Genomic DNA, 47,096 nt, shown 5'->3' on the forward strand with positions numbered 1-47,096 from the left:
CGCGGCGACATCATCCTGTTCATTGACGAGATTCACACCCTCGTCGGTGCGGGTGCCGCAGAGGGCGCGATTGACGCTGCCTCCATCCTCAAGCCCATGCTGGCTCGAGGCGAACTGCAGACCATCGGTGCCACCACCCTGGACGAGTACCGCAAGCACATTGAGAAGGATGCCGCCCTGGAGCGCCGCTTCCAGCCGATTCAGGTTGAGGAGCCCTCCCAGGAGCTCGCCGTGCAGATCCTCAAGGGTGTGCGCGATAAGTACGAGGCACACCACCGCGTCACCATTACCGACGAGGCAATTGAGACCGCCGTGAACCTCGCGGCACGCTACATCTCCGACCGCTTCCTGCCGGATAAGGCTGTCGACCTGATTGACGAGGCGGGCGCACGCCTGCGCATCAAGCGCATGACCGCACCCCCGGAAATCAAGCTGCTCGACGAGAAGGCCGCCAAGCTGCGCCAGCAGAAGGAAGACGCCATCAACTCCCAGGATTACGAGAAGGCCGCAGGCCTGCGTGATCAGGAGCAGAAGGTCCTGGCTGAGAAGGAAGAAGCCGAGAAGGCATGGCGCGAAGGCGGCGACGCATTCGGCACCGTGACCCCCGAGGTTATTTCTGAGGTTCTGGCCGCTTCCACCGGTGTTCCGGTCTACAAGATCACCGAGGAAGAGTCGACCCGCCTGCTGACCATGGAGCAGGAGCTCCACAAGCGCGTCATCGGTCAGGAGCACGCTATTGCGGCACTGTCCCGCGCTATCCGCCGTACCCGCGCAGGTCTGAAGGACCCGCGCCGTCCCGGTGGTTCGTTCATCTTCGCCGGCCCGACCGGTGTGGGTAAGACCGAGCTTGCCAAGGCTCTGGCGGAGTTCCTGTTCGGCGATGAGGATTCGCTCATCACCCTGGATATGTCCGAGTACCAGGAGAAGCACACCGTCTCCCGTCTGTTCGGTGCGCCTCCCGGCTACGTTGGCTACGATGAGGGCGGCCAGCTGACCGAGAAGGTCCGCCGCAAGCCCTTCTCCGTGGTCCTGTTCGACGAGGTGGAGAAGGCTCACGCCGACCTGTTCAACTCGCTGCTGCAGATCCTGGAAGACGGTCGCCTGACCGACTCGCAGGGTCGCGTGGTGGACTTCAAGAACACCGTCATCATCATGACCACCAACCTGGGTTCGCGCGATGTGAACCGCCGCATCCCGGTTGGTTTCCAGGCGATGGACGACACCGCAGCCGACTACGAGCGCATGCAGGCACGCGTGATGGAGAACCTCAAGGAGCACTTCCGCCCCGAGTTCCTGAACCGTGTGGATGACATCATCGTCTTCCCGCAGCTCTCCGAGTCTGAGATTCTGCAGATTGTGGACCTGTTTGTGGGCCGCCTGGCTAAGCGCCTGGCGGAGCAGGATATGTCCATTGAGCTGACCAACGCTGCGAAGGTTCTCATGGCGGCTAAGGGTTACGACCCGTCCATGGGTGCCCGTCCTCTGCGCCGCGAGATGCAGCGCAACATTGAGGACGCCCTGTCCGAGAAGATTCTCTTCGGCGACATCAAGCCTGGTGAGAAGATCACCGTGGACGTTGAGGGTGAGGGCGACTCCGCGAAGTTCGTCTTCTCTTCTCAGCCGATGAAGGAGCTGGCTCTGGACTCGGTGCAGGAGCTGAACGAGGATGCCGCAGAGGCTCCCGCAGCTGAGGCACCCGCCGCTGAGGGTCAGGGCAACGACTAGGCTCTGGAATAAGCTCTAGGTAGCTAGGCTTTAGCGCACTAAACGCCTGTGGGGCGGTACCGGAATGATCCGGTACCGCCCCTCAGGCGTTTCTATGCTTTTGGGAGGCTCCAGGAGCCTCTCTGCGGCGGGTACTAGAGCGAGACGAGCACTGTATCACCCTGCGTGACTTCGCGGGCGAGAGAGTCCGCCAGCAGCCCCGCATAGCAGCGCTGCAACTGCTCCGCCGCGGGGGATAGGGCGTACAGCGCCTTGAGCGGACGGTGTACCGCCGCGGGTGCATTCGCCGGGAACGCCAGATCGGGTGAGGTCGTGCCGCTGGCTGAGTCTGCGCCCGAAGACGCACCCAGGATGAGGTCGCGCTCCACCGGCTCATGCGCCGCACGCAGCACCGCCATGACCGCGCCGCGCACCTGGCGGTCCGTGCCGTGCCAGCTCTGGCCCTTGGGCGTGTAGTCCGCCTCCGGCTTGCCTGCCGCAACCCAGGCGCATAAATCCTCCACCGGGCACAGCTGACAGCTCGGGGACTTCGCCGTGCAGACCAGCGCGCCAAGCTCCATGGTCGCTGCATTCCACAGGCAGGAGGTGGGGGTGTCCGCGGGTATGAGTGCCTCCGCCAGGCGAGTCTCAGCCGCCGTCAACGAACGCGAAGGTAGCGCCTTACCGGATACCGCGCGCGCGTGCACGCGGCGGATATTCGTATCAATCACGGTGGCGCGCAGACCGAACGCGAACACGCTAATCGCCGCCGCCGTGTAGGAGCCCACGCCCGGCAGAGCCAGCAGCGCATCATAGTCGGCGGGAACCTCACCGCCGTGCTGCTCCACAATCGCTACGGCGGCACCGTGCAGACGTTGCGCGCGGCGCGGGTAACCCAACCTACCCCAGGCGCGCACCGCCTCCGAGGCGGGCTCGGCGGCAAGGTCGGCGGGGGTGGGCCAGCGGCGCATCCACTCCTCCCACACGGGCAGAACGCGCTTGACGGGGGTCTGCTACAGCATGAACTCGCTGACCATCACACCCCAGGGGGTGCACTCGTCACGACGCCACGGCAAATCGCGTGCCTGGTCGAGGAACCACCCGTTGATTCGGTGGTGAAGCGCCTCGATATTGGTGCCTTCGGGCAGGGTGGGTTCGGGGCGTGTGCGTGCGGTGCGTTTGGGCTCTGAGGTCATCCGAAAAGCCTACGCTACAGGGCATATATTCCCAAAACCGCATGAACGGGGTTCACTGTGATTCTCAGGGTTAAACCCGGTATCCTTAAGGGTATGTCTGAAAATGGTCCCGTTCTGCCTCCCGAAGTCTACCGCCGCCGTCGTATCGTGGCGGTCATCGCTCTGCTCGCTGTCATTCTGCTGCTGGTCGCCGGCGTGACCTCCATGGTCGGCATGATTAACGGCAAGAAGGACGCTACCGTAGCCTCCACTGCGACGGCTTCCGGTGCACCCTTCCAGAGCTTCAGCGCTCGCCCCTCCGAAACTGCTTCGGCTACCCCGTCCGCTAGCGCGACTGCCTCTGCAACCGCGTCTGCGTCGGCTAGTGCTACTGCTTCGGCAACTCCTTCGGTGACCGCTTCTGCGGCACCCACCGCAAGCGTGACCCCCACTACGGCAACTACCCCCGCGGCAACCCCGACCGCTCCCGCACCGACTCCGAGCGTGACCAACGCGGCTGTTGTTGCGGCATGTACCGCGAACGACCTGAAGGTGACCGTCACCCCCGCGAAGCGTACCTTCGCTGTCGGTGAGCAGGTGTCCTTCCATGTGACCTACACGAACTCCTCGAAGACCCCCTGCGCTGTGGGCGGCGAGGGTGCGAACACCGGCGTGGACCTGAACATCACCTCCGGTGCGGCTCAGGTGTACACCCGCAGCCTGTGCGCAGCGACTGCCGTTCAGAAGGCTGAGGTAGCCGCAGGTGCCGAGGCGGCAACCGACCTGGCGTGGGACCGTAAGATCAACGTCCTGGGTTGCTCTTCCGCTTCGACCGCTCAGAAGGGTTCTTACTGGGCGACCGCTACGGTGAATGGTGTGAGCTCGGCTCCGGTGAACTTCGTTATTCAGTAGTTCGCTTACCTGATGTTCACAACGTCTGAACTTTCATAGTTTTTGCCCGTGAATGGGCGCGAAAAGCCCTCGTGCTGGATACTCTCCGGCGCGGGGGCTTTAGCTTTTATTCGACTGTTATTTGGAGGCGCGGGGCTTGGCGAAGCGGCGCTCGCCCAGGTACCCGAGCAGGCTACCGAAAGCGGTCCACTGCAGTGCCGCCAGTAGCAGGGTGGACAGGTCGGTCACCTCAAAAGAGTTTGGGATGACCTTGAACCACAGCAGCGGCAGGTAAATCAGAAAGAGAATGGGGGATGCCCACACGAAGAATGGGACGGGGCGTTTGGCCGACGGATACTTAGCTTGTGAGTACGACATTGTGACCTCCTTGGGGTGTCAAGGTGCGGGGAAAACTCTGCGGTCACTACATCATAATGCAAAAGGTTCTCGCGAGGTCAGAAAAAAGCCCCCGTGCTGGATATTCTCCGGCGCGGGGGCTTTCGTATAGGTCTTCTTAGAGGTACTTCTCCAGGCTGCTCTCCGCCATGCGGGAGAGCTGCTCACGCACCGTGCGGGCACGAGCCTCACCCACACCGTCCACGGCGCGCAGGTCCTCAAGGGACGCCGCCATCAGAGCCTGCAGGCTGCCGAAGCGCTCCACCAGACGCTCAGAAATAGCGTTCGGGATGCTCGGAATACCGGCGAGCAGACGGAAACCGCGCGGCTGCAGGGGCAGCTCCAGGTCGGGGTTCTCACCAAAGCCGACAGTGCGGGCAATCGTGCGCAGATCCACGATGTCCATATCGTCCAGGTTCTGCAGAGCCTCAACGCCGGCGGTAATCAGCTCGTCGTTCACCTCGGGCAGGTAGTCGCGCAGAATCAGGTCGCTGGCGGTCATCTCGGGGGCGCGCAGCTCCTCCAGCTGCAGGGCAATCAGGCGGCCGTGCACGCCGAGCTCCAGCACGTAGTGGCTGACCTCGCGGATAATGCGGTTCACCATCTCCATGCGCTGCAGGGTCATCGCCACGTCGCTCAGGGAAACATTCGACTCAATCTCCTGGGCAGACAGGTTGGAGAGCACCGAACGCAGACGCTTCTTATAGCTTTCAAGGGTCTGAATCGCCTGGTTTGCGCGCGCCATCAGATACTGGCTGTCCTCAACCATGTAGCGGGTGCCGTCAACGTACACCGAAATCACGGACATCGACGCGCTCACCGAAATGACCGGGAAACCGGTCTGAATTGCGGTGCGCTCGGCGGTGCGGTGGCGGGTGCCGGACTCGTTCGTTTCAATGGAGGCGTCCGGCATGAGCTGCACGCCGGCGTGCAGCAGGCGGGTGGCGTCGCGGTCGCAGATGATAGCGCCATCCATCTTCGCCAGCTCGCGCAGGCGGGTTGCTGAGAACTCAGTGTCGATGTTGAAACCGCCCGAGGACAGGGAGGATACGGTGCGGTCGGATCCGAGTACGATGAGCGCACCCGTACGGCCACGCATGATGCGTTCCAGGCCCTCGCGGAGCTCGGTGCCGGGGGCGATTCGGGCGATAGTTTTAAGCAATAGGTCACTATAATTCATCTGCACGAAAACCATTGTACCCGTAAGGGCGGTTATTGAGCCAGGTCAGGGGCGGAACGGCGGGCTAAAGTGCCTTAAAAGCGAACGTATATTCTCGATATTTATACGAGAGTGCACGAGGCTGAGCTATCTGCATTTAAGGGTAAAAATGTGCCCCGAGGCACCCCATTTCGCCGTGACCAAACACCGCGCACCGTATCGCCCCAGACCCTAAAATAGACCCATGACCGCGCGCACGAAAAACACCAAAACCGCACCCGCCTACCGCTGCACCGAATGCGGCTGGACCACCGCCAAATGGGTAGGCCGCTGCGGGGAATGCCAAACCTGGGGCACCGTCGAAGAAGCCGCCGGGGGAACCCGCGCGCGCACCCGCGCCGCATCCAGCGTGCAGAAACCCGCCCAGCCCATCGCAGAAGTCGACTCGCGCGTCGCCGCCTACATGAGCACCGGAAACCCCGAATTTGACCGCGTGCTCGGCGGCGGACTCGTGCCCGGCGCGGTCATCCTCATGGCGGGCGAACCCGGCGTGGGTAAGTCCACCCTGCTGCTGGATGTTGCCGCCACCTTTGCGCGCGGCACCGCCGGAATCGCGGGGGAGAAGGGCGCGCAGAACAACCCGGCGCAGAATAGCGCACCCCAGCCGCCGCGCCCGGTGCTGTACATTACCGGCGAGGAATCCGCCGCGCAGGTTAAACTCCGTGCCGACCGCATCGGCGCCATCGCGCAGACCCTCTACCTGACCAGCGAAACCGACCTCGGCACCGCCCTGGCGCACATTGAGCAGGTCAACCCCTCCCTGCTGGTCATTGACTCCGTGCAGACCCTCGCCTCCGCGGAAGTTGAGGGCAGCGCCGGCGGTGTGACCCAGGTGCGGGAGGTCGCCGCCTCCGTGATTGCCGCGGCGAAGGAACGCAACATGTGCACCCTGCTCGTGGGCCACGTGACCAAGGAAGGCACCATCGCGGGCCCGCGCCTGCTCGAGCACCTGGTGGACGTGGTCTGCCAGTTCGAGGGTGATAAGCACTCGAATATCCGCATGCTGCGCGCGATTAAGAACCGCTTCGGCCCCACCGACGAGGTGGGCTGCTTCGACATGCACGAGGACGGTATCGCACCCGTGCTGGACCCCTCCGGCATGTTTGTTTCGAGCACCCCGCACCCGGTGGCTGGCACCTGCGTGACCGTCACGATGGAGGGCCGCCGCCCCCTGCTCGCGGAGGTGCAGGCGCTGCTGGACCAGGCGGTGGCGCCCGCCCCTCGCCGCACCGTCTCGGGCCTGGATTCAGCGCGTATTCAGATGCTATTGGCGGTGCTGCAACGCCGCGCCGGGCTGAACGTGGGCAAGCTCGACTGCTACGTCTCCACGGTGGGCGGCGCGAAAATTGCTGAGCCCGCCGCCGACCTGGCGTGCGTCATGGCGCTCGCCTCGGCGGCGCAGAATAAGCCGCTTCCGCGCAAGCTCGCGGTCTTTGGCGAGGTCGGTCTGGCGGGTGAGGTGCGCGCCGTGCCGGGCATCCGCCAGCGCATCGCGGAGGTGGGCCGTCTGGGCTTCACACACGTGCTGGTGCCCGCCTCCCCGACCGGCGTGGGGGACGTGCCCGAGGGCGTGACCGTGCGCGAGGTGACCACCCTGGGTGAGGCGCTCGCGCTGCTCTTCCCGCAGAAGTAGCCACCCGCGCATAAACAGCCCCATGCGGGCATTACTAAAGACAGCAGAGGAGGGGGGGCCCGGCTGGCGTGAATGCCGCCGGGAGCCCCCTCCGCTTGTGTCTTTGTGGTTGCCACTGACCCCGATAGAAGCCCGCTAGAGCCTAGTTAGGAGGAGCGGCTCTCCTCCTCGTTCTCGTGCAACATAATGTTGATCGAGCGGGTGTTGAGCTTGTTCGTGCGGTGGGTGTTCACCGCGCTATCGGTCACGTCATCAACCACCGTGGAATCGTCCATGTCAGCGTCCACAATCGGGATTGCCGAGGTGCGCGGTGCGTGCTTCGTGACCGCCTCGCCGAGGGGCACGAGAACCGCCACGGCGTCCTTGTGGGATATGCCGGTCGCCTCCAAAAAGTCGACCACAATCAGACGGAGCATCAGCACCAGCGACTCGCCCTCAAAAGTTGCCACACCCATGGTGCGCGGCTCGAGGGTGCCGGCAAGCTTAATCATGCGCTCGCGTGCCGCCATCATGTAGTGCTCGCGTTCGCCTTCGGTCGGTGCAGACATGCCCAGGCCGAGGCTTTGCGCCGCCAACGACAGCTCGGTCAGCGCGTCACTGAGCGAAAGCTGTGCGGCAGTACGCAACTGCACGTGGTGAATCGTGGACGCCATGCGGCGGTTGAGCACGCGGTCGTTACGAATCGCCAAATCCACCGCGGCGAGGGTCTTCGCCATGCGCGCCAGCTCGCCCTTGCTCTTGCGGCTATTCCAGGACAGCTCGCTCATGCCCTGCGCGGTAATCAGGTCACCGCGGCATGCATCGTAGAGCGGCTGCAGGGCGCGCGCATCGAGCAGGCTCTGGTACGCCTTGTTGTAATCGTAGTAGCGGATTGCCTCGGAGGAGAGCTGGAAAACCTTCGCGAACGCATCCATGAGAGCCTGCGCGCGGGCACGCGGGTTCTTACGCGGGTCGCGCGGCATCAGATACATCGCGAGGAACGCGAACGCGCCACCGACGATACCGTCAAAACTGCGGGTGAACGCATCGTCAGGTACGGGCAGCAGCAACGTGAAACAGGCCTGGAAGCTGAGCTGAATCGTAAAAATAATGCCCTTATCAATAAATCGGGCAATAATCACGGTCAAGAAAAGCACCACTGCCGCCTGCCAGGTACCGTGACCGAGCAGGATCAGCAGAAGGTCGCCAATGAGAATGCCGAGGGTCACGCCGAAGGAGACCTCAAGGATTCGGCGGGAATGCTTAGCACCGCTTACATAGCCGAGGGATACGAGGGCAGCCACCGGCGCGAAAATGGGCTCGTGGTGGCCCAGGACGCGCTCAGCGAAAAGCCAAGCGCCCATAGACGCCGCAACAATCTGCACAGACTGAAAGAAGTCTGCTCGGACTCGGTGAATACCCTCACGGATGAACTGTCGGGTGTTCTGTTCAGTAGTGCGTAGAATGTCTGCGAATCGTGCCATGGGCACCATCATACCGGCGCACATGCGGTGCACAAGGGGGTAGGGGAGTGTTGGGTTGAAGTGTGAGAGACCCCGCGCCCCGAACCCCGCTTAGCGCCTCGGCTTGGGCGGTTTTGCGTGCCGAAACCTCAGCTTGCGTGCCGAAACCTCAGTGCAAGGGGCTTAGCCGCGAATCTAGCCGCGGAGGCGGCGCGCCACCCTCGCCAGCAGACCCGGCTGGGCGGGATGCGCCTCGGCGGGTGCTTCAGAATAAGCCTCAACGGTGACGGGGCGCGTCTGTTCTGCACCGTGCGCCCCGTGAATACCGTGCGCGCTGTACCCGCCACCGATTGTGCGGGCGCGCTCGAGCTGCCGGCGGTGCTCGGCATCCCAGGAATGCGCCCGGTCAGACATCGCCCACTCGAACCCCGCGGTGAGGGAGGTTTCGGTGAAGAGCTCGCGGGCGGCACGGACGGTCGCACCCAGCGGCTCGGGGAGCGCCGGAACCTGCTCCACGGCGGGGAAGGGCGCGGGTGCCTCTACTTCGTCCAGCTTTTCTGCGCCAGATGCAAGAATCTGCGCCAGCAGGTAGGCACGTTCGGCTCGCAGAACCTCCAGCAGTTCGGTGCGGCGCGCATCCGATGCCACCGCCGCGTGCCGCAGGGCTGCGGCAACCATCAGTTCGGGAACACCACCGGCGAGCATGCCCAACGGCAGGGTGAACTCGCCCAGCCCGTACAGGCTCAGGGCGCCGCCCACGCGCATCTGGGTGAACGCATCCGGAACGAGGGCAAGCACGGGAATACCCGCTACGGCGGAGAACACCGCCGGGTGGTAGCGGCTGGTCAGAGTAAACGCCGCCCCGCGGTGCACGGTGACGCTCTGGTCGGCGTGCAGAATCGGCAGCAGGGTCGCCGGGGTGGAGGCGCTGAGCTGCTCGGCGATGCGCTGGTGCGCCTGAATATCGCCGCTTGCCGGGTTCTGCGGGTCGCCAAAATGGCTCAGGAACACTGGTGCGTAGCCGTGCTCGCGCCACATGCTATCGAGCAGACGCGCAATCTGCTGCGCCTGCTGTTCGGTGCATTCGTTGACGGTCACGCACACGTAGCGTTCGGGCAGCTCATCCAGTGCCTGACCTGCTGAAACACCCTCCGCATAGTGCAGGGTAAGCTCCGGAGAAGCTGCCAGGTAGTCGGTGGCATCGTCCACGCTCAGGCGCGCGTCAATACCCCGCTCACGGCACCAAGCGAGGGAAGAACGTTCGCGCACCGTCACCGAACGGGCGGCGCGCAGCATGCGTTCCAGAATCTGCGCGTCCTCGGGGTTGAGGACCGGGCCCAGGGACTGGCCGGTCACGTACACGGGCACGCCCGCATGCTCGGCGGCACGCACCGCGGCGGCACGTTCGTAGAGCAGCCAGCCGTAGCGGGAGTTGAGGTTGCCGCCGCCGGAGACCACAACAGCATCCATGGCGGCGATGGAGTCCGCGAACTCTACCATGCGCTCAACGATCTGCTCCAGCGGATGCAACACCTCGGGCAGCGCCTGCACCTGCGGTAACGCCACCAGCTCGGCGGTGGAGGGGCGCTCCCGGTTGGCATGCAACTCCACAAGGACGCTCTCGAGCGCCGCGAGAGTCAGCTCGCGTTCAGCCGGTGCCCAGGGGAAGAGGAGGAACGGCAGGTACTCGTAGGGTGCGCCCGCCTCATGAGCAGCCGCGCCGATATAGCGCGCCGAATGGCCCACATCGCGGGTCATGAGGGTGACCGCCGCGCCGCCTTCGGAAAGCGCCGCCGCGCTCGCAATGGTCATGGCTTCGTCGCCCACGTGGTAGGTGTGCTGGCCGATATCGCCGATGACGAGCACGCGCGGTGCTTCATTAAAGCGCGGTGCTTCGGTAACGGGCAGTGCTGTAGAAGAATGATTGTTCTCTGCCACCGCTATGCACCCTTCTCGCCGGTAGAACCTGCCTCAGCACCGCGACGAGCCTGAGAACGCTGATTGAGGGAACGCTGCGCAAAGGAACGCAGTGCACGGCCCGGTGCGCGCAGGTGCTTTAGTACCCGCAGACGCTCCTCGATGCTCTGCTGGCGGGACTCAATAGCCTGCTGACGAGCCTCAATACGCTCCAGGCGGCTCTCGATAGAGCGCAGAATGTCCAGGGAATCGCGGGTCAGATCGTGCCCATCAATAACGCGGCGCTCCAGATCAGCCGCCAAATGCGCCTGGTACAGGTATGCGCCCGGTTGGGCGCCCGCCTGCAGATCCTCGCGGATAGCGCGGGCACGCACCATCGAATCGAAGCGGGCGTGATCCGCCTGGCGCTTCACGCTATTCGCTTCGGAGCCCTCCGCGTCGGGGCGCAGCGACCAGTACGCCAGCGGCTCATCCACCAGCAGAATATCTGCAACAGAGGCGGCACGCATGTTGAACTCCCAGTCGCCGACCACCGGCAGGGACTCGTCGTAGAAGCCGACGAGCTCGTGCAGGCTGCGGCGGTAGAGAATGCCAATCGGCACGGCACGGTTCGTGCGGAAGAGGAACTGCAAACCCATGCCGGGCAGGCCGTCGTGGAAAATACGTTCCTCGTACACCTCGAACTCGCCGTCGGCGTTCTCACGTTCGTACCGCTCCACAATGCGGGTGGTGCACATGAGCGCGCCGCTCTCTTCCAGCGCGGCGACGGTGCGTTCCAGGAACTCGGGTGCCCACAGGTCGTCGTCATCGTGAATCCCCACGTACTCGGAGGTGGTCGCCGCCAAACCGGCGTTGGATGCCGCCTCCATGTTGCCGCCGGCGGTAGTCAGTAGCTGCACGCGGCCGGAACCCTGCGCATCAGAGCCCTGCAAACCCAGCGGGGATGCCTCAATGATGGCGCGGGTTGCCTGCTCGTCGCCACCGTCGTTAATCACGCATACCGTGTAGTCGGTGAAGGTTTGCTGCGCAATATTCTCCAGGGCGCGGCTCAAGAAGCGGGGGCGGTCCTTCGTGCGGACCAGAATAGCTACGGTAGGAGAAGACATAACCACAATCAGTCGAGGGTGAGTGGGCGCGTGCCAGCCCAAGAACTCAACCCATTATGAAGGTGTGCACTGTTCAGACTCAACCCGCCGCCCGGCTATCCCGCGGCAGTGGGCACGGTGGGGTATGCAGCGTCCCCAAAATCTAGTGGATGGACTGTAGCGCCACCATTGCCAGCACACCGAGCACAAAGCACGCCGGAATGGTTACCAGCCACACCAGAAGAATCTGCAGAACAATCCTGGATTTCAGCGCGTTGAAGCGCTGGTTCACGCCCGCGCCGAGCGCCGAGGCGGTCGCCAGGTGCGAGGAGGAGAACGGCACCTGCAGCAGGAAGTAACCGAGCACCTGCACAACGGCGGTCGTACCCTGGGCAACCGCGCCACGGAAGGGGTCCAGGCGAACCATCTTGTAGGCGAAGGTGTAGCCGATGCGGCGGCCGCCGGTGAGCGTGCCGGCACCCAGGCTGAGGGCAATGATGAGGGCGCCCAGGAGCATGCCGCCTCGGGTGAGGGACTGGAGTAGCGCCGGATCCATGATGCGCTCACTCAGCAGTGCCCACAGCAGCAGGTACAGGTAGCCGGTCTGCAGGCCGTGCAGCAGAGAAATTGCGGAGGCAGACACCGCCAGCACCTCGCGGGCGTGCTGATTCACCAGGCGTGGGTTATGACCCACCACGAGCCGGTAGAACGGCACCACCATCAGCCAGGACAGCAGAAAAATGAGCGGCGGCAGGTAGAAGAGCGGTAGCAGGGTCGCCCCAAAAATATGCGGCAGGAAGGCGAGGGAACCGAAGCCTTCAGCACCGTCCTCGAGTTTCGTCTGGGTCCACCAGCTCACGCCGGCAAGGGCGCCCACCAGCGCGTGGGTCGAGGAGGACGGCAACCGTAGGAACCAGGTGAGCACACCCCAAATAGCGCAGACCAGCAGCGCCGCAACGATACCGTTCAGGCCGGTGGTACCCTCCGGGGCGCTCACCCACGAGGCGGAATACTCCCCGAGTAGCAGGAACGCACCGACCACGCCGAGCACGTTGAAGAGCGCTGCAAGGTACAGGGCGGAGCGCTCGCCAAGGGCGCGGGTACGCACCGGAACAGCGACGGAGTTGGAGGCGTCGTGCACACCGGTGACGTAGACCGCGGCAATGAAGGCGCAGCATGCGAGAAGACCCAGGAGCATTAGGATTCCTGAACGATGATGCGACCGATTTCGGCGGACACATCACGCATGGCGTTGGAGGCGGCGGTCAGCTGCGCCAGGAAGGTGGCGTAGCGGCGGTACCGTTCGGGGGTGTAGCGCTCGGCGACGTACGCGTCGTATTCTTCGGCGGTGCGCAGTGCCTGGCGGGAGATGCGCAGCATGTCCATCCAGTAGTTGTCGAGGCCGCGAATATCGGCGAGTTTGGGGATAACGGCGGCGGTCAGCACCGCCTGACGCTGAATAATGTCCAGGATTGAGGTGATGTGCGTGGCGAAGCCGTCAATGCTGTGCAGGGACAGCACGTGCGCGGCGCTGGTGAGCTTCTCAACGGCGTTGGTGAGCTTGCGCGCCAGCGTGTACAGGTCTTCACGCGGAATCGGCGGGGAGAAGGAGCTGCGCACTTCGGTGAGGGTGCGGAACAGCAGGTTGGTGGAGTCCGCCTCGTGGGTGAGCATGCGTTCGAAGAGTTCGGGGTACTCTGCGACGGGGGAGCCGACCATTTCTGAGAGCAACGCGGCGGCCTCACCGACCTGCGCTGAAATTTCAGCGAGGGAGGCGAGGGATTCGTTAGCGTGGGGAAAAAGTCGGTGCAGCATAGTTCCCAGTCTAACCAGTATTGGGTGGTGCGGGTGCACGCAGCTCGTGGGTATCTCACGGGCACCCGGTTTTCATGCGCAATCGCGCCGAGCTGACAGCGGCTTCTTGACCGGGTTTAAACATAAAACGGTGGGGGTCGATTTCTCGACCCCCACCGGAACGTTTAGGGATGTCGGGTTGGGAGCGCCTCTCGGCGGAAGGCCGCTCGAAGCGGCTAAAGATTTGGAGCCCGGGGCTACCTATTAGCAACCCGACATCTTGTAATTATTATCCACCCGCACCCGGCGCAGAGTCAATCGGAAACAGGTTTTTCACGCCTGTGCGACCCAATGTGGAACCTGTGCCAATTCGCGGCACGAACCCGAATTTTTGGGCGGCTAAACGGCGCAGAAGACTAGAATGCTTCGAGGTTGGTCTGCGATTTTTCCTGCACAGAATCAGCCCCGGAGACCCCATTAACCTGCTGACTAGCCTCAACGGCGCGCAACTGGGCGGCAACCGCCTCCAAATCGTGCGCGATCTGCTCCATCTGCTGAGCCTGACGCGGCAGGCGTGCACGACGCTCCACCGCCTCACGCTTCACCTCGTGGCTACCCGGAACCGCACCATCCTGCCCGGCAGAGCGCGCATAATCGGCGCGAATACCCAACGCCACCACGTGCGCAAACGCGGCGCAGCGTTCCATCGCAATATCCATGTCGCCGGTGTACAGGCCCGCCAGAATCTCATCAATAGTACGAACCACCTCATCGGCACCGGGCGGGTCGGGAACACCCGCCACCACGTGCGAACGGTAATCCTCCGCCATACCCAGCTCAAAAGCGCGGCTCACCCCGCGCGGCGAACGATGCACCACATCCCGCAGCCAGTACATGCGCCACAGGGCACCCGGCAGGGAGTGGGCGCTCGCGTGGGACCAGAGTTCGGCGAGCATCTCGATACCGTAGTCGTCGGTGAAGCTGACGAGCCGCTCGGTCATCTGTTCATCGGTGCCGCGTCCGCGCATCAGCAGGATGCGTGCGGAGGCGTGCGCCGCCTCCTCGCGTGCGGCGGGGTCCATGCCGCCTTCGTGGCGTTCAAACTTTTCGGCGGAGTAGAGGACGGGTCGGTGGTGGGTTCGGTGTCGTGCGCGCCCGGAGGCGCCGGTTGATGCTGCGGGTGTAGACATAGGATTTCCCAGTGTACCGTTCATCGGCTGGGAGCCGGTAGTGTATAGTATTTCTATCTGCACACTTTCAGTTTTGTGTGGATAGGAGCGCCTTTAGCTCAGTCGGTAGAGCTACGGACTTTTAATCCGCAGGTCGTGGGTTCGAGCCCCACAGGGCGCACTAGCCGACCCGTCGCCTCCCGCTTTGCGGGGGTCGGCGGGTTTTTGCGTCTCCACCCTCATGCGTGGGGTTTTTACCCCGTGTTGATTCCGGGTGGTGGGGCGTATTCTGCCGGGTTGGTCTGGCAGTTTTTAGTTCGTGTACGTTGACCCGAAAAGATGAGGAAACCCCGTGAGCGTCACCATTAAGAACCCCGAAGAAATTACGATTCTTGCCACTGGCGGCACGATCGATAAGTTCTACTCCGTCGCGGGCACCATGGACATTGGTGAGCCTGCCGCTAAGGACCTGCTGGACCGCATCATCACTGATGTGCGCTTCGATATTCGTCCGCTGATTGGCAAGGACAGCCTGGACATGACCGATGAGGATCGTGCCGAGCTGACCGAGGCTCTGAATGCTGTCACTAACGACCAGGTGCTCATCACCCACGGTACCGACACCATGCCGGAGACCGCCCGCTACCTGGTGGAGCACGCCGATCTGGGCGATAAGGTTGTGGTGCTGACCGGCGCGATGCAGCCCGCCGTGATGGCTCGTTCGGATGCAGGCTTCAACCTGGGTGCCGCTATTGCTGCCCTGAACCTGCTGGAGCCGGGTGTGTACATCAGCATGAGCGGCCGTATTTTCCCTGCTGAGAGCGTGCGTAAGGACCGTTCGCGCGGCATTTTTGAGGGTTAGTATGGCTGATTCCGCTCGTATGCGGAGGGGCGAACCGGTTTCTGCCGCCGAGCTGGCGCCGGTGGCGGGTTCCTCGGATCTTGTGCCGCAGGAGCATATGTCCCAAAAGCATATGTCACAGGCACAGCTGATGCAGTTGCAGGCGATGGAGGAGCTGAAGCAGCAGGCTGACGAGTTCTGGAATGTCGCCAGCGAGTACCCGCTGCCGGCTAAGAACCTGTACCTGGTGCGTGTGCTCCTACTGGTGGTTCCTTCGCTGATTATTGTTTATTACTTCATCCGCGTCACGCTTTTCCCGATTGGTGCGGTGCCGCTGGTGTACTTGGTGATGCACATGTGGCTTGCCATGATTTACCGGGCGAATCGTTCGGTGAAGCTGGTGCTGCTTGCGAATGTGGCATCCGGGGTTGCGGCTGCCATCATGACGGCGTTCTTCACCTATGTACTCGTAACCCTGCACGGCCCGCAGACTCTGCTGGACCGTGTGGGCATGTTCTATACGGTGACCCTGCTGACGGTAATGGCTTCCTTCGCGTTGGAGGTCCTGTTCTCGCTGTTCTACAGCTTGGCGGTTCGCAGGAGCCTGCGCCGTAGCAAGCGGAAGAAGGCGGAGGAAGAGCGCCAGAATGCAGAAGAGCAGAAGGTAGCAGAACCGAACGCGGAGGTTTCGCAGGCGGCGGAGCAGGGCTAACCTGCGCCTCAACAGGGGCAAGTAATGATGCTGGGCGGCGTTGCCTGCGACGCCCAGCTACTGCTCAGATTCCCTTAAAGTACGCGTGATACGGTAGAGACAGAAACACGACCAGCACCTGCCAGGAGGTCACCCATGGGCGCTACACACCTGAACACAGATGCCGCTTCATCCGCAGAACATCCGGATGAAGATATCAGTGTGCAGACTCGCTATCAGGCGCCTATTCGCCACGCGACTCCTGCCACTCCGGAGGTGTCCGTTCCGCTGAACGTGCCGCCGGTGGTGACTGGTTCGCATCCGGTTATTTCGGCGACTTCTACCGTCATTATTCAGGATGGTACGAACCCGCCGATTGTGGTGCGTACGCACCCGACGGGTCCTCTGCCGCCGTTCCCCGGGCAGGGTCAGGTTCCCGCTTTTCTGCGCACCTACACCTCTAAAGAGGTGGATGAACGCAAGCAGAAGCTCAGGAAGAACCTCCTGGCACGCATGGTTATTCTGTGCATTTTGAGCCTGGTTGAGGGCCTCATTATTTCCCAGTACACGCAGCCGCTGGCGATTTGTTTTGGGTTTGTTGCCGCTCTCTATTTGGTGGTTCAGATGTGGCCGCTGATGCGCCCTCCCCGCGAGTCGGCGGATGCCTCCGTGTATAGCGTCTGGGCTATCTGCTCGCTGATTGGGTTTGTTGCGGTGGGTCTGGTGCTTTCACCGATTACGTTCCTGTTGCTGATGCTGGACTGGGCAGGTGTTTCAATGGGCCTTGACCCCCTGCTGATACTTGTCGTTTTGGGTCTGGTCTGGTTGAGCGAGGTCGGTTTATCGTTGCTGACTATTTACCGCTTCAATAACCTGCGGATTGCGATGGCGAACCAGGCAGGTTCACTGACGCTACCCGACACTATTTCCGCGACGGTTGATCCGTCCATTTCTGCCTAAAGTTTTTTGAGGCGGCGCGGTAGACGAACGCCGCGCCGCCACCCACACACCACACACTCGCTCATACATCTTCCGCACACTATCAGCCGACATCCGAAAGATTCAGCTATGTCCGCCGTCGAGTCCTCTCCGCCATCCGCTCCGAACACCACGCATCCTACGAAGCCTGCCACCCCGACTCTCGTGTCGGTGGCGGGTTGGGTTCTGCTCGCTATTGCCGTGGGTTGGCTGGTGCTGATCGGGTACACGGGTGTCACGTATGCGACGACGCAGCTGTCGCATTTTTCGACCTGGCGCGCCCAGTCGCTGGTGGAGGCGCAGGCGTACTATCCGGTGATGTTTTTGCTGGTCAGCGCGTTCGGTAACGTGACGTTGCACGGTTTCTGCACTGTGGCGTACCTGCGTGGTTACCGTTGGGCGGCGCTGGTGCTGTCGGTGGCGTTGGCGCTGGGTGTGTTGGCATCCTTGCTGATTATGCTGGCAGTCGCGGCTCTTCTGGGTACGTTGAATGGTGCGCCGAGCCAGGATGTTGAGCTGCTGCTCAGTAGCGCTTCACCGTTGTACACGCCCGTGTATATTGCCGCGCCGTACATGCTGGTGTGCGTGGTGGCGTTGGCGTTGGTGTGGTCGCGTCAGTCGCGTTCGTACATGGAGGCGCGTCGTGATTGGCGCCTGCGCCGTAGCGAGGACTACCTGATTTAGCCTTGCAGATTCTGGCGGCGGGTCTACGACGACCCGCGGCTCACCGATAATTTTATTCACCCAACCACAGTTAGGATGACCCGTGCACCCTACTTCCGAACCTTTGCACGAATCCTCATCGCAGACTAACCCCGGCGCCGCGAAGCGCACATATGATGAGCGGGCGGCGTTTGAAGAGGCGAAAAGGAACCTCGGCATAGTCGGCGATAAGGAGCAGCAATTCGACCGGGGAATGGCGATTCTCGGTAAAGCGTATTCCATCGCGATGACGCTGATTCTGGTGTATTTCCTCCTGGATGCGTACCAGATTATCGTTACCGCGGGCCGGAGTGTGAACATCGGCTCGTTCCTTAGTTATGCCCTTCCGAAGGTTCTGTCTGACGCTGTCTTGGTGGTGCCGTTCCTCTGGATTGTTCTGGATTGGGTCAAGGACGGGTACATTAATCCGCGCCGCTTGATAATGCTGTACCTTCTGCTGTGTTCCTTGAGTGGTGTTCTTGCCTTTGCCGGTGTTTTTGGTCTGGCGCAGGTGCTTTTCCCTGCATTCACTGCTTTGGATCCGGTGTCGCATCCTGCCGCTGCTTCGTCTATGGTGTCGCAGGCTCTGGTCGGGGTGATTACGGCGGGTAGCGCCGTCCTCATGTTCCTGCTGACTCGCCCTGCCGTGGGCGTGGTCCCGAGCCCCGCGGCGATTCGGAAGCAGATGCAGATCATCAAGGACAGCATGGCGGATGATGAGGAAGAGCCGACCCGTGAGGATGTTCTTCGCCAGCTCGAGGAAGACGAGGGCCCGGTCAAAGACTCTACCGAGCAGCTGCTGCGTGAGCTCTCTGCCGATTATGCGTTGTCGAAGGACCCGGCGGAGAAGAACCGCCTGCTGGCTGAGATACAGCAGGTTCAGCGCGCCCAGAAGACGGGTGTAAAGCCTAACTTCGGAGGCGCGTCTGGCGGGTCGGATAAGCCCCAACAGGAAGCGCACGAGGGTGCGGAGGCGACCGCCGCCTCCACCGCGCCTGCCGCGCCTCAGGTGGTGCTTCCGCCCCGCCCGAAGGCGCTGCGTATCGTCATGCGATGCTTTGTCGCCATTATGGCGGTGGAAGCAACCCATAAAATCTTCCTACATATGATTGACGAGCGTTCAGCCGGTGGCGTCGAATTATGGGTGGGTTTCATTATCCCCGGTGCAGTGCTCCTCCTCGTTGAGCACGCCATACCGATGTTTGTCCTTTGGCGACTGTGGAGGGGCCGATTCTGGGCGTATGTCGTCATCTTTATTAGCTTCGCTTATATAGCAATCAGGGGCTTGATAGATTTTGTGAACACCTTCCTGACGACTGGTTATCTTTCCCGGTTGCTGAATGGTACGCAGACGTGGAGTTCTCAGTACTACGCGGCGGCTGTGCTGTCTGAGAATGTTGCTGACACCTTGATTACGCTCCTCTCCATCCTGATAGTTGTGCTGCTCATTAGCCGTTCCACCAGGTTGTTTATGGCTACCGCGAGGTTGGCACGGATGGAAGCACGCGAACAGGTGAACGCCGGTGGCGGTCATGTCATTGGTCATCAGAGTGCAGACGCAGAAACGCGTGCTCGCCTAGAAGATGAACAGACCCGCAGGGAAGAGAAGGAAGCTAACCGACGCGCTGAAGAAGCGGTCGCTCAGCAGTACAGGAGGACCCGCCGTACGGATGCGCGGAAGAACTCCCGCAACGAACAGCGCGGCTATAAGGACACTTCCGTGTATACCGAGGAAGGCTACCGCCTCAACTAGGGTGGGATACCCCTCCTCATCGGGAAACTCTTCTGCACCCGCCCTGCGCTATAGCGTGCGGGGTTGGTGCAGAAGAGGAGAAAGGAACAAAGATGTCAGAACGCACCCCAAAGCAACCGTTGAACGATCCGGAGTACACGGTTCCCGAGTACAGTGTGCTACTGCCCTCTAACGAGGCTGAAAATAGCACGGCAGAGGGCGATGCCGCCTCCAGTAACGTAGCTTCCGGTAGCGTCGCAGATAACAGCGCGGCAGAGGGTAACGCGCCCGGCGGTAGCGCCTCCGAGCACGCCAGCACCCCCGAGCAAACCACTACTGGCTACCGGGAGGCGACCGCCGGCTACACTGCGTACCCCGCCTCCGAGCAGGTAATTCCGGAGCGCCCGAAGGCTATGCGCAGCGTTATGTGGTGCGCTGCCGCCATTATCGTGCTGGGGCCCCTGAGCAATTTCCTGCCGATTCTAAGCGGGTCATATATCGATTTTGAGACGGTGGTGAGTGTTCTCTTCTCTGCCCTGGTGGTTACCCTCATCCTCTCCGCCATCCCGATTTTTATTCTCTGGAAGATCTGGGATGGCCGCGAGTGGGCGCGCATTCTTACCATCATCTACTGCGCTCTCGCGGCTGCTAGCGGTGTGCTTATTCTTGCGGATAATTTCTCGGGGTTGAGCTCTAGAGCGGCTGCGGTGTCCAGCCTGGTGCGTATCGTGAGCGGCGTTTTTACTCTCGTTCTTTACCTCCTGATGATTGTGCTGCTGACTCGTGCTCCTATTAGGACGTACACCCAAATCGTTAGCGGAGCACGTGCACTAGAACACCAGCAGATGATGTCTGAGACGAGACAGGCTGCCGGTCAGGTCCCGGCAGAACTTCGAGAACTTTTCGCTGATGACAAGGACGGCGAACGCATCTCATCAGAGAGAAACAACCCTCGCCCGCCACACCGTAGCGCTGGATGGGGCACGTAGAAAGGCGCAACAACGTCAGGAGTTCCGAGGCTAGCTCTCGGAATGGCGCACGTGATGACTCGGGTACCTCTGAATACGCTGAGAAAGGGTACCGCCTTCCTGGGGTGTGGCGCGCCTCCTTATATCCTTGGGGTAAGACTCTTTAACGCCCGATCCGTGCACTGTAACGCGGGGTGGGCGCCAGGGGAGAAAGGAATGACGATGTCAGAACGTACCCCGAAGCAACCGTTGAATGACCCGGAGTACACGGTTCCCGAGTACAGTGTGCTGTTGCCCTCCGACGAGGCTGAAAATAGCACGGCAGAGAGTAACGCCGCCCCCACCAGTACCGCCCCCAGTGGCACTGCAGAGAGTAATGCGGCGGGGGACAGCGCACCCGGCGCCAGCGCCTCCGAGCAAACCACCACCGGCTACCGGGAGGCGACCGCCGGTTACGCTGTCGCCTCCGAACGTGCGGGTCGGGTACGCCCGAAGGCCCTGCGCAGTGCTAAGCGGTGCATGACCGTCATCATTATTCTGTTGCTTTTCAGGAATATTCAAACGTTCATACTCCTTAAGAATCTAACCTCCAGCTTGGGGGCGCTGTCTCTTCTCTTCACGCTGGGCTTCCCCCTCATCTTCATTTTTATCCAGATTTTCCTCTTCTGGAAGACCTGGGAAGGGCACAGATGGGCGCACATACTTATCCTCGTATGTAGCGCATACGAGGTCTTGAGCCGTATGTATTGGTTTGCGCAAGATTTCTTCATGGATTCCAGATATCTCACCTGGCTGATGGAATATTTGCAGTCCTACGACTCTATGGACCTGGCGATTTCTCTTCTCTTGAGTACCGCGGTTGGTGTTGTTATTACTATCCTCTACATCCGGAACATTGTGTTGCTGACCCGTCCCCCTGTGTGGGCGTACACGACTGCCGGCAGCACGTCGCATAGCCAGGTGGTCGGTCAGAATCCGCCAGAACCCGGTGCGAACTCCAATGAAGGCGAGAACCGCCTGAACTAGGGCGTTTGCCCCAGACGACACCACTATCACCAAAAGACTCAGAGTATGAAAAGGGTGGGGATACCAAACGGTATCCCCACCCTTTTCTCATCCCCGGCTCAGCAGCCGAGAAGGACTCACGTATTACTCAGCAGATTCCTGCTTCGCCTTCGAACGGCCACGCAGGTACTCGATAATAACCGGCACCACAGAAACCGCCACAATAATCACAGCAATGTACTCAATGTTGTTGTGCACGAACGGGATACCGCCCAGTAGCACACCCGCCAGACCAATCGAACCAATCCACGCAACCGCACCAACAACATTCCACAGGTGGAACTTCTTACGGTCGTACGAAGAAATACCCGCCGCAAGAGACACAAACGTACGAACAATCGGCACGAAACGACCCAGAACCAGAGCCAAGCTACCGCGCCTCTGGAAGAACTCCTCGGTAGTGTGCAAGTTCTTAGTGCTCAGAATCTTCGCGTCATCCTTGAAGATCTTACGGCCGTAACGGGCACCAATCTGGTAGCCAACCTCAGCGCCAGCAATAGCAACCAGCACCAGGACCGGGAAAGCAACCCACAGGGACAGGCCCATCTGCTCATGAAGCATACCCAGAGCAAAAATCAGAGAGTCACCCGGGAGAACCGGGAAAAGAACACCGGACTCAATAAATACGATAATTGCCGAAACAACCAGAACCCAGGGGCCGGTATCGAGCAGGAACTGCTCAAGGTCGAGGCCCAAGAGCGCAACCGGAAGATGCACCAAAGCGGTGGCAAGAAAAGTCATGAAAAATCCTGAACTGTGAGTGGACCGCACGCACGGATTGGCAGCGGAGTAACACCAGCATAGAAAGCGTACCTATGGTGAACATTGTGCAAAACTATGCGGAGGCTGTGTATTACTGGCACAATTCTACCGGCATTTACGCCGGATGCACGGGTGAGCGAGGCGTAAATCTCCCCACTCGCACAGCGAAACTACGCGAGGTGACGCGGCGCTCGCACGCCTCCCCAAGAAATGACCATCCGCAGAGCCGGAGGATACGGGGTGTGACATGATGGGAAGAGAGCACGGCGCGTCGCGGCGTAGCGATGACCCCAACCACCCACCGTTGGAGAGAACCATGAACCCCCAGCAGTCAGCATCCAGCCCCGCGGACTCCCTGCGCACCGATTTCCTGCACGCTGACCCTCTGTACGCTGAAGCCCGCGAAGTGTTGCGTCGCCTCACCGGAGTTTCTGATGCTGAGTTCCACGATGGCCAGTACGAGGCGATTCGTGCCCTCGTCGCCGACCGAGCCCGCACTGTGGTGGTGCAGCGTACCGGCTGGGGTAAGTCCGCGGTCTACTTCATCTCCTCCCTGCTGTTGCGTGCCCGCGGTATGGGCCCGGCGCTTATTGTCTCCCCGCTACTCTCCCTGATGCGTGACCAGGTTGAGGCGGCATCCCGCGCGGGGGTGCGCGCTGCCATGGTGAACTCCGCGAACGTGACCGAATGGGATGAGATCCGCACCCGCCTCGAAGCTGACGAGCTTGACGTGCTGCTGGTCGGTCCCGAGCGTCTCAATAATCCTGCGTTCCGTGAGCAGTGGCTACCGTACCTGCTGCCGCGCCTGGGTCTGCTCGTCATTGATGAGGCGCACTGTATTTCTGACTGGGGTCATGACTTCCGCCCCGATTACCGACGCATTGGTTCGCTCATTAAGTCTCTGCCGGAGGGTGTGCCGGTGCTGGCGACTACCGCAACCGCGAACGACCGTGTGAGCCGCGATATCGCCGAACAGCTCAGCACTGACACCGCCCCCGTGCACGTAATCCGCGGCCCGCTATCCCGCGAGTCCCTGCGCCTGGGCGTGCTCACCCTGCCCAATGAGGCGCAACGCATCGGCTGGCTACTCACCCACCTGAACGACCTGCCCGGATCCGGCATTATCTATGCGCTGACGGTTTCTGCGGCAGAAGATACCGCAAACGCTCTGCGCGCCAGCGGCTACGAGGTGCTCGCCTACACGGGTAAAACCGACCCGGATGAGCGCCTGGTTGCGGAGCAGGCGCTCAAGGAAAACCGTGTCAAGGCTCTTGTGGCGACGAGTGCCCTCGGTATGGGTTTTGATAAGCCGGATTTGGGTTTTGTGGTGCACCTGGGCGCGCCGTCGTCTGCGGTGAGCTACTACCAGCAGATTGGTCGTGCCGGTCGAGGTGCCGTCAACGCTGATGTTTTGCTCCTGCCCGGTCGTGAAGACCGCGCCATTTGGGAGTATTTTGCGACCGCCTCCATGCCTAATGAGGAGCAGGCGCTGGCGGTGCTTGATGCGCTGGCTCAGGCCCCGGAGGGGTTGAGCATTACCGCTTTGGAGGCGCGCGTTCAGCTGCGCCGCTCCACCCTGGAGCTTCTGCTAAAGGTGCTGGACGTTGAGGGTGCCGTCGTGAAGGAAGGCAACTATTGGCGCCGAACCTCTTCGCCGTGGCGGTACGATAACGCTCGCTATGCGGCGGTGGCGCAGGCGCGTGTGGCGGAGCAGAACGCCATGCTCGAGTATGAACATACTAGTCAGTGCCGTATGCTTTTCCTGGCTCAGCAGCTTGATGATGCTTCCGCTACCGCTTGCGGTCGTTGCGATGTGTGCGCGGGCCCCTGGTACCCGGTGGAGATCCCCGCTGAGGCGTTGCAGGCGGCACAGAGCAGCTTCAACACGGTCGGTGTGCCGTTGCAACCGCGTCGCATGTGGCCGAGCGGGTTGGATCAGCTGATGGGCGCGGATGCGCCGCGCGGTCGTATCCGCCCGGAGGAGCAGACTGAGCCGGGTTACGCGTTGGCGCGTCTGAGCGACATGGGGTACGGTACTCGCCTGCGTGAGCTTCTGGCGATGAATGAGCTGGGTGAGCCGGTTGATTCTGAGGTTCCTGCCGAGCTGGGTCGCGCCTGCGTGAAGGTGCTTGCCGCTTGGGAGTGGGCTGAGGCGGGTCGTCCGGTGGCTGTGCTGACTCTGCCGTCGCCGGTGCGTCCACGCTTGGCTCAGTCTTTGGGACGGGGGCTTGCGTCGGTGGGTCGCCTGGTGGATTTGGGCCAGGTTTCTCTGGTGGATGAGCCGCGTTTCTTCGGCGGTAATAGCGCGTTCCGTTGCGCGGACGTGTTGCGCTCGTACCGGGTGCCGGCTGAGGTTCTGGACTACGTGCGTGAGCATCAGTGCCCGGTTCTACTGGTTTCTGATGTGGTGGATTCACGGTGGGCGTTTACTGCGGTGGCGCGTGAGCTACGACTGGCGGGCGCTTCTGCGGTGTATCCTTTCTCCTTGGCTGCTACTCACTAGTCTCACTCGATAATGCTTCATTTATTCCCCTGACGAGGATTTATGTCATATTCGGAATATTCAAAATTAACGGTCACTGACGGTTCCTCCGCTGTGCTCAGCGATATTCCCACCCGCCCTGAACACAGCGAGTGGATGGCGCGCGCCCTGACTGAGGGTGCTGCCGCGGGTGAGCGTGGAGAGATTCCTATCGGTGCCGTGGTGGTGGATGAGCGGGGCGTCATTATCGGTTCGGCGGGCAATACCCGCGAGCATGAGCATGACCCTAGCGCCCATGCGGAGGTGAACGCGATTCGTCAGGCGGCGGCGCATCGCGGGCGGTGGCGCCTGGACGGTTGCACCCTGGTCGTGACCGTGGAGCCGTGCCTAATGTGTGCCGGCACGATTTTGGCGTCACGCGTTTCGACGGTGGTTTTTGGTGCCTGGGAGGAGAAGACCGGCGCCGCAGGCAGTCGTTACGATGTGCTGCGCGACGGGCGGGTTGCCCCGGCCCCCGAGGTGTATGCGGGGGTGCGTGCTGATGAGTGCGCGCAGTTGATGGTGGACTTCTTTAAAGAACGCCGCCCCTAATCGTCACCCGTGGTGGCGCTTCAGGAACTGTTTTGTATAACACGAAAAGCTACGTGAGAGCGCGTGGCTTTTCGCGTTATTTGTACGAAAACCCCCGTTTCTTTGAAAAATACTTCAAAAATTTTAAAATTGGTACCCAGTTTCGGGTAAAAAGCCCACTACATCACACATATCCGGGTCTACGATATATAGGCACTGGAGCCTCCGTCTGCCCGTGACTGAAAATAGATACCCCACGCAACCTGCGGAGTGCTCTCCAAAACTCACCTGAACCGTCCTGTATTTAAGGGGAATTATTCGTGCTTCGCGTTAACAATATTTGGGCTAAGGGGCGTCACCACGCCCTTTTTGGTCGTACCTCTTTTTCTGTGGGTCACGGTGAGGTCATCATTATTCAGGCTGATAGCCAGATGGAGCGTACCTCCCTGGGTCTTGCCCTGACGGGCCGTTTGCCTCTGTCGGGTGGAGAGATTTTTTGGAGCGATGGTGATGCGGAGCCCCAGCCGATTTCGATGAAGAAGCTGCGTCGTATCAGTGACATTATCGACTCTCCTGACGTGACCGCCCCCGAGCAGCACATGCGTGTGCACGACTACGTTTCTGAGATGCTCTCCTACAACCTGCCGATTTTTGGTCGTCCCCGTGCGAGCCGCTGGCTGAAGGAACGCGGTCTTGAGGATTTCGACGGCCTGTGGATGGATGAGCTTGACGGCGAGATGAACATTGAGCTGATGACGGCTTTGGCGCAGGCGAGCCCTTCGGACCTGCTGGTTTTTGATACGCCTTCCCGTCACTTGAACCATACGAGAATGTGGCTTCCGTACCTGGAGGAGCTTGCCACTGACGAGGAACGTCCCCGTACTGTGGTGGCGATTGTGCCTCATATTTCGGAGTCCTGGCAGGGTGCTCGTGCTGTGGTGGGTAGTGTCCACATGGATCAGGATGGCGAGTTTGAGCCGGCTGAGGAGCCTGCAGAAGAGCTGACTGCCGCAGAAGAACTAATCCAGACCGAGCCTGTGATTGACGTGATTGAGGTGCGTGAGGTGGAAGAAATCCCCTTGACCTCTTCTATTCCCCTCACCCCCGCGGCATCCGGCGCGCTCGGTCAGACCACTGACCATAAGACTGATAACCAGAAGACCAGCAACGAGAAAACTGTTGCCCAGAAGACCGCTGAGAAGGAGTAAGAATGACTGTTCTGCGTGTAGCTCTTGTTGAGCTTAAGCGCCTGACCAGCGGTGTTTTGCCGGTTCTGGTGCTGATCGCGATGTCCTGCATTCCGCTACTGTACGGTGCCCTGTACCTGTACGGTAACTGGGATGCTTACGGCAACGTGAACGGCATTGTGGGTGCTCTCGTGGTTGAGGATGAGGGCGCGACGGATTCTGAGGGTCAGCAGGTGAATACCGGTGCTGACGTGAAGAAGAATCTTCTGGATGCTGGCACGTTTGATTGGCGTCAGGTGCAGACCCGTTCTGAGGCTGTTGAGGGCGTGGAGAACGGCACCTATGACTTTGCGATGGTGATTCCGAAGGATTTCTCCCGTAATTTGCAGAGTGCCGGTTCGTTCAAGCCTGATGCTGACGGTAAGACGGGCACTATTGATGCGCGTTCGGCGGGTATTGAGGTCATTACGAATGACGCGAACAACTATGTGCTGACGAATATTGTCACGAAGGCGGGCACTGCGGTCCGTGATTCGGTGGCGGAGAAGGTCGGTAATTCTACGGCGAATTCGCTGTTGGCTAGCTTCACGACTATTCATTCGAAGATGGGTGAGGCTGCTGATGGTGCCTCGAAGGTGAATAACGGTACGGTGAAGCTGGCTGACGCTATCACTCAGCTGAAGGATGGTACCGCCACGGTGAATGATGGTGCCGTGAAGCTGAAGGATGGTACTTCCTCCCTGGCTGATGGTCAGTCCCAGCTGTTGGACGGTCAGAAGCAGTTGGCTGAGGGTGCCGCGAAGCTTGCTGATGGTGTGTCGACTTTGGATTCTGGTGCGGCGAAGCTGGATTCTGGTGCGTCGAAGCTTGCTGATGGTGCCTCGAGTTTGAAGGATGGTTCGTCGACCTTGGCTTCGGCTGCGGCGTCTGCTTCTGATGGTGCGTCGAAGCTGAAGGACGGTTCGGCGACTCTGGCTGAGGGTACTGCGAGCTTGAAGGACGGTTCAGCGGCGGTTGCGAAGGGCGCTAATGATTTGGCGTCGGGTATTCATCAGTTGCGTGAAGGCATGGATCAGGCTGGTATTCGTGAGTTGCCGGCTGAGCTGAACGCGATGTGCATGCGCCTGCATGAGACGGATACTTCTGCCGGTAGTGGCGATTTTGGTCGTGACTTGTCGAATACTGTGGTGTCTGCGAGTGCGCAGAAGGTTCGTGCTCGGGTGACTCCGCTGGTTGAGGCGGGTACGTTGACTCAGGAGCAGGCTGATCAGCTGGTGGCTGCTGTTGATTCTGAGGAGACGAAGAATGAGGTTGCTGAGCTGAATCAGAAGGCTCTGCAGTCGCATCTGGCTACTCGTGATGCTGCCGCTGCTGATGCCCTGTCGAAGTTGAGCGCGTTGAAGTCGAGCCACTGTGTGTCTGATGGTACGTCGTCGACTGCGGCGAAGATTCAGACTTTGGTGGCTGGCGTGGATTCGCTCGATTCCGGTGCGTCTTCGCTTGCCAAGGGTGCTTCGTCGGTGGCTGATGGTGCCGCTCGTGTGGATGCTGGCGCATCCTCGTTGGCGTCGGGTTCGGCAACGTTGGCTGATGGCAATTCCAAGATCGCTTCGGGTGCTTCGAGCCTTGCGAGTGGTTCTGCGACTCTGTCCGGTGGTGCTTCTGAGCTGAAGGAGGGTACTGATTCTTTGAAGAACGGCACTGCCGAGCTGAAGGATGGTAGTGGTACTTTGGCGGAGAAGGAGCAGTCTGCGGTTGAGGGTCAGCAGAAGTTGGCTGATGGCGCGAATGAGCTGAAGGATGGTGCGTCGCAGCTTTCTGACGGTACGGCGAAGCTGTCTGATGGTTCGACTCAGCTGAATGATGGTGCTTCCGAGTTGAAGGATGGTACTTCGTCGCTGGAGAGCGGTCTGGCTTCTGGTGCTAAGCAGGTTCCGAGCCTTGCGCCGACTGAACAGGCGAAGGTTGCGGATACGATGTCGAACCCTGTGACTTTGTCGCATGAGTCGCTGGCGTCGGCTCGTAACTATGGTGAGGGCATGGGCCCGTTCTTCATGTGCTTGGCGCTGTGGATTGGTGGCCTGATGCTGGTTCAGACGCTGCGCGTGATGAATAACCGTGCGTTGGCTTCGCATGCGCCGTCGATTCGTGTGATGCTCGGTAGCTGGATGCCGTTCGGCCTGGTGGGTATTGCTCAGGCGACTTTGATGTTCGCTGCGATTAAGTTCGGTTTGGGCTTTGAGATGGCTCATCCGTGGCTGGTGTGGCTGTTCCTCTGCTATGTGGCTCTGGTCTTTACCGGTTTCATTCATGGTTTGACGGTGATTTTGGGTGCGCCGGGCAAGCTGGTTGCTTTGGTCATTCTGATTCTGCAGCTGATTACTGCGGGCGGCACGATGCCGTATGAGACTCTGCCTGAGTCGATTCGTTGGATGCATGACTTCTTCCCGATGGGTTATGCGGTGGCGGGTACGCGCCGTTTGGCTTATGGCATTAATGAGTCGAGCCTGTGGGGCATCATGCTGGTTTTGACCCTGTGGGGTTTGGCTGGTCTGGTGTTGGGTTACATCGGCACGCGTCGTGATCGTACGTGGTCGCTGAAGAAGCTTGCGCCGGAGATTACGGTGTAACAAACCCTGTTTAGTCGCACCGGGGAAAACTGTCTAATAAAATAGAGATATATCTGCAAAAAGGGAGGGAGGACTTCTGATGTTGCAGCGCCCAGTCGCTGAAGCTGCAAGTCGTCGTCCCGGCCGTACTGGTAAAACTCAGTTGAAGTTGTTCAACGCTGCCATGGATATCATGACCCAGAAGGGGCTTGAGTACGCCACTGTTGAAGAGGTGGCTGCCCGGGCGGGGGTTTCTAAGGGAACTGTTTATTACAATTTCGGTTCTAAGAAGACCATGGTGGATCAGCTGGTCCAGTACGGCACGCAGTTGCTGCTGAGCGATGCGCGTCGCGCGGCGTCGGTTCATTCTGATCCGCGTGAGGCGTTGCGGAGTGCTATTCGTGCCGCGTTCCAGTATCTTGAGGACCGTCCGGGTTTTACTCGGATGTGGCTTGCGGAGGCGTGGAAGGGCGCGGATGGTTGGACCGAGGCGATGAGCGATAACCGTCTGGATCTTCTGAATTATTTGGAGGAGATGACGGAGGCTGTGGCTCGCCGCTATACGGTTGATACCGCTCAGAATCCTCGTGCGATTGCGATCTCTATGTTCGGCGCGATTTATATGCTTGCCATGGATCGTGAAGTGCATCAGGCGGAGCGCAATGCTGAGGATGCAACGCGTGCTGTCATGCTGGTTGTAGATGGGTATATCCGTCATTAGGCGGACCTGTTGGGTCTGCAGACGTAGCCGGGACTTCGGTGTCGGGTGTCGAAAAGGGCACGGTTAAAGGGGCCGTGAAAGAGGCGACACCCGGCTGCCGTACGCGCACGATATGTAGGCTTGTTCTTGCCCTCCTGTTGGGGGGTGTGCTATAGTTTTCCACTGTTGGTGGTGTGTCCGAGCGGCCGAAGGTGCATCACTCGAAATGATGTTTGGTGTAAAAGCCAACGGGGGTTCAAATCCCTCCACCACCGCACCAACGAAAACCCGTCGAGATTCGTCTCGGCGGGTTTTTGCATGCCCGGATTGTTCTGGGGTGGTGCTGGCGGGTGTTTGCGCGGCGTTATTTGCTGTGTTTTATAGGGTGTGTGCCACTTCCTGGGCTTTGCCGGTGCTTGCGGTTTCGGGGCTGGGTAAAATCGTATTATGCGTATTAAGATTCTTGACCACCCGCTGGTCTCTCACAAGATTAGTGTTCTGCGTGATAAGAACACTCCGTCCCCGATTTTCCGTCAGCTGGTTGATGAACTGGTGACTCTGCTTGCCTATGAGGCGACTCGCGAGATCCGCGTGGAAGAGGTTGAGGTTGTGACTCCGGTGGCGACTACTACCGGTGTTCGTATTGCTGATCCGAAGCCGCTGGTTGTTCCGATTCTGCGTGCTGGTCTGGGCATGCTGGAGGGCATGACCCGTATGGTTCCGACCGCTGAGGTTGGCTTCCTGGGTATGGCTCGTAATGAGGAGACCCTGGATATCGTGACTTATGCTGAGCGTCTGCCGGAGGATCTGACTGGTCGTCAGGTGTACCTGCTGGATCCGATGCTGGCTACCGGTGGCACTCTGATTGAGGCTATTAAGTTCCTGCGTAAGCGTGGTGCTGAGTCTGTGACTTGTGTGTGCCTGATTGCTGCTCCCGAGGGCATTGCTGCTCTGGAGAAGGGCATTGAGGGCATGGAGAATGTTGACCTGTTCTTGGCTGCTCGTGATGAGCGTCTGAACGAGAAGGCGTACATTATTCCGGGTCTGGGTGACGCCGGTGACCGCCTGTACGGTCTGGCTGAGTAAGCTTATTTGCTTATGGTGAGCGGGCGCCTCTGCATATGTATGTGCGGAGGCGCTTTGCTACGTCTTGTGAGTATTCGGTGGGTTGCGTGCCGCGATGTGGCGGTGCATGTCTAATGTGTCCGGGGCTTGGGCGGCGATGGTGCTGCTGGGTGTTGGTGTGGGCTTTTGCAACACCTCACCTATAGTGTGACAAGTAACACAATTGGGCGTCTGGGGTGCTTCAAAACTTCAAGCGTATTCACAGCCTCACATGAAAATGCAGGGTATGACCCATACATAACAAAAGCCATGAATATTTATGTGAGAAAAAAGCTGAAAGCCTCACGTTCTGCTTGAAACCTCCCAAAATAGGGCGGGGTATTGTACTCCTCCCGGCGATAAAGGAGAATCCACTATGCCGAATCCGCTTGATTTATCCGTCAAATAGGAGAAATATTAAGTATGAGGATTGAGACTCGAACAGGTATTGGGGACTGTTTGACTCGGCGTCACTTCCGGCGCACCCCACACCATGTACGACTGGGATCCCGTACACAGACTTTGAGAGAAGGTTGAACCATGTCAGGCGCTGTACCTGGATATGTCCACATCTCCCAGCGCGGCCGCGCCGCTAAGCGTCAGGTCGTGCAGCCTCAGCGTCCCGCTGCTCAGGCCGCAACGTTGCGTCCGATGACATTCTCAGCCGGTGACCCTGCCCATAAGCAGGCTCAGGAAAATGAGGCACGCGGCTTCGTGCTTTACGTGGGTTTGAATGAGGAGCTTGCCGCTGCGAACGGCACCTCCCTGGTGCGTATCGTTCAGGATTTGCGCACCTATGCACACCATCTGGCACCCGAGTCGGAGTCGTATGCCGCTGTTGCGTTGGCTCCCGTGAACGCTGAGGGTAGCGACCTTGAGGTGGTGCGTAATGCGCTCGGTGATCCGACCGCAATGTACATGCATCCGGAGGCGAATGTCGCCCGCGAAGCAGAGACCACGAACAGCCACTCTTCGGGCGTTCTGATTGACCTGGCGCGCCGCGAGGTGTTCCTGGACGGTGAGCCGCTCATGCTGACCTTCAAGGAGTTCGAGCTGCTGGCGCACCTGGTGGAGAATTCTTCCCGCACCGTGGGTCGTGAAGAGCTGCTGAAGGCGCTGTGGAGCTCGGGTGATGAGCATCCGCACGAGCGTACGATTGACGTGCATATTCGTCGTCTGCGTTCGAAGCTGGGGCGCCTCTCGGGTACCGTGCGTACGGTGCGCGGTCAGGGCTACCGCTTCTTTGAGCACCCCGAGGTTGTTGTCTGGGCTGCTCCGGAATACTCGATTTAGCGTGTGCAGAATTTAGCTTCTGTAGAGTGCACCCCGGTGCGCTGGCATGATGCCGGTGCGCCGGGGTTTACTTGTGACCGCTTACTTATGCCTGCTTACTTGTGTCTGCGGGGCTCGTTCACGTGGCGGTGCGCAGCACGTGCTGGCGCCCTCTAGATAGAATGGAGGTATGGCTGAAAATTCTTCCAATACTGCATCTGGCTCGCACCGCCGCGGGGTTAAGCGTCTGATTATTATGCGCCATGCGGAGGCTGATTGGGGTCTGAACGATTTTGATCGTCCGCTGACGAAACGCGGTCATGAGCAGGCTGCCGCTGCTGGCGCCTGGTTGGCGTCGCGCGGTTATATTCCGGAGCAGATTATGTCTTCGTCGGCGTTGCGTACTCGTCAGACGACGACCTGGGTTTCGGATGGTTTGGGGGCGAAGGCGCCTACTGCTCATCTGGATGAGGGCCTGTATGAGGTGTCTGTGTCCCGCATCATTGCGCGTATCAACAGTGTTTCTGAGAATGTTCATTCTCTGATGGTGGTGTCGCATCTGCCCGGCGTGCAGGATGCCGCGCAGCGCCTGATGAGCCCGGATTCTGACCCGAACGCGTCCATGGATGTGTACTATGGTTTCCCGCCCTCTTCCATTGCGGTGTTTGAGGTGCCGGGGGAGTGGGCTCTGCTTGATGGTGCGGATGCGCGCCTCGTGGATTTCAAGAGCTTCTAGGTTTCGTACCTGAAAGGGTAAAGTAAAAGCCCCGTACCAGCTGGTACGGGGCTTTTAGTGGCGGAGACGGGGGGATTTGAACCCCCGGTCGAGTTTAACCCCGACCCTTCATTAGCAGTGAAGTCCATTCGGCCGCTCTGGCACGTCTCCACGGTGCGCTCGTGAGCGCATCCCTATAAGAATATAGGCTGTTTTGCGCTTGGTCAATTCGGCCCATGCTTTGGAGATATCTCTGAGTGTGTATTGCTCTATAGGGTGGACTATGGATTGTAGGCTTTGAGGCTCATATGCATTTTCGATAGACTGCTACTGTCCCACCGATAAATAGAGGGCGTCTCTGGCGTGTGATTTTTTCATGCAACGTTGCCAGAGTTGTCTTATTTACTCAACGAAATGAGAAATCATGTCTGAAAACCCCAACAACCCCCAGCCCCAGTTCAACCAGGACCCCCAGTTTAGCCAGCAGGCACCCCAGTATGGTCAGCAGGCTCCGTACGGTCAGCCGGTTCTGACTCCCGAGCAGCAGGCACAGGCAAAGAAGGCAAAGACCCTGTCGATTGTCTCTCTGGTGAGCGGTATTGTGAGCTTCTTTGTCCTCGGTTTCATCCTTGGGGCTGTAGCTATTGTGACCGGCCGCCTGGCTATGAATAACCCCGAGCTGAAGAACCGCGGTATGGCTATTGCCGGTACTGTTCTGGGTGTCGTCAGTATTATTTTGCTGGTCGCTCTGAAGATTTTTGTAAAGTACTAAGATTGAAGCTACCTGCAGTAGCCTCATGATTTGAGAAAGCCCGCGAGCGCCCGTGCGTACGCGGGCTTTTTCGCGCCCGTTTAACGATCTTCCTCTACAACGGAGTGCATCGTATGTATCCAAATGACGAGTTCAGTTGTATGGGCCTCAGTGATGAGTTAGGGTGAGTAATGTTTAATGCACACCATTCACATGAAAGAGGGACCGCATGTCTCAGAACCCGCAGGACTCTAACTCCTACGACTACAACCCGGAGTACAGCAACCTGAACGAGCAGAACGGCCAGAACCAGCCCGGTCAGTATGGCCAGCAGCAGTACCAGCAGCCCGGCCAGTACGGTCAGCCCATGATGGTGCCCGTCGGTATCGTTCAGAAGACCCCCGAGCAGCTTGCGGGTGAGAAGGCTGCTCAGACCTCCATGGTGCTGGGCATTATCGGCCTGGTCTGCAACTTCTTCGTCAGCTGGTGGTTGTTCGGTCTGCCCTCCCTGATCCTGGGTGTTATCGGTATCTTCAAGGCGAATGAGGCGGAGCGCTACGGTGCGGCTGCTTCGGCAGGTCGCATCATGAGCTGGATTAACGCAGTTATTGGTGGCCTGTACCTGCTTTTCCTTGGCGGCGGTCTGCTGATGCTGGTGATTGCGGGTGCCGCAAGCAGCTCGTCTTCCAGCCACTTCGCTGAGCTGGTCAGCGCCCTGGCACTCTTCTAAGAGCTTTCACCCTTCCAAAGGGTATAGGGAAAGCCCCGTTCCTTATTGTGAGGAACGGGGCTTTCGCATACCTGCCAGGGGGCGCTCCACTGCCTTCTTGAAACGTATTGTGCGGGTTTGCGCAACAGATGTAGTTGTACCCGTTTCGGTGATAGGTTAGGGTGAATACTGTTTAACACACCAGCCGTACGAAAGTGAGATGGCATGTCTCAGAATCCTCGGGGTTCAGACCCCTACGACTACAACCCGGACTACAACCGTCTGAATGAGCAGTACAACCAGAACGGCCAGTACGGGCAGAACACTCAGTACGGTCAGTACGGCCAGGGTTCTTACGGCCAGTACGGGCAGGGCTCCTACGATCAGTATTCCTATGACCAATACGGTCAGAATTCGTACGGTCAAGACTCGTATGGTCAGAACCAGTACGACCCGTACGGTCAGCAGTACCAGCAGCCGGGTCAGTACGGTCAGCCCATGATGGTTCCTATCGGTATTGTGCAGAAAACCCCCGAGCAGCTTGCCGGTGAGAAGGCTGCTCAGACTTCCACGGTGCTGGGTATTATTAGCTTGGCTTGTATTCTGACTCTCAGCTGGTGGCTGTTTGGTCTGCCCTCCCTGATTCTGGGTGTTATCGGTATCTTCAAGGCGAACGAGGCAGAGCGTTATGGTGCGGCTGCTTCAGCTGGTCGTATCTTGAACTGGATTAGCGTAGCCATTGGTGGCATGTTCCTGGTGCTTTTCGGCGGTGGCCTTCTGCTGGCGATTATGCTGGCTCTTTCTGATTCTGCCGCAAATTCTAGGCTCGTGGAGACTGTACAGATGTTGACGCTTTTCTAAAATCTTTGTCTGCCTCGAAAAGGTGAAAGCTCCGCTCCTCATTGTGAGGTGCGGGGCTTTTCTGTATGTATGCCGTGTGTTTCCTGGATTGAGCCCGACATGCTTGTTCCCCGGGTGGGGAAGGTCTAGGGTGAAGTTAACACCCCTTGCGTGTGGAATGTGAAAGGTCGTGGATGCGATGTCGCAGCTACCCCAAAACAACGAAGCCTTCGATTACAACCCCGAATACGCCAAGCTATACCAGGAAGATAACAACGAGCAGCCTAGCCCGGATACTTCTGACGAACAGCTACTACCCGCCAATGAGTCTCCGGGTGAGTTCTCAGATCAAACGGCGGGTAAAAGAGCAGCGAACTTCTCCCTACTGTTTGCCTTCCTCAGCCCGCTGTCTTTCGTTCTAGGGTTTTGGTTGCTTGTCCAGGGTCTTGGAGAAAGCGGTCTGCAGGTAGCTCTCGCCGCGCCGGTGCTGAACATCCTGGGCATCTGGCAGGGGCGGGTAGCGCAGAGGCATGGTACGCGCGCCCTCGAAGGTCGTATTCTCAACGGGCTGGGGCTATGCATTTTCATCGGTATCGCCGCCCTCTTCATGTATATTGCGAATGCCTTGTCACAAATCAACTGACGGCGCCCCCGGTAACTCAAAACGGCGTATGCAAAGAGCCCCGCTCCTCAATACGAGGAACGGGGCTCTTCGCGCTCCACACGTGGAGCAGAAGCTAAAACGCGGATGGTAAGGGATTTGAACCCTTGAGACGGGGTTACCGCCTACTGGTTTTCAAGACCAGCTCCTTCGGCCGCTCGGACAACCATCCATACGCACCAGAGACCGGCATTTTATGGCAATACCGTGCCGCAGGGCACTACGAGATTATCTCATGCGATAAGCTTTCTGTAAATCGCGCACCAACGATGGTGCTTCCGGCAATGAGGAGGACTCATGAGAGCAATTATTGAGAACAGTCACGGTGGACCTGAAGCTCTGACCATCACCAAAGTACCCGCCCCCGTGCCCCGCTCCCACGAAGTTCTCATCCGCGTTCACGCCGCCGGAATCAACCGCGCCGACGCTCTGCAGCGTCGCGGATTCTACCCGCCGCCCGCCGGTGCGAGTGCCATCTACGGCCTCGAAGTAGCCGGCGTTATCGAGGCGGTCGGTGAGGGTGTCTCTGTGGAGAACCGTGGTACTTCCGTTATGGCGCTGCTCGCCGGAGGCGGCTACGCCGACTACGTGACCGTACCGGTCGACCACGTGCTACCCGTACCCGAACAGCTGAGCTTCGCCGAAGCCGCCGGCATCCCCGAAGTCGCGGCAACCGTCTACTCGAACCTGGTGCTCACCTGCGGCATGAGCATGAACCCCGCCGAAAACCTCAAGGAAGACGGCGAACCCGCGGTGGTCCTCGTACACGGCGGTACCGGCGGTATTGGCGTGCACACCATCCAGCTGGCGCTCGCCGCGGGTACCCGCGTTTTTGCGACCGTGGGAACCGAGGAAAAAGCAGAATATGTGCGTTCACTAGGTGCGGAACCCATTATCTATACCGAACATTCGTTCCGTGAAGTTCTGCTTGCTGAAACCGGCGGACGCGGCGCCGACTACATCCTCGACGTAGTGGGCGGAAAATACCTGGATGACAACCTGCACACCCTCGCCGACGGCGGCCACCTGTGCATTATCGGTCTGATGGGCGGTGCCAAGGCAGAAGTGAACCTGGGGTACATGCTCTCTCGCCGCCTGTCGGTGCACGCCACGAGCCTACGCACCCGCTCCGACCGACAGAAGGCTGAGATCCTAAGCGGTGTGCGCGAGCACGTGCTGCCGCTGATTGAATCCGGCAGGATCGGTGTGGGGCTGGATCGCGTCTTCGATATGGAGGAGGCGGCTGCCGCCCACGAGTACTTCGACTCGGGTCAGCATCGCGGCAAGATTGTGCTGCGCATGGTCTAGAAATCGCTGTGCTCCCCGCGGTGCCGCTTTAGGATGGTGGCGCGGGGAGCGTCGCGTGAGGGTCGTGATGAAAATCCGGGTTCGAAATAATCAGCTGACTGCTGACATCTCGTCACCAAAAGAGATTTAGGGTAACCTAAGTATAAGGAGGTTTGTGGGCCACCGCAGAGCCCAACACCGGCAACCTCCACTGACCAACAGACACGGCACACACACCACGCAGAGGAGGACATATGGGACTTAAAAGCTACCTGCAATCGCGCCGCGACGACGCCGAACTCGGCAAAGGCATCTGGCGCCGATCCCACGACCGGTTCATTCGCGGCATTGACCGCTTCCACCAGGTCCTCGAACGCCTAGCGGCAACCGATTCGTCCACCTCCATGATTGAGCTCATCGTGCCGGACGCAAACGCGCTTGCCGACTTGATTCCGCGCGTGCGCGCAGTCGCTATGGAAGCGCACCGCCTCGCCCCCAGCGACGGCGATATTCCCGCCTCCCCGCTCGGCACCTACTCCGACCTGAACCGTGCCCTCTCCAAAGCGGGTAACGCCGTGGCACTCTGCGCCGAAGCGCTCGCCATGGCACGCTGCTTTGGCAACTGCGCGAGTGCATGCGATCGCCAGGTGAGCGTACACCGCCGCGTGGAAACCGTCATCCAGCACATTGAAGACGCTGAGCGTCTGATTCAGCGCGCCCAGAAAGAAGCCGCCGGTGAGCTGACCTTCGACGACGGAATTCCCGTAAGCCGCACCCAGCTGGTTGAGGCATAACACCGGAGCCTAAATACCGGTCAACAGGCGGGTTAGTTTGATGTGCACCTCAACAGGCGATACGCTTAAAGAAGGGGTGTAGGACACTTCTTATGCGGTTCCGTCACAATGGAGGTGACGACACAATGCGATGGTACGCGCGGAAGAACCGCAGGCTTTTTCCTGCCCCTCTACGGCACAACCCAATGCACAATAATTCACGGAAGAAGTCACACACCATGTTTGAATTCCACCGCAACGAGCGCGCACGCCAGCTGCGCCCCAGCCTCTCTCGTTCCTGGCTCCTCGTGCGCGCCAACTCCACTGAAGAAGTTTTTGAAGAGGCCTTCGAATCCGAGGCTGACTCCATCATCATCGACCTTGAAGACGGTTGCCCGCCCGAAGAGAAGGATGCAGCCCGCGAACAGGTCGTCCGCATGCTCAACTCCGGCGTGGTCGCATGGGTGCGAATCAACGCCATCACCACCGAACACTGGTGGAAGGACGTCAAGGCTCTCAAGAACGTGAAGGGCCTGCGAGGCGTCATGCTCGCCACCGCAGAGCACGCCACCGACATCGACCGCACCGCAGCCGAGCTGCCCGCCGGTACCCCCATCATCGCGCTGATCGAGTCTGCACTCGGCGTGCACCACTCCGTCGAAATTGCCCGCGCGATCGGTACCTTCCGCCTCGCATTCGGCGCAGGCGACTACCGCCGCGACACCGGCTCCTCCGCAACCCCCATGGCGCTCGCCTACGTGCGTTCGCAGCTGGTCATCGCCTCCACCCTGGGTGGTCTGCCCGGCCCCATCGACGGCCCGACCCTCGGCGCATACGGCGCTGACCTCTCCAAGGCATGCGGCTTCGCAAACGACCACGGCATGACCGGTAAAATCACCCTAGACATCCGCCAGACCGAGACCATCAACGCGGCATTCTCCCCGAGCGAGGTTGAAATCGAAGAAGCACACCAGATGCTCGACGTGCCCCTCGACGGCCCCCGCGACGGCTCCTACCTGCCGCGTTACCTGCGTGCAAAGAAGGTCAAGGAACTCGCCAAGGTCTACGGCCTGTGGGGCAAGACCGACAGCGACTTCCAGCGCGCATCTAAGTAAGGTGCTCGCCTAAAGTACACGCGTAAAAAGCCGCGCATCCGAACCCCGAATGGGGAATCGGATGCGCGGCTTTCGTATGCCCTCAAAATGGCGGCGCGCCGTAGCTTAGCTGCTAGTTACGGGGCGACTTGCCGCCCGTTAACGCATGAGCACACACATACGAAGTCACCAAAGAAATCACAATCGGCACCAGGAACGAGGTGTCATCCTCATACACGGAACGGTAGAAGAACCACACCGCCAGGGAAACCACCAGCGCCAGCACGTACACCAGCGCAAAACGCATCGTGGGGCTCATCGGACGCGAAGAACCCGCAGCGGCACGACCGCCCTGCGAGCGGTTCTGCAAACGCTGAGTATTTGAGGAGTGAGAAGACACGAGAATCTCCTAAAAATCGACGGTGACATCTCTTAAGACAATGACATCTCGCAGATGCTAAAAACCGCCGCAACACACCGGAAACCGGCACGCGTTACGGCGGATGTGGAGCCCCCAGTGGGATTCGAACCCACGACCTTTTCTTTACGAGGGAAATGCTCTACCCCTGAGCTATAGAGGCACATATGCTGTCATCCATAGCCGCCCGAAAGCAACTGACGAACAGTGCATACCCCGCAATAGTACCAAAAAGGCGGGGGAGAGGCTAATTACTTTCAGCACCGTGACCGCCGGCGCGCACAGGGGCCGCACACACCCATAGTGTGTACTGCATTCACCCCACAAACCCGCCCGAAGATAGAGAAAGCCCAGGCGGCAGGCATACAATAAACCCTATACCCACGGCGGCTGACAGCGCCTCACTGCGCCCATCAACCACAGATGCATCAACCACAGGTCAGCCCGCCACCCATAGAGAGAGGAACCACCATGACTTCACCCCTCAACCGCCGCACCCTGCTACTGGGCGTAGTACCCGCCGCCGCCCTGGGACTGAGCGCATGCGGTTCCAGCTCCTCCCAGTCTTCTTCGAGCGCATCGGCATCTGCGAGCGGCTCCGCAAGCGCATCCGCTACCTCGTCGAGCGCCACCGCGAGCGCTTCGGCATCCGCTGCCCCCTCGGGCTCGGCTACCGCTTCTGCAACCGCCGATGACGGCTACGTCGGCTACCGCCTCAACCGCGAAGTACCCGGCGCAGGCACCGCAACTCTGTACACCGACTACCAGTGCCCCTACTGCGCCAAGGCAGAACCCAAGTTCGAAGAAGCAGCCAAGAAGCTCGACGGCGTGCTGAACGTGACCGTGCGCCACATGCCGCTGAACATGCACGTCAACGCCGTACCCGCCGCCCTCGCCGTGGAAGCAGCCGAGGCGCAGGGCAAGCACCTCGAAATGGCGAACAAGCTCTTCGCCACCCAGAACGACTGGAAGGGCATCAGCGAACGCGACAAGCTGCGCACCCTCTTCAACGACTACGCCAAGGAACTGGGCCTGAACACCGAAGAGTTCGACAAGGTTCTGCTCGCTTCCGATACCGTCAAGCCCATCCAGCGCGACTACGATCACGCCGTGAAGATTGGCGTGAAGGGCACCCCCACCTTCGTCGTGAACGACAAGGTCGTTGAGGGCCTGGATTCCTCCTCCTCGGTGGATGATTTGGTCAGCACCTTCAAGCGTGAAGCTGGCGTGAAGTAGTGGCGCACATTCAACTCTCCGGCGGTCAGCGCGCCGAAATTCACCCGGACGGGTTCAGCGACCATGGCTACGTCCTCGAAATCGGCGGTGCCGAACAGTCCCACGTGGATATTGCGGACCCCTCCTACGTGTTCTACGAGTACCTGCGCCGCATCGCAAACACGGTGGATGCGCTCGCCCCTGCCGGCGAGCCCATCACCGCCGCACACCTGGGTGCCGGTGCACTCACGCTCGTGCGCTACATTCAGGCGACCCGCCCCGGATCACGCCAGGTTGCCGTGGACATTGAGCCCGAGCTCATGGGTTTCGTGACGGACCGCCTGCCGTTGCCCGCCGGCACCGACTGCCAGCTGGTGGTGGGTGACGCCCGAGAACAGCTGGCGAACCTGCCCGAACTGCTGGGCGTGCCCGGCTTCGATGCGATTATCCTCGATATCTTCACCGGCATGGATGCGCCCGCCCACCTGGCGAACTGCGACTTCTACCGCGAACTCAAGAACGCCCTGAGCGAGCGCGGCATGGTTGCTATCAACGTGGGTGACGACGCGGGTCTGCCCTTCTTCCAGCTGCAAGCAACCGCCATGCTGGAAGTCTTCGACCACGTGTGGTGCCTGTGCGAAAGCTCCATGCTCAGCGGGCAGAACGAAGGCAACCTCGTGCTGGTTGGTACCTCCCGCGAGCTGGACGAGGACACCCAGGACCGGCTGTACGCGATGGGCCCGCATCCGGCGGAGGTGCTCACCACCGAAGAGCTGCGCGACCTGCTGGACGAGCTGGCCGAGAGCTAAAACTGAAATATAAAACCGTTGAGGCGGGTACCTAGGGGGTACCCGCCTCAACGGTTTTGTATATGGGTTTTCTATATGCCGCGCGCTGGCGGAATTTTCGTTTTACTCGGGTAGCGGCACGGGGACGGGGTCCTCGCCCTCGTCCTTTGGCTTGGGGGAACCGCCCTGCGTGGTGGTCAGCGTAATACCCACACTCGCGGTCATCAGCAGGCAGATTGCCAGCCAACGAACCGGACCGGTCTCCTGATTCAGCAGAGCCCAACCGGCGATTGCCGCAATCGCGGGCTCCATACTCATCAGCACGCTAAATACGCGCTCCGGTAGGTTGCGCAGAGCCATCAGCTCCGCGCTATAGGGAATCACCGAAGCGAACATGGAGGTACCAAAAATCATGAGGAGCAGCATCGGATCCTGCGCCGCATTCCACAGCGGCTGGGGTGCCGGAACAATCGCCGCCACCGGAGCAATAAACGCAGCACCGACAAGCATCGCCACCGCCAGGCCGCTCGCGCCCGGAACCAATGCACCCACTTTCGCGCTCGAGCGAATGTACAGTGCCCAGAACACGCCAGCAACCAGCGCGAACGTCAGACCCAGGTAGTCGGTATCCTTACCGACCGCCGCCTCATAACCGAGCACCAGCATGCCCGCCAGGGCGCACAGCACCCACACCGCGTCGCGGAGCCTACGAGTCAGCATAGACGCCAAAGCCAGCGGCCCCAAGAACTCCACCGCAACCGCCAAACCAATCGGGATGCGGTCAATCGCGCAATAGAAGAAGCCGTTCATCAGACCAAACGTCATACCGAAAATGATGACGGCACGCCACTGCTCCTTCGACCAGGACAGCGCACCCGGCGGCATCATTCCGCCACGACGGGCACGCCAACGAGCCGCCAACCAGACGGCGCTACCCACCACAATGGACGCAATCGCCAGACGGCTCACACTCACAGCAAGCGCACCAAACAGCGGGAAGAGGGTCACCGCGAACGCGGCGCCGAACTGCAGCGACGAGCAGGACATCAGCACAAACATAATGCCCAGCGCGGGACGCTGGGGTGCGGTATGCTGCACGGTTCTCCTTCCTGCGCCTCACAAGGCGGTACTTCTCCACGTGTGTACATGCTGTGCCACTACGGGGCAGAACGAACGCTCCAATAGCGCCGTTTTAAAGAGCGCGCCCCGGGCAACACGAGATACTATCCTACTCGTTACCCGGGGGTGCTAGAAGCCGTCGACACGGCTACAGTTCAGTAGATCAGAGGCCCTTCGCCTCACGGTCAGCCTTAATCTGAGCGGCTGACGGGAGCGTAATGGAACTGGTCGCCATCTTCGCAATATCCACCGCGTGCGCATCCACAGCGCCGGGCAGGTAACGATCGGGATCCTCCAGCGTGCCCTCCTCCTGCGCCTTCTTCTGGGCGCGAGCGTGAGAAATCGAAATACCGATACTCGCAGCCACCAGCAGGGCAATAGCAACCCAACGAACCAGGCCGGTAGCCTCACCAAGCATCACAATACCCACAGCCGCCGCAATCGCAGGCTCCAGGGACAGCACCACGCTGTAAATATGCGCGGGCAGCAGACGCAGCGAAGAAACCTCACCCAACGCCGGAAGCGCAGAAGCCAACAGACCCATCAGGCAACCAATAGCCAGCAGGTTCACATCCTGGGTCACCTTCAACAGGTTATTTCCACTAATCAGGAACGGGAACGGCAGAACCAGCAGAGTCGAAACCGCGTTACCCATGACCATGCCGCCCATACCCGGGATCAGCGCGCCCACCTTCTCAGTCGCCAAAATGTAGGCGGCACGAGAAATAGCGGTCAGCACCGCAAAGAACACGCCCACCAGGGCGAAATCCTCAGGCTTCGCCTGCGACTCAGCCGTCAGAATCGCCATACCCGTAAAGGACAGGGCAATCCACACCAAGTCCAGCTTGCGGCGCGACATAACCGTCGCCAACACCAGCGGACCCATAAACTCAATAGCCACAGCAATCGCCAGCGGAACCTGCTCAATCGCCACATAGAAGAACGCATTCGCACCCGTCAGCGCAATACCCATGACAACAACAGTCAGCCACTGCGCACGAGTCCACGAACGAATCTGCGGACGGAAAAACGCCCACATCAAAATGGTGGAGGTCAACAGGCGCAGAGTCACCACGCCCCACGGGCCCAAATCGCCCATCAGCTGCTTAGCAAGAGCCGCACCGAACTGCGCCGAAATAATCGCGCCGGTCGCGTAAGCAACACCCAGCCCCTGAGTCATCACAGGAGAACGCGCAGCATTGGGCGTATGGGTGGAAGAAGTCATAGCAATCCTTATAGTCCAGAAGAGGTATTAGCCGCTATCTGTCATCAGGCGCGACCCGGAATCATCGTGAAACAGGTCACGCACTATGCAAACAATGAATAGTGTGTAATCTAGGACAATTTTACGCGGTTTAAAAATGGGCGCAAATAATGACCAAAACACCCTAACCAACCGCATACCACCCGCACGCCCTCAGTGAAAAAACACCCCCAAACCCCACCACAACCCCCATATTCAGGAAATATTCACCCAGCCGTGATTTACTGAGAGCATGCTTGACCCGAAGAAGTCTCTATTCGATGAAGACGGCAACCCCCGTCCCGCGCTAACCACCACCCTCGACAACGTACTGCGCATGCAACGACCGCTCGCGCTGTCCATCGTCAAAAAACTGCGTGAAGCGCACCCCGACGAAACCCCCGAACAAATCCACAAGCGCCTCGACCGCACCTACCTGCGCGACATCACCGCCATCGGCGGCGTCACCGGCGCATCCGCATTCGTGCCCGGCGTAGGTACTGTCACCTCCATGAGCCTGTCCGCGCTCGCAGTCGGCGGCTACCTCGAACGCACCGCCCTCTACGCCCAGGCAGTCGCAGAATTGCACGGCGTGCACGTACACGACGCCGAAACCGCCCGCTCCATGGTCATGGCAATCATGCTCGGTGACGAAGGCTCCCAGCTCATGAACACCGTGCTCCTGCAGACCGGCAAGGCAAGCGGCGTCTCCAACAAGTGGGGCATGCTGCTCGGCAACTCCTCCGGCGGCAAGATGTTCAGCGTCGAACGCACCATCCGCAATATGTTCATCCGCCGATTCCTGACCCGCCAGACCGGCGCACTGCTCGGCCGTGCCCTGCCCTTCGGTGTGGGTGCAGTCGTTGGCGGCGGCGCAAACCTGACCCTCGGTAAGGACGTCGTGCGCAACACCCGCCGTGCCTTCGGCGACGCACCCGCCTACTTCCCCGCAGAGCTCATGATTACCCCGCGCGCACCCCGCGTACAGGGCGGCGAAGGTTCGGAAAGCTCCTCCGGCGTGGCTGGTGCCCTCCTCAAGGGCGTCAAGGACGCAGGAAAGGCGGCAGGCAAGGTCTTCACCCGCGGCAAGGGCCACGACACCGAGACCGGCCACCGCCGCATGCTCGGCCGCTAAACCCGCTGGTCATAAAACCAGAACATAAAAAGACCCAACACGCTAAAGACCCCGGATCCCTGAACACAGGGACCCGGGGTCTTTAGCGTGTAAACCGTTAGCGGGCGCTACGGACTAAGCGTTCTTCGCGTGATCCAGCAGCTGAGCCGCAATACCGTTGTAGGTGTGCGGAGTCAGAGCCGACAGGCGCGCCTCAGCCTCGGGGGAGAGGCCCAGAGTAGCCACAAACTCCTTCAGACGAGCAGCATCCACGCGGTGACCGCGAGTCAGCTCCTTCAGGCGCTCATACGGGTTCTCCATACCGGGAACACCCGCGATAGCCTCCGCACGCATCACCATCTGGATAGCCTCAGCCAGGACCTCCCAGTTGGAATCCAGGTCAGCGGAAATCACGTCGGTTGCAATGTCCAGACGCTGCAGACCCTTCACCACGTTAGAGATAGCCAGCACCGAGTGGCCGAACGCCACGCCAATGTTGCGCTGAGCCGAGGAGTCAGTCAGGTCGCGCTGCCAACGAGAAGTCACCAGGGTCGAACCCAGCGAATCCAGCAGAGCGTTGGAGAGCTCCAGGTTAGCCTCCGCATTCTCAAAACGAATCGGGTTCACCTTGTGCGGCATGGTGGACGAACCGGTCGCACCGGCCACCGGAATCTGGCGGAAGAAACCAATCGAAATGTAGCTCCACACATCGGTGCAGAGGTTGTGCAGCACGCGGTTGAAGTGCGCGATATCCGAGTACAGCTCGGCCTGCCAGTCGTGCGACTCAATCTGAGTGGTCAGCGGGTTCCAGGTCAGACCCAGGTGCTCCACAAAACCACGAGAAATCTTCTGCCAATCAGCGCTAGGCACCGACGCATAGTGAGCAGCGTAAGTGCCGGTCGCACCGTTAATCTTGCCGAGGAACTCGGTCGCCTTCACGTGCTTGACCTGGCGCTTCAGGCGGTAGGCGAGCACGCCCATCTCCTTGCCCAGGGTGGAGGGGGTTGCCGGCTGGCCGTGAGTGCGCGAAAGCATGGGAACCTCGCGGCCCTCCTCGGCCAGGTTCAGCAGAACCTCAATCAGCTCCTCCGCGGCGGGAATCCACACGTTCTGCACGGCATCCTTGATGCCCAGGGCGTAGGAGAGGTTGTTAATGTCTTCGGAGGTGCAGCCGAAGTGAACCAGCGGCACCAGGTGGCCTAGACCCAGGCCCTCCAGGCGGCGACCAATGTAGTACTCGACCGCCTTCACGTCGTGAACGGTCACGGCCTCAATCTCAGCCAGCTCCGCCACGGAATCAGCGTTGAAATCGGTCACGATGGCGCGCAGGCCCTTCTTCTGCTCCTCGCTCAGCGGGGACAGACCCGGCAGCACCTCGTGCTCGCACAGGTAAATGAACCACTCGACCTCAACGTGGATGCGGTCGCGGTTCAGCGCCGCCTCAGAGAGGTAGTTGGTCAGGGGTGCGGTCACGGAAGCGTAGCGTCCGTCCAGGGGGCCCAGCGCAAGTTCGCCGGTGCCCAGATCAATACGGCCAGAAGGCAAGAAGGTGTTATTGGTGTGAGACATAACTCTATTTTTGCATGAATTCGCCGAAAAAAAGAGGCGGGCAGAGCATATAGACGTGATGGGCGTCTGGGTTAATTGCAGAAATATGACAAAACGAGGGGTACGGAGGGGGCATTTTTCGGGTGATAAGGGGCAAAAACGTGCGAATTTTTCGAAACAAGCCGAAGTTATCCACAGGTTGGCGCACTCCGCCTGCACGGTCACCGCGGCAGATTTAGCCTAAAACAAACCCGCCGTGAAAGGACACACTATGAGCACCCTCGTCGACACCACACCACCACCCGTACCCCAGCTGCCCCGCATCGAACCGACCGATATTCTCCGCGCTGCAGGACACATGGGCATCGGCACCGCCGCCGGCCACGCCCTCGCCACCCAGCTCATGGCAGCCGCCACCCTTGCCCGCGCCAAAGGCGCAGAACTCTCCCACAGGATGCGCACCGAAGCCCAAGAAATCCGCACCGCACACCAACGCGCCAACGAACTCAACGGCGACCACTGGGCATCCGAAGCTGGACGCGCCTACCGGCGACAGCTCGAAGAACACCGCGAAAAAATCCGCAACCAAGCCGAACAAGCCGAAAACGCCGCCGCCATGATCGCCGCCGCCGGTGAAGAACTCGCCAACGACCTCACCTCCAAAGCGCAGGCAATCGAAGCCGCCGCCTCCGCCGTAGATAACCTACTCGGCAAACTCGCCGACGGCGTCACG

The 47,096-nt window shown here is 60.1% G+C and carries 44 protein-coding genes and 5 tRNA genes; 31 read left to right on the top strand and 18 right to left on the bottom strand.

The window, feature by feature from the left end; genetic code table 11:
• A partial coding sequence (locus HXO69_RS02180) for an ATP-dependent Clp protease ATP-binding subunit (RefSeq protein WP_296545041.1) occupies window positions 1–1,725 on the top strand: 1,725 nt, incomplete at its 5' end.
• 134 nt (window positions 1,726–1,859) lie between these two features.
• Here the strand turns inward: HXO69_RS02180 and HXO69_RS02185 are convergent.
• Window positions 1,860–2,696 (bottom strand): A/G-specific adenine glycosylase, encoded by an 837-nt coding sequence (locus tag HXO69_RS02185; RefSeq protein WP_407072253.1) that lies wholly within the window; start codon window positions 2,694–2,696, stop codon window positions 1,860–1,862.
• A 21-nt stretch (window positions 2,697–2,717) separates the two neighbouring features.
• Entirely contained in the window at window positions 2,718–2,900 is a 183-nt protein-coding gene (locus HXO69_RS08985; RefSeq protein ID WP_407072252.1) for a hypothetical protein, read from the bottom strand.
• A gap of 93 nt (window positions 2,901–2,993) precedes the next feature.
• Between HXO69_RS08985 and HXO69_RS02190 the strand changes: the two genes are divergently transcribed.
• The gene (locus tag HXO69_RS02190; RefSeq protein WP_296545043.1) at window positions 2,994–3,791 is read left to right on the top strand and encodes a hypothetical protein; all 798 of its coding nucleotides are present in this window, start codon (window positions 2,994–2,996) and stop codon (window positions 3,789–3,791) included.
• Between the two features lie 117 nt (window positions 3,792–3,908).
• Here the strand turns inward: HXO69_RS02190 and HXO69_RS02195 are convergent, their stop codons facing one another.
• Together HXO69_RS02195 and disA are read right to left on the bottom strand one after the other, a co-directional pair.
• Window positions 3,909–4,148 (bottom strand): phosphoglycerol transferase, encoded by a 240-nt coding sequence (locus HXO69_RS02195; RefSeq protein ID WP_296545046.1) that lies wholly within the window; start codon window positions 4,146–4,148, stop codon window positions 3,909–3,911.
• Window positions 4,149–4,284: 136 nt separating this feature from the next.
• On the bottom strand, window positions 4,285–5,361 hold the full coding sequence (gene disA, locus HXO69_RS02200) for a DNA integrity scanning diadenylate cyclase DisA (protein ID WP_012902785.1): 1,077 nt from the start codon (window positions 5,359–5,361) through the stop codon (window positions 4,285–4,287).
• A gap of 208 nt (window positions 5,362–5,569) precedes the next feature.
• On the opposite strand from disA, the gene HXO69_RS02205 reads away from it, so the two are divergent.
• Window positions 5,570–7,018, top strand: a complete 1,449-nt coding sequence (locus tag HXO69_RS02205) for a DNA repair protein RadA (protein WP_296545048.1) — start codon at window positions 5,570–5,572, stop codon at window positions 7,016–7,018.
• A 146-nt stretch (window positions 7,019–7,164) separates the two neighbouring features.
• Here HXO69_RS02205 and HXO69_RS02210 read toward each other — a convergent pair whose 3' ends face one another.
• From HXO69_RS02210 to HXO69_RS02235, 6 genes are all read right to left on the bottom strand, one after another.
• Window positions 7,165–8,493 carry an FUSC family protein gene (locus HXO69_RS02210; protein WP_365668103.1) on the bottom strand — a complete coding sequence of 443 codons (1,329 nt, stop codon included), beginning with the start codon at window positions 8,491–8,493 and terminating at the stop codon, window positions 7,165–7,167.
• Between the two features lie 162 nt (window positions 8,494–8,655).
• A complete protein-coding gene (locus tag HXO69_RS02215) occupies window positions 8,656–10,398 on the bottom strand; it encodes a polysaccharide pyruvyl transferase family protein (RefSeq protein ID WP_296545051.1) in 1,743 nt (580 codons plus the stop codon).
• 2 nt (window positions 10,399–10,400) lie between these two features.
• On the bottom strand, window positions 10,401–11,483 hold the full coding sequence (locus HXO69_RS02220; RefSeq protein ID WP_294625913.1) for a glycosyltransferase family A protein: 1,083 nt from the start codon (window positions 11,481–11,483) through the stop codon (window positions 10,401–10,403).
• A 142-nt stretch (window positions 11,484–11,625) separates the two neighbouring features.
• Window positions 11,626–12,660 carry an inorganic phosphate transporter gene (locus HXO69_RS02225; RefSeq protein ID WP_296545053.1) on the bottom strand — a complete coding sequence of 345 codons (1,035 nt, stop codon included), beginning with the start codon at window positions 12,658–12,660 and terminating at the stop codon, window positions 11,626–11,628.
• On the bottom strand, window positions 12,660–13,277 hold the full coding sequence (locus tag HXO69_RS02230) for a phosphate transport regulator (protein WP_296545054.1): 618 nt from the start codon (window positions 13,275–13,277) through the stop codon (window positions 12,660–12,662). Before HXO69_RS02230 ends, HXO69_RS02225 begins: the two co-directional genes overlap by 1 nt.
• 395 nt (window positions 13,278–13,672) lie before the next feature.
• Complete coding sequence (locus tag HXO69_RS02235) at window positions 13,673–14,446, bottom strand: histone acetyltransferase (protein WP_296545056.1); 774 nt, start codon at window positions 14,444–14,446, stop codon at window positions 13,673–13,675.
• Window positions 14,447–14,533: 87 nt separating this feature from the next.
• Between HXO69_RS02235 and HXO69_RS02240 the strand changes: the two genes are divergently transcribed.
• The 8 genes from HXO69_RS02240 to HXO69_RS02275 all read left to right on the top strand — a co-directional run bounded on the left by HXO69_RS02240 (window position 14,534) and on the right by HXO69_RS02275 (window position 21,363).
• Window positions 14,534–14,606, top strand: a tRNA-Lys gene (locus HXO69_RS02240).
• Between the two features lie 171 nt (window positions 14,607–14,777).
• A complete protein-coding gene (locus HXO69_RS02245; RefSeq protein ID WP_296545058.1) occupies window positions 14,778–15,287 on the top strand; it encodes an asparaginase domain-containing protein in 510 nt (169 codons plus the stop codon).
• A 1-nt stretch (window position 15,288) separates the two neighbouring features.
• On the top strand, window positions 15,289–15,978 hold the full coding sequence (locus HXO69_RS02250; protein ID WP_296545059.1) for an amino acid transporter: 690 nt from the start codon (window positions 15,289–15,291) through the stop codon (window positions 15,976–15,978).
• A gap of 201 nt (window positions 15,979–16,179) precedes the next feature.
• A complete protein-coding gene (locus HXO69_RS02255; RefSeq protein WP_296545061.1) occupies window positions 16,180–16,917 on the top strand; it encodes an organic solvent tolerance protein OstA in 738 nt (245 codons plus the stop codon).
• Window positions 16,918–17,025: 108 nt separating this feature from the next.
• Window positions 17,026–17,619, top strand: coding sequence for a multidrug DMT transporter permease (locus tag HXO69_RS02260; protein WP_049349909.1), 594 nt, complete (start codon window positions 17,026–17,028; stop codon window positions 17,617–17,619).
• A gap of 82 nt (window positions 17,620–17,701) precedes the next feature.
• Window positions 17,702–19,390, top strand: a complete 1,689-nt coding sequence (locus HXO69_RS02265) for an ABC transporter permease (RefSeq protein WP_296545063.1) — start codon at window positions 17,702–17,704, stop codon at window positions 19,388–19,390.
• Window positions 19,391–19,482: 92 nt separating this feature from the next.
• A complete protein-coding gene (locus HXO69_RS02270) occupies window positions 19,483–20,358 on the top strand; it encodes a multidrug ABC transporter permease (protein ID WP_296545065.1) in 876 nt (291 codons plus the stop codon).
• A gap of 201 nt (window positions 20,359–20,559) precedes the next feature.
• Complete coding sequence (locus tag HXO69_RS02275) at window positions 20,560–21,363, top strand: hypothetical protein (RefSeq protein ID WP_296545067.1); 804 nt, start codon at window positions 20,560–20,562, stop codon at window positions 21,361–21,363.
• Between the two features lie 123 nt (window positions 21,364–21,486).
• Here the strand turns inward: HXO69_RS02275 and HXO69_RS02280 are convergent, their stop codons facing one another.
• Window positions 21,487–22,143: a DedA family protein gene (locus HXO69_RS02280; RefSeq protein WP_296545069.1), complete on the bottom strand. Its 657-nt coding sequence runs from the start codon at window positions 22,141–22,143 to the stop codon at window positions 21,487–21,489.
• A 337-nt stretch (window positions 22,144–22,480) separates the two neighbouring features.
• Here HXO69_RS02280 and HXO69_RS02285 point away from each other — a divergent pair, with 337 nt between their 5' ends.
• The 9 genes from HXO69_RS02285 (at window position 22,481) to HXO69_RS02325 (ending at window position 32,824) form a co-directional block, all read left to right on the top strand.
• A complete protein-coding gene (locus HXO69_RS02285) occupies window positions 22,481–24,667 on the top strand; it encodes a RecQ family ATP-dependent DNA helicase (RefSeq protein ID WP_296545071.1) in 2,187 nt (728 codons plus the stop codon).
• A 42-nt stretch (window positions 24,668–24,709) separates the two neighbouring features.
• Window positions 24,710–25,237, top strand: a complete 528-nt coding sequence (locus HXO69_RS02290) for a nucleoside deaminase (RefSeq protein ID WP_294642252.1) — start codon at window positions 24,710–24,712, stop codon at window positions 25,235–25,237.
• 299 nt (window positions 25,238–25,536) lie between these two features.
• Complete coding sequence (locus HXO69_RS02295) at window positions 25,537–26,424, top strand: multidrug ABC transporter ATPase (RefSeq protein ID WP_296545072.1); 888 nt, start codon at window positions 25,537–25,539, stop codon at window positions 26,422–26,424.
• A 2-nt stretch (window positions 26,425–26,426) separates the two neighbouring features.
• Window positions 26,427–29,033, top strand: a complete 2,607-nt coding sequence (locus HXO69_RS02300) for a YhgE/Pip domain-containing protein (protein ID WP_296545074.1) — start codon at window positions 26,427–26,429, stop codon at window positions 29,031–29,033.
• Window positions 29,034–29,112: 79 nt separating this feature from the next.
• Window positions 29,113–29,733 carry a TetR/AcrR family transcriptional regulator gene (locus HXO69_RS02305; RefSeq protein ID WP_070665911.1) on the top strand — a complete coding sequence of 207 codons (621 nt, stop codon included), beginning with the start codon at window positions 29,113–29,115 and terminating at the stop codon, window positions 29,731–29,733.
• Between the two features lie 167 nt (window positions 29,734–29,900).
• A tRNA-Ser gene (locus HXO69_RS02310) sits at window positions 29,901–29,987 on the top strand.
• A gap of 172 nt (window positions 29,988–30,159) precedes the next feature.
• On the top strand, window positions 30,160–30,798 hold the full coding sequence (upp, locus tag HXO69_RS02315; protein ID WP_060824252.1) for a uracil phosphoribosyltransferase: 639 nt from the start codon (window positions 30,160–30,162) through the stop codon (window positions 30,796–30,798).
• Between the two features lie 558 nt (window positions 30,799–31,356).
• A complete protein-coding gene (locus tag HXO69_RS02320; protein WP_070832201.1) occupies window positions 31,357–32,109 on the top strand; it encodes a winged helix-turn-helix domain-containing protein in 753 nt (250 codons plus the stop codon).
• 169 nt (window positions 32,110–32,278) lie between these two features.
• Window positions 32,279–32,824, top strand: a complete 546-nt coding sequence (locus tag HXO69_RS02325) for a histidine phosphatase family protein (protein WP_296545078.1) — start codon at window positions 32,279–32,281, stop codon at window positions 32,822–32,824.
• A 58-nt stretch (window positions 32,825–32,882) separates the two neighbouring features.
• Here the strand turns inward: HXO69_RS02325 and HXO69_RS02330 are convergent.
• Window positions 32,883–32,974: transfer RNA gene (locus HXO69_RS02330), tRNA-Ser, on the bottom strand.
• 253 nt (window positions 32,975–33,227) lie between these two features.
• On the opposite strand from HXO69_RS02330, the gene HXO69_RS02335 reads away from it, so the two are divergent.
• The 4 genes from HXO69_RS02335 (at window position 33,228) to HXO69_RS02350 (ending at window position 35,746) form a co-directional block, all read left to right on the top strand.
• Window positions 33,228–33,575, top strand: a complete 348-nt coding sequence (locus tag HXO69_RS02335; RefSeq protein WP_296545080.1) for a DUF4190 domain-containing protein — start codon at window positions 33,228–33,230, stop codon at window positions 33,573–33,575.
• 208 nt (window positions 33,576–33,783) lie between these two features.
• Window positions 33,784–34,284, top strand: coding sequence for a DUF4190 domain-containing protein (locus HXO69_RS02340; protein ID WP_296545081.1), 501 nt, complete (start codon window positions 33,784–33,786; stop codon window positions 34,282–34,284).
• Window positions 34,285–34,488: 204 nt separating this feature from the next.
• Window positions 34,489–35,124, top strand: a complete 636-nt coding sequence (locus HXO69_RS02345; RefSeq protein ID WP_296545082.1) for a DUF4190 domain-containing protein — start codon at window positions 34,489–34,491, stop codon at window positions 35,122–35,124.
• Between the two features lie 178 nt (window positions 35,125–35,302).
• Complete coding sequence (locus HXO69_RS02350; protein ID WP_296545083.1) at window positions 35,303–35,746, top strand: hypothetical protein; 444 nt, start codon at window positions 35,303–35,305, stop codon at window positions 35,744–35,746.
• A 102-nt stretch (window positions 35,747–35,848) separates the two neighbouring features.
• Here the strand turns inward: HXO69_RS02350 and HXO69_RS02355 are convergent.
• Window positions 35,849–35,936: transfer RNA gene (locus tag HXO69_RS02355), tRNA-Ser, on the bottom strand.
• Window positions 35,937–36,061: 125 nt separating this feature from the next.
• Here HXO69_RS02355 and HXO69_RS02360 point away from each other — a divergent pair.
• The 3 genes from HXO69_RS02360 (at window position 36,062) to HXO69_RS02370 (ending at window position 38,939) form a co-directional block, all read left to right on the top strand.
• Window positions 36,062–37,072, top strand: a complete 1,011-nt coding sequence (locus tag HXO69_RS02360) for an NAD(P)H-quinone oxidoreductase (protein WP_296545084.1) — start codon at window positions 36,062–36,064, stop codon at window positions 37,070–37,072.
• A 233-nt stretch (window positions 37,073–37,305) separates the two neighbouring features.
• Window positions 37,306–37,845 carry a dehydrogenase gene (locus tag HXO69_RS02365; RefSeq protein ID WP_296545086.1) on the top strand — a complete coding sequence of 180 codons (540 nt, stop codon included), beginning with the start codon at window positions 37,306–37,308 and terminating at the stop codon, window positions 37,843–37,845.
• 218 nt (window positions 37,846–38,063) lie between these two features.
• Window positions 38,064–38,939, top strand: a complete 876-nt coding sequence (locus HXO69_RS02370; protein ID WP_296545087.1) for a CoA ester lyase — start codon at window positions 38,064–38,066, stop codon at window positions 38,937–38,939.
• A 112-nt stretch (window positions 38,940–39,051) separates the two neighbouring features.
• Here HXO69_RS02370 and HXO69_RS02375 read toward each other — a convergent pair whose 3' ends face one another.
• Window positions 39,052–39,318 carry a hypothetical protein gene (locus tag HXO69_RS02375; protein ID WP_294627228.1) on the bottom strand — a complete coding sequence of 89 codons (267 nt, stop codon included), beginning with the start codon at window positions 39,316–39,318 and terminating at the stop codon, window positions 39,052–39,054.
• 106 nt (window positions 39,319–39,424) lie between these two features.
• A tRNA-Thr gene (locus HXO69_RS02380) sits at window positions 39,425–39,499 on the bottom strand.
• A 308-nt stretch (window positions 39,500–39,807) separates the two neighbouring features.
• Between HXO69_RS02380 and HXO69_RS02385 the strand changes: the two genes are divergently transcribed.
• Both HXO69_RS02385 and HXO69_RS02390 read left to right on the top strand, forming a co-directional pair.
• Window positions 39,808–40,572 (top strand): thioredoxin domain-containing protein, encoded by a 765-nt coding sequence (locus tag HXO69_RS02385; protein WP_296545088.1) that lies wholly within the window; start codon window positions 39,808–39,810, stop codon window positions 40,570–40,572.
• Window positions 40,572–41,360 carry a spermidine synthase gene (locus HXO69_RS02390; RefSeq protein ID WP_296545090.1) on the top strand — a complete coding sequence of 263 codons (789 nt, stop codon included), beginning with the start codon at window positions 40,572–40,574 and terminating at the stop codon, window positions 41,358–41,360. Before HXO69_RS02385 ends, HXO69_RS02390 begins: the two co-directional genes overlap by 1 nt.
• A gap of 102 nt (window positions 41,361–41,462) precedes the next feature.
• Here HXO69_RS02390 and HXO69_RS02395 read toward each other — a convergent pair whose 3' ends face one another.
• Both HXO69_RS02395 and HXO69_RS02400 read right to left on the bottom strand, forming a co-directional pair.
• On the bottom strand, window positions 41,463–42,437 hold the full coding sequence (locus HXO69_RS02395; protein ID WP_296545091.1) for a DMT family transporter: 975 nt from the start codon (window positions 42,435–42,437) through the stop codon (window positions 41,463–41,465).
• A 184-nt stretch (window positions 42,438–42,621) separates the two neighbouring features.
• Window positions 42,622–43,683, bottom strand: a complete 1,062-nt coding sequence (locus HXO69_RS02400; protein ID WP_296545093.1) for a DMT family transporter — start codon at window positions 43,681–43,683, stop codon at window positions 42,622–42,624.
• Between the two features lie 271 nt (window positions 43,684–43,954).
• Between HXO69_RS02400 and HXO69_RS02405 the strand changes: the two genes are divergently transcribed.
• Entirely contained in the window at window positions 43,955–44,836 is an 882-nt protein-coding gene (locus HXO69_RS02405; RefSeq protein ID WP_296545094.1) for a di- and tripeptidase, read from the top strand.
• A gap of 114 nt (window positions 44,837–44,950) precedes the next feature.
• Here the strand turns inward: HXO69_RS02405 and purB are convergent, their stop codons facing one another.
• On the bottom strand, window positions 44,951–46,384 hold the full coding sequence (gene purB, locus HXO69_RS02410) for an adenylosuccinate lyase (RefSeq protein WP_296545095.1): 1,434 nt from the start codon (window positions 46,382–46,384) through the stop codon (window positions 44,951–44,953).
• 250 nt (window positions 46,385–46,634) lie between these two features.
• Here purB and HXO69_RS02415 point away from each other — a divergent pair.
• A partial coding sequence (locus tag HXO69_RS02415) for an ABC transporter substrate-binding protein (protein ID WP_296545096.1) occupies window positions 46,635–47,096 on the top strand: 462 nt, incomplete at its 3' end.

Origin of the sequence: Rothia sp. (in: high G+C Gram-positive bacteria) (assembly GCF_015265375.1) — a bacterium.
Taxonomy (GTDB): Bacteria; Actinomycetota; Actinomycetes; order Actinomycetales; family Micrococcaceae; genus Rothia.

Excerpts from the sequence above, each read along its gene's own strand:
- HXO69_RS08985 (WP_407072252.1), bottom strand. The coding sequence starts at position 2,900 with ATGACCTCAGAGCCCAAACGCACCGCACGCACACGCCCCGAACCCACC.
- HXO69_RS02190 (WP_296545043.1), top strand. The coding sequence starts at position 2,994 with ATGTCTGAAAATGGTCCCGTTCTGCCTCCCGAAGTCTACCGCCGCCGT.
- HXO69_RS02195 (WP_296545046.1), bottom strand. The coding sequence starts at position 4,148 with ATGTCGTACTCACAAGCTAAGTATCCGTCGGCCAAACGCCCCGTCCCA.
- disA (WP_012902785.1), bottom strand. The coding sequence starts at position 5,361 with ATGGTTTTCGTGCAGATGAATTATAGTGACCTATTGCTTAAAACTATC.
- HXO69_RS02205 (WP_296545048.1), top strand. The coding sequence starts at position 5,570 with ATGACCGCGCGCACGAAAAACACCAAAACCGCACCCGCCTACCGCTGC.
- HXO69_RS02210 (WP_365668103.1), bottom strand. The coding sequence starts at position 8,493 with ATGATGGTGCCCATGGCACGATTCGCAGACATTCTACGCACTACTGAA.
- HXO69_RS02220 (WP_294625913.1), bottom strand. The coding sequence starts at position 11,483 with ATGTCTTCTCCTACCGTAGCTATTCTGGTCCGCACGAAGGACCGCCCC.
- HXO69_RS02225 (WP_296545053.1), bottom strand. The coding sequence starts at position 12,660 with ATGCTCCTGGGTCTTCTCGCATGCTGCGCCTTCATTGCCGCGGTCTAC.
- HXO69_RS02230 (WP_296545054.1), bottom strand. The coding sequence starts at position 13,277 with ATGCTGCACCGACTTTTTCCCCACGCTAACGAATCCCTCGCCTCCCTC.
- HXO69_RS02235 (WP_296545056.1), bottom strand. The coding sequence starts at position 14,446 with ATGTCTACACCCGCAGCATCAACCGGCGCCTCCGGGCGCGCACGACAC.
- HXO69_RS02250 (WP_296545059.1), top strand. The coding sequence starts at position 15,289 with ATGGCTGATTCCGCTCGTATGCGGAGGGGCGAACCGGTTTCTGCCGCC.
- HXO69_RS02260 (WP_049349909.1), top strand. The coding sequence starts at position 17,026 with ATGTCCGCCGTCGAGTCCTCTCCGCCATCCGCTCCGAACACCACGCAT.
- HXO69_RS02270 (WP_296545065.1), top strand. The coding sequence starts at position 19,483 with ATGTCAGAACGCACCCCAAAGCAACCGTTGAACGATCCGGAGTACACG.
- HXO69_RS02275 (WP_296545067.1), top strand. The coding sequence starts at position 20,560 with ATGTCAGAACGTACCCCGAAGCAACCGTTGAATGACCCGGAGTACACG.
- HXO69_RS02280 (WP_296545069.1), bottom strand. The coding sequence starts at position 22,143 with ATGACTTTTCTTGCCACCGCTTTGGTGCATCTTCCGGTTGCGCTCTTG.
- HXO69_RS02285 (WP_296545071.1), top strand. The coding sequence starts at position 22,481 with ATGAACCCCCAGCAGTCAGCATCCAGCCCCGCGGACTCCCTGCGCACC.
- HXO69_RS02290 (WP_294642252.1), top strand. The coding sequence starts at position 24,710 with ATGTCATATTCGGAATATTCAAAATTAACGGTCACTGACGGTTCCTCC.
- HXO69_RS02300 (WP_296545074.1), top strand. The coding sequence starts at position 26,427 with ATGACTGTTCTGCGTGTAGCTCTTGTTGAGCTTAAGCGCCTGACCAGC.
- HXO69_RS02305 (WP_070665911.1), top strand. The coding sequence starts at position 29,113 with ATGTTGCAGCGCCCAGTCGCTGAAGCTGCAAGTCGTCGTCCCGGCCGT.
- upp (WP_060824252.1), top strand. The coding sequence starts at position 30,160 with ATGCGTATTAAGATTCTTGACCACCCGCTGGTCTCTCACAAGATTAGT.
- HXO69_RS02320 (WP_070832201.1), top strand. The coding sequence starts at position 31,357 with ATGTCAGGCGCTGTACCTGGATATGTCCACATCTCCCAGCGCGGCCGC.
- HXO69_RS02325 (WP_296545078.1), top strand. The coding sequence starts at position 32,279 with ATGGCTGAAAATTCTTCCAATACTGCATCTGGCTCGCACCGCCGCGGG.
- HXO69_RS02335 (WP_296545080.1), top strand. The coding sequence starts at position 33,228 with ATGTCTGAAAACCCCAACAACCCCCAGCCCCAGTTCAACCAGGACCCC.
- HXO69_RS02340 (WP_296545081.1), top strand. The coding sequence starts at position 33,784 with ATGTCTCAGAACCCGCAGGACTCTAACTCCTACGACTACAACCCGGAG.
- HXO69_RS02345 (WP_296545082.1), top strand. The coding sequence starts at position 34,489 with ATGTCTCAGAATCCTCGGGGTTCAGACCCCTACGACTACAACCCGGAC.
- HXO69_RS02350 (WP_296545083.1), top strand. The coding sequence starts at position 35,303 with ATGTCGCAGCTACCCCAAAACAACGAAGCCTTCGATTACAACCCCGAA.
- HXO69_RS02360 (WP_296545084.1), top strand. The coding sequence starts at position 36,062 with ATGAGAGCAATTATTGAGAACAGTCACGGTGGACCTGAAGCTCTGACC.
- HXO69_RS02365 (WP_296545086.1), top strand. The coding sequence starts at position 37,306 with ATGGGACTTAAAAGCTACCTGCAATCGCGCCGCGACGACGCCGAACTC.
- HXO69_RS02370 (WP_296545087.1), top strand. The coding sequence starts at position 38,064 with ATGTTTGAATTCCACCGCAACGAGCGCGCACGCCAGCTGCGCCCCAGC.
- HXO69_RS02385 (WP_296545088.1), top strand. The coding sequence starts at position 39,808 with ATGACTTCACCCCTCAACCGCCGCACCCTGCTACTGGGCGTAGTACCC.
- HXO69_RS02400 (WP_296545093.1), bottom strand. The coding sequence starts at position 43,683 with ATGACTTCTTCCACCCATACGCCCAATGCTGCGCGTTCTCCTGTGATG.
- HXO69_RS02405 (WP_296545094.1), top strand. The coding sequence starts at position 43,955 with ATGCTTGACCCGAAGAAGTCTCTATTCGATGAAGACGGCAACCCCCGT.
- purB (WP_296545095.1), bottom strand. The coding sequence starts at position 46,384 with ATGTCTCACACCAATAACACCTTCTTGCCTTCTGGCCGTATTGATCTG.